Origin of the sequence: Gillisia marina, from assembly GCF_000258765.1 — a bacterium.
Classification (GTDB): Bacteria; Bacteroidota; Bacteroidia; order Flavobacteriales; family Flavobacteriaceae; genus Gillisia; species Gillisia marina.
The window spans coordinates 1-40,407 of record NZ_AJLT01000029.1; the positions used below are offsets into that span (position 1 = coordinate 1).

At 36.2% G+C, this 40,407-nt stretch carries 33 protein-coding genes, 1 tRNA gene and 2 pseudogenes; 21 read left to right on the forward strand and 15 right to left on the reverse strand.

What is annotated here, in order from left to right; genetic code table 11:
* A partial coding sequence (gene pckA, locus ON07_RS08810; RefSeq protein ID WP_010230238.1) for a phosphoenolpyruvate carboxykinase (ATP) occupies positions 1–1,549 on the reverse strand: 1,549 nt, incomplete at its 3' end.
* 78 nt (positions 1,550–1,627) lie between these two features.
* The gene (locus ON07_RS08815; RefSeq protein WP_010230241.1) at positions 1,628–2,017 is read right to left on the reverse strand and encodes a DUF423 domain-containing protein; all 390 of its coding nucleotides are present in this window, start codon (positions 2,015–2,017) and stop codon (positions 1,628–1,630) included.
* A 75-nt stretch (positions 2,018–2,092) separates the two neighbouring features.
* Between ON07_RS08815 and ON07_RS15030 the strand changes: the two are divergent.
* Positions 2,093–3,467 (forward strand): annotated as a pseudogene (locus ON07_RS15030) (saccharopine dehydrogenase family protein).
* A gap of 47 nt (positions 3,468–3,514) precedes the next feature.
* Positions 3,515–3,985, forward strand: a complete 471-nt coding sequence (locus ON07_RS08825) for an Lrp/AsnC ligand binding domain-containing protein (protein ID WP_010230243.1) — start codon at positions 3,515–3,517, stop codon at positions 3,983–3,985.
* 275 nt (positions 3,986–4,260) lie between these two features.
* Here the strand turns inward: ON07_RS08825 and ON07_RS08830 are convergent, their stop codons facing one another.
* Positions 4,261–4,947, reverse strand: coding sequence for a zinc metallopeptidase (locus ON07_RS08830; protein WP_010230245.1), 687 nt, complete (start codon positions 4,945–4,947; stop codon positions 4,261–4,263).
* 229 nt (positions 4,948–5,176) lie between these two features.
* Here ON07_RS08830 and pyrH point away from each other — a divergent pair, with 229 nt between their 5' ends.
* The 9 genes from pyrH (at position 5,177) to ON07_RS17130 (ending at position 15,945) form a co-directional block, all read left to right on the forward strand.
* Positions 5,177–5,884: a UMP kinase gene (gene pyrH, locus ON07_RS08835; protein WP_010230246.1), complete on the forward strand. Its 708-nt coding sequence runs from the start codon at positions 5,177–5,179 to the stop codon at positions 5,882–5,884.
* 80 nt (positions 5,885–5,964) lie between these two features.
* Positions 5,965–6,519, forward strand: coding sequence for a ribosome recycling factor (gene frr, locus ON07_RS08840; RefSeq protein WP_010230248.1), 555 nt, complete (start codon positions 5,965–5,967; stop codon positions 6,517–6,519).
* A 124-nt stretch (positions 6,520–6,643) separates the two neighbouring features.
* The gene (locus ON07_RS17125) at positions 6,644–7,384 is read left to right on the forward strand and encodes a carboxypeptidase-like regulatory domain-containing protein (RefSeq protein WP_050915876.1); all 741 of its coding nucleotides are present in this window, start codon (positions 6,644–6,646) and stop codon (positions 7,382–7,384) included.
* Positions 7,385–7,395: 11 nt separating this feature from the next.
* Entirely contained in the window at positions 7,396–9,111 is a 1,716-nt protein-coding gene (locus ON07_RS15035) for a DUF5686 family protein (protein WP_237708893.1), read from the forward strand.
* A 124-nt stretch (positions 9,112–9,235) separates the two neighbouring features.
* Positions 9,236–11,674 carry an efflux RND transporter permease subunit gene (locus ON07_RS08850; RefSeq protein ID WP_010230249.1) on the forward strand — a complete coding sequence of 813 codons (2,439 nt, stop codon included), beginning with the start codon at positions 9,236–9,238 and terminating at the stop codon, positions 11,672–11,674.
* Positions 11,675–11,801: 127 nt separating this feature from the next.
* Positions 11,802–13,244, forward strand: coding sequence for an asparagine--tRNA ligase (gene asnS / locus ON07_RS08855; protein ID WP_010230251.1), 1,443 nt, complete (start codon positions 11,802–11,804; stop codon positions 13,242–13,244).
* A gap of 10 nt (positions 13,245–13,254) precedes the next feature.
* Positions 13,255–14,109 carry an RluA family pseudouridine synthase gene (locus tag ON07_RS08860; protein ID WP_010230253.1) on the forward strand — a complete coding sequence of 285 codons (855 nt, stop codon included), beginning with the start codon at positions 13,255–13,257 and terminating at the stop codon, positions 14,107–14,109.
* Positions 14,110–14,215: 106 nt separating this feature from the next.
* Complete coding sequence (gene rpoN, locus ON07_RS08865) at positions 14,216–15,673, forward strand: RNA polymerase factor sigma-54 (protein ID WP_010230255.1); 1,458 nt, start codon at positions 14,216–14,218, stop codon at positions 15,671–15,673.
* Positions 15,673–15,945, forward strand: a complete 273-nt coding sequence (locus ON07_RS17130; protein WP_237708892.1) for a hypothetical protein — start codon at positions 15,673–15,675, stop codon at positions 15,943–15,945. The genes rpoN and ON07_RS17130 overlap by 1 nt, the downstream gene beginning before the upstream one ends.
* A 328-nt stretch (positions 15,946–16,273) precedes the next feature.
* On the opposite strand, the gene ON07_RS08875 is transcribed toward ON07_RS17130, so the two are convergent.
* From ON07_RS08875 to ON07_RS08915, 9 genes are all read right to left on the reverse strand, one after another.
* Positions 16,274–16,978 (reverse strand): porin family protein, encoded by a 705-nt coding sequence (locus tag ON07_RS08875; RefSeq protein WP_010230257.1) that lies wholly within the window; start codon positions 16,976–16,978, stop codon positions 16,274–16,276.
* 109 nt (positions 16,979–17,087) lie between these two features.
* Positions 17,088–17,564, reverse strand: a complete 477-nt coding sequence (locus tag ON07_RS08880) for an ExbD/TolR family protein (protein WP_010230259.1) — start codon at positions 17,562–17,564, stop codon at positions 17,088–17,090.
* A gap of 33 nt (positions 17,565–17,597) precedes the next feature.
* Positions 17,598–18,206 carry an ExbD/TolR family protein gene (locus tag ON07_RS08885; RefSeq protein WP_010230261.1) on the reverse strand — a complete coding sequence of 203 codons (609 nt, stop codon included), beginning with the start codon at positions 18,204–18,206 and terminating at the stop codon, positions 17,598–17,600.
* A gap of 3 nt (positions 18,207–18,209) precedes the next feature.
* On the reverse strand, positions 18,210–18,647 hold the full coding sequence (locus ON07_RS08890; protein ID WP_010230263.1) for a hypothetical protein: 438 nt from the start codon (positions 18,645–18,647) through the stop codon (positions 18,210–18,212).
* Positions 18,644–19,456 carry a MotA/TolQ/ExbB proton channel family protein gene (locus tag ON07_RS08895; RefSeq protein ID WP_010230266.1) on the reverse strand — a complete coding sequence of 271 codons (813 nt, stop codon included), beginning with the start codon at positions 19,454–19,456 and terminating at the stop codon, positions 18,644–18,646. The genes ON07_RS08890 and ON07_RS08895 overlap by 4 nt, the downstream gene beginning before the upstream one ends.
* A 71-nt stretch (positions 19,457–19,527) precedes the next feature.
* A tRNA-Ser gene (locus ON07_RS08900) sits at positions 19,528–19,615 on the reverse strand.
* Between the two features lie 72 nt (positions 19,616–19,687).
* Positions 19,688–20,716: an asparaginase gene (locus tag ON07_RS08905; RefSeq protein WP_010230267.1), complete on the reverse strand. Its 1,029-nt coding sequence runs from the start codon at positions 20,714–20,716 to the stop codon at positions 19,688–19,690.
* Entirely contained in the window at positions 20,700–21,842 is a 1,143-nt protein-coding gene (locus tag ON07_RS08910; RefSeq protein WP_010230270.1) for a 1-acyl-sn-glycerol-3-phosphate acyltransferase, read from the reverse strand. Before ON07_RS08910 ends, ON07_RS08905 begins: the two co-directional genes overlap by 17 nt.
* A gap of 55 nt (positions 21,843–21,897) precedes the next feature.
* Positions 21,898–22,665, reverse strand: a complete 768-nt coding sequence (locus ON07_RS08915) for a TatD family hydrolase (RefSeq protein WP_010230271.1) — start codon at positions 22,663–22,665, stop codon at positions 21,898–21,900.
* 51 nt (positions 22,666–22,716) lie between these two features.
* Between ON07_RS08915 and ON07_RS08920 the strand changes: the two genes are divergently transcribed.
* Complete coding sequence (locus ON07_RS08920; RefSeq protein ID WP_010230272.1) at positions 22,717–23,154, forward strand: retropepsin-like aspartic protease; 438 nt, start codon at positions 22,717–22,719, stop codon at positions 23,152–23,154.
* A gap of 257 nt (positions 23,155–23,411) precedes the next feature.
* On the opposite strand, the gene odhB is transcribed toward ON07_RS08920, so the two are convergent.
* Positions 23,412–24,704, reverse strand: coding sequence for a 2-oxoglutarate dehydrogenase complex dihydrolipoyllysine-residue succinyltransferase (gene odhB, locus ON07_RS08925; RefSeq protein ID WP_010230273.1), 1,293 nt, complete (start codon positions 24,702–24,704; stop codon positions 23,412–23,414).
* 175 nt (positions 24,705–24,879) lie between these two features.
* Positions 24,880–27,558 carry a 2-oxoglutarate dehydrogenase E1 component gene (locus tag ON07_RS15045; protein WP_010230275.1) on the reverse strand — a complete coding sequence of 893 codons (2,679 nt, stop codon included), beginning with the start codon at positions 27,556–27,558 and terminating at the stop codon, positions 24,880–24,882.
* A gap of 111 nt (positions 27,559–27,669) precedes the next feature.
* On the opposite strand from ON07_RS15045, the gene ON07_RS08935 reads away from it, so the two are divergent.
* Positions 27,670–28,218, forward strand: coding sequence for a hypothetical protein (locus ON07_RS08935; RefSeq protein ID WP_010230277.1), 549 nt, complete (start codon positions 27,670–27,672; stop codon positions 28,216–28,218).
* On the opposite strand, the gene ON07_RS08940 is transcribed toward ON07_RS08935, so the two are convergent.
* Positions 28,215–29,189 (reverse strand): polyprenyl synthetase family protein, encoded by a 975-nt coding sequence (locus ON07_RS08940; protein WP_010230278.1) that lies wholly within the window; start codon positions 29,187–29,189, stop codon positions 28,215–28,217. The two genes, ON07_RS08935 and ON07_RS08940, sit on opposite strands and share 4 nt — an antisense overlap.
* 140 nt (positions 29,190–29,329) lie before the next feature.
* Here ON07_RS08940 and ON07_RS08945 point away from each other — a divergent pair, with 140 nt between their 5' ends.
* The 8 genes and pseudogenes from ON07_RS08945 to ON07_RS08980 all read left to right on the forward strand — a co-directional run bounded on the left by ON07_RS08945 (position 29,330) and on the right by ON07_RS08980 (position 40,361).
* Positions 29,330–29,941: a TetR/AcrR family transcriptional regulator gene (locus ON07_RS08945; RefSeq protein ID WP_033445066.1), complete on the forward strand. Its 612-nt coding sequence runs from the start codon at positions 29,330–29,332 to the stop codon at positions 29,939–29,941.
* A complete protein-coding gene (locus tag ON07_RS08950; RefSeq protein ID WP_010230284.1) occupies positions 29,941–31,305 on the forward strand; it encodes a TolC family protein in 1,365 nt (454 codons plus the stop codon). The genes ON07_RS08945 and ON07_RS08950 overlap by 1 nt, the downstream gene beginning before the upstream one ends.
* Before the next feature lie 22 nt (positions 31,306–31,327).
* Positions 31,328–32,494 carry an efflux RND transporter periplasmic adaptor subunit gene (locus tag ON07_RS08955; RefSeq protein ID WP_029331733.1) on the forward strand — a complete coding sequence of 389 codons (1,167 nt, stop codon included), beginning with the start codon at positions 31,328–31,330 and terminating at the stop codon, positions 32,492–32,494.
* A 9-nt stretch (positions 32,495–32,503) separates the two neighbouring features.
* Entirely contained in the window at positions 32,504–36,022 is a 3,519-nt protein-coding gene (locus ON07_RS08960) for an efflux RND transporter permease subunit (RefSeq protein WP_010230291.1), read from the forward strand.
* A gap of 127 nt (positions 36,023–36,149) precedes the next feature.
* A pseudogene (gene aspS / locus ON07_RS15050) lies at positions 36,150–37,897 on the forward strand (aspartate--tRNA ligase).
* A gap of 132 nt (positions 37,898–38,029) precedes the next feature.
* The gene (locus tag ON07_RS08970; RefSeq protein ID WP_010230295.1) at positions 38,030–39,820 is read left to right on the forward strand and encodes a chloride channel protein; all 1,791 of its coding nucleotides are present in this window, start codon (positions 38,030–38,032) and stop codon (positions 39,818–39,820) included.
* 3 nt (positions 39,821–39,823) lie between these two features.
* Positions 39,824–40,063: a hypothetical protein gene (locus ON07_RS08975; protein WP_010230297.1), complete on the forward strand. Its 240-nt coding sequence runs from the start codon at positions 39,824–39,826 to the stop codon at positions 40,061–40,063.
* A 100-nt stretch (positions 40,064–40,163) separates the two neighbouring features.
* Entirely contained in the window at positions 40,164–40,361 is a 198-nt protein-coding gene (locus tag ON07_RS08980) for a cold-shock protein (RefSeq protein WP_026837247.1), read from the forward strand.
* Positions 40,362–40,407 lie beyond the last annotated feature (46 nt).

Sequence of the window (40,407 nt, forward strand, 5' to 3'; positions counted from 1 at the left end):
ATTTCATGAAATTCTTTTTGAATGAGTTAGCAAGTTCCATTGCTTTTGCATCGTAAGACTCTTTATCGCTCCAAGTTTGCTTAGGGTTCAAAACCTCACTAGGAACATTCTCACACTCTACCGGCATATTAAGACCAAATATAGGATGCTGAGTATATTCTACTTTTTCTAATTTACCATCCAATGCAGCTTCAATCATTGCTCTGGTATATTTCAACTTCATTCTGCTACCAGTACCATAAGCTCCACCGGTCCAACCAGTGTTTACTAACCATACATTCACGTTAGCATCTTTCATCTTCTTGCTTAACATTTCAGCATATTCTGCAGGATGTAAGGGCATAAAAGGCGCTCCAAAACACGCAGAAAAGTTTGGTTGTGGTTCATCTACTCCGGCCTCAGTTCCTGCTACTTTCGCAGTATATCCACTCATAAAGTGATATGCAGCTTGGGCAGGAGTAAGTTTGCTAATTGGAGGTAATACACCAAAAGCATCGGCAGTTAAGAAAAATATGTTTTTAGGATTTTCACCTATAGAAGGTTGTGCAATATTGTTAATATGGTGTATAGGATAACTTACACGTGTATTAGGCGTAATAGATGTATTGTCAAATTCCACATGTCCATCCGCATCCAAAATCACATTTTCCAAGATTGCTCCCGGCTTAATTGCTTTAAATATATCTGGTTCGTTTTCTTCTGAAAGATTGATAACTTTTGCGTAGCATCCACCTTCAAAATTGAAAATAGTGTTTTCCTTAGTCCATCCGTGCTCGTCGTCTCCAATAAGTTTACGTTTTGGATCTGCAGATAAGGTTGTTTTTCCCGTTCCCGAAAGTCCAAAAAAGATAGCAGTATCTCCATCTTTCCCTATGTTTGCTGAACAATGCATAGGAAGCGTGTTCTTATGTACTGGAAGAATAAAATTCAATGCTGAAAAAATTCCTTTTTTGATCTCTCCAGTATATCCACTACCACCAATTAAAGCGATCTTTTTTGAGAAATTCAAAATAGAAAAGTTTGCTTGTCGAGTTCCATCTACTGAAGGATCTGCTTTAAAACCTGGTGCATTAATTACAATCCAATCTTCTTTAAAGTTTTCAAGCTCAGATTCCTCTGGTCTCAAAAACATATTATAAGCAAATAAATTAGACCATGGATATTCGTTAATCACACGAATATTTAAACGATAATTATCATCTGCACATGCATAAGAATCACGAACGTAAATTTCCTTTTCAGAAAGATAGTCTACAACCTTGTCATAAAGCGCATCAAATTTATCAGATTCAAAAGGAATATTAATATCTCCCCACCAAACTTTATCTTTGGTCTCTTCATCTTTTACCAAAAAGCGATCTTTTGGTGATCTTCCGGTAAATTCACCTGTATTAACAGCTAAAGCACCAGTCGCAGACTCAACTCCTTGGTTGTTATCCAAAGTTATTTGATGTAATTCTTCTGGAGATAGTTGATAGTGAGCAGTAGCGTTGTTAATTCCGTATTTTTCTAACGATAACGATTTCGTAGTTTGCTTATTTGCCAACATAAAAGTTTAAGTTGTGTGTTTGTTTAGGCATACAAAAGTAAAGAAACTAAAATTGATTGTTAGGAAAAACGTGCTAATTTATTTCTTTTTTAACTTTATAAAATGAACCAATAGCCACGCCCAAGCTATAATCAATAAACTGCCACCCAAAGGTGTAGCCAATGCAATTACCTTAAAATCGAACGATGTTAAGGCATTTGTTGCCAACAAATAAATAGATCCGCTAAACAAAACAATCCCTATAACCAGTAAATAAAAAATCCCTTTAGAAAATTTTTGCCCAGTGGTTATAGTTAATCCTAATATCAGCAACAATAGAGAATGATAAATTTGATACTTTATTCCTATTTCCAATGAAATAAAGGAATCTGGAGATAATACAGGTTTTAATCCGTGAGTTCCAAAGGCGCCAATTACTATTCCTAAAAGCCCAAAAAGAAAGCCCGCGATATAATATTTTCTCTCCATTCTATAATTTTATTAGTCTAAACATTTAAGTACATTCGTCCTTTAACTTTACAAAACTAATTAAGAAAACTTAATATGCGACAAATATTAATAATTGGTGCCGGGAAGTCTACTTCGGTATTAATTTCCTACTTACTTAATAAATCTGAAACAGAAAATTTATTCCTTACCATTGGAGATCTAGATATAGAACACGCAAAAAAAATTAAGCCAGAATCACAAAAGATGTAAGGCTATAGAATTGGATGTTTTTAATAAAGAAAGTCGGGAATCTGCAATAAAAGATGCCGATATCGTGATTTCTATGTTGCCTGCAAGATTTCATATAGAAGCAGCTAAAGATTGTATTAAATACAAGAAATCCCTAGTCACTGCTTCTTATGTAAGCAAGGAGATGAAAGCATTAGATCAAGAAGTAAAAGAAAACGGTTTGGTCTTTATGAATGAGATTGGCGTAGATCCAGGAATTGATCACATGAGCGCCATGAAAGTGATAGACAGTATTCGTGATAAAGGTGGAAAAATGATCCTTTTTGAATCTTTTACCGGTGGATTGGTAGCTCCGGAAAGCGACACCAATCTATGGAACTATAAATTTACCTGGAATCCAAGAAATGTGGTGGTAGCAGGACAAGGTGGCGTAGCTGAATTTATTCAGGAAGGAAAATATAAGTATATCCCTTATCACCGTTTATTCCGAAGAACAGAATTTTTACAAGTAGAAGGCCATGGTAAATTTGAAGGATATGCCAATAGAAACTCCTTAGACTACCGAAGCATTTACGGTTTGGAAGACATTCTTACCTTATATAGAGGAACTATAAGGAGAGTTGGGTTTAGTAAAGCCTGGAATATGTTTGTTCAGCTAGGCTTAACAGATGACACTTATACTATGCAGGACACCATGAATATGAGTTATAGAGATTTTATTAATTCTTTTCTTCCCTATTCTCCAACAGACAGTGTTGAGCTTAAGCTTCGACATAATTTAAAAATAGATCAGGATGATATTATGTGGGAGAAGTTGGTAGAGCTAGATCTTTTTAATAAGGATAAAAAAATAGGTCTAGATAATGCAACACCGGCCCAAGCACTTCAAAAAATATTATCAGACAAATGGACGCTTGCAGAAGATGATAAAGATATGATCGTGATGTATCATAAATTTGGATACGAACTTAATGGCGAGAAAAAGCAGATAGATTCTACTATGGTATTAATTGGTGAAGATCAAACTACTACCGCTATGGCAAAAACAGTAGGTTTACCGGTTGCAATTGCAACGCTAGCTATTTTGAATGAAAAAATAACAACTCCAGGAGTTCAAATTCCAATTTCAAAAGAAGTTTACACCCCAATATTAGAGGAGTTAGAATCTCACGGAATTGTATTTAAGGAAAAGGAAACAGAATATTTAGGTTATAATCCGTTTGGAGGAGTTGGGAATTGATTAAAATAACAGTAAATTTTAAGCCCCAAACTTAACAACCTAACCAAATGAAATATGTAGATGACCAAGTTACTATAGATGGTATAGACAAGACCATCCTTAACTATCTTATGGAAGATGCGCGAAAACCTATTCTGGAAATTGCTAGAAGTATTGGAATAAGTGGCGCTGCCATACATCAAAGATTAAGAAAGTTAGAAAAAGCCGGATTAATAGAAGGCTCCAAACTCATGATCAACCCAAGAGTTTTAGGTTACAAAACCTTGGCATTTGTGGGTGTTTTTTTAGATAAGGCCGTAAGTAATCCCCAAGCTGTAAAAAGGCTACGTGAAATTCCTGAAGTTTTGGAATGCCACTATACCACAGGAAATTGGTCTATCTTTTTAAAGATTCTTTGTAGAGATAATGAACATCTAATGGGCGTTCTCAACAAAGACATTCAAGCTATAGATGGTGTCTCTAGAACAGAAACATTTATATCGTTGGATCAGCAAATTAAAAGGCAGATTAAAGTGTAGTTCCTTTAAAATGTTGAATATCCGTTTCTTGTTCTAATAGTAATTTCGTCACCCTAAATTTATTTCAGGGTCTTAATACTTTATTGATTTACATTGTAATCAGATTCTGAAACTCCCGAAGTATCGGGACAGAGTTACGGCCATTTTCAGTTTAGTATACTTTATGGACAAAAAAATTAAACTAAAAGAGGCGTTGTAGTTTACAACGCCTCTTTTAGTTTAATTTTAAATCCTGAAATATCTCCGAAAACTTTCGGGACAGGATAGCTATTTTTTTAATCCCTTCCTAAGTAAATACTCACAAAGTAAAGCAAGGTTGCTAGCGATCCAATAGCTGCTACCACATAAGTTCTAGCGGCCCATTTTAAGGAATCTTCTGCTGCATCGTGTTCCGCTGCGGTTAACATGTTTTCATTTTCCAACCACACTAAAGCTCTTTTACTAGCATCATATTCCACCGGTAAGGTTACAAAACTAAATAATGTTCCCATTCCAAAAAGAATGATTCCCACCAATAAAACAGTGCTTCCCAAAGCAGTAGTTGCCATTAAAACCAAACCTCCCATAATTACCCAAGTAGAAAGCTTAGATGCTACACTCACAACCGGAACGAGCTGACTACGCATTCCCAACCAGCTATATGCCTGCGCATGTTGCACGGCATGACCACATTCGTGAGCTGCTACAGCTGCTGCAGCGGCATTTCGTTGCGTATAAACACCTTCACTTAAATTCACGGTTTTCTTTTGTGGGTTGTAATGATCTGATAACATTCCGGGAGTGGAAATTACTTTCACATCTGAGATCCCATTATCATAAAGCATTTTTTCAGCAATCTCCTTTCCGCTCATTCCATTTTGAAGATGGACTTTCGAGTATTTTTTGAACTTGCTCTTTAACTTGTTGCTTACATATAAACTCACTATAAATATGAGTCCGGCAATTATATAATATCCAATCATTTCTTTTTTATTTGATGTGTTTTACATTTCAAATATAACAAAAACCCAGCCATTTTCGTGTGTGTCATTTTTACAACTAAATCAGTCAAAAACCTCTTGAAATAGGCTTCAGCAAGACCACAAACCTAAAATTATCTTAAAAATTAAAGCTTAAATATAATAGGACGTTAGAGATTCCTTTCAATTTAAGATATTGTCTATATTTGCAGCATTCAACTACAAAAAGGATATGCACTACAAAAGAATTCTTCTTAAATTATCAGGCGAAGCATTAATGGGCGACAGACAGTACGGGATAGATCCTGACCGTTTGGCAGAATATGCAAAGGAAATAAAAACTGTGGTAGCCAAAGGTGTGGAGGTAGCAATTGTTATTGGAGGAGGAAATATCTTTAGAGGTGTGGCCGGAGCAAGCAAAGGAATGGACAGAGTTCAAGGAGACCATATGGGAATGCTTGCAACTGTTATTAATGGACTCGCACTTCAAGGATCTCTAGAAGATGCAGGAATACAAACAAGATTACAATCGGCTATCCAAATAAATGAAGTTGCAGAGCCTTTTATTAGAAGAAGAGCAATTCGTCACTTGGAAAAAGGGCGTGTTGTAATTTTTGGTGGAGGTACAGGAAATCCATATTTTACAACAGATTCTGCTGCCGTGCTTAGGGCGATCGAGATCCATGCAGATGTGATCTTGAAAGGAACCCGAGTAGATGGTATTTACACCGCAGACCCTGAAAAAGATAAAGAAGCGACAAAATTCGATTTTATCACCTTCGATGATGTAATTAGCAAAGGCTTAAAGGTGATGGATACAACGGCATTTACCCTTAGCCAGGAAAATGAATTACCAATTATTGTATTTGATATGAACAATAAAGGGAATTTACTAAAGGTGGTTACCGGTGAGAATATTGGAACTAAAGTAAATTTATAAGTTTAAAATTGAGACATCCTGATATTTATTTGGAAGGAACGGAAAAACTAAACACATTGAGGCATTAAAGTTTTAATAATATGAACGAAGATTTAAAATTTATTCTAGAGAGTACAGAAGAGAATATGCACAACGCCATTAAGCATTTGGAAAAACAATTGCTTAATATTCGCGCCGGGAAAGCATCCCCTGGAATGCTTGGAAGCGTTATGGTAGATTATTATGGTAGCATGACGCCATTGGCGCAAGTTGCGAACATCAATACGCCAGATGCTAGAACTCTTACAATACAACCATACGAGAAAAGCATGATCCCGAACATTGAAAAAGGAATTATGTATGCCAATCTTGGTTTTAACCCTATGAATAATGGTGAAAGTGTTATTATAAGCGTTCCGCCTTTAACTGAAGAGCGACGTAAAGAATTAGCAAAGCAAGCAAAGGCTGAAGCTGAAGATGCTAAGATTGGAATTAGAAACGACAGAAAAGTTGCTAATAACGACATCAAAAAATTAGAGATCTCTGAAGACGAAACTAAAATTGCTGAAGAAAACATTCAGACCCTTACAGATACGTACATTAAAAAAGTAGATGCGATTTTTGAGTTTAAAGAAAAAGAGATTATGACCATCTAAACCTAAGATCGTCTTAAAATATATTCAAATCGGCTTTAGAATATTATATTTGGCTTCACCTAGCTATTATAACTATTTTTAAAGCCGATTTTTTTGTCAGCAATCCAGAGGAATCAATAGATTTATGCGAATACTTTTCACCCTAGCTTTATTTATTATTTCATGTGCAAACCTTATTGGTCAAAACACTTTAAATGGGAAGGTAATAAGTGCAGAAAATGCCACCCCTTTAGCATATGCAAGTGTAAAGGTTTCAGAGAAAAAACAAATTCTTACAAATATAGATGGAAGCTTCAGCTTACAACTGAAGCCACAAGATTCTATAATTTCCGTTTCTTATATCGGCTTTACCGAAAAAAAAATAACAGTTACCAATTTTTCAGATTTCTACCTTATAAGATTAGAGCCTTTTACAGAAGATCTTTCAGCTGTGATGCTTTATTCTGAAGAAAACCCTGCAGATAAAATTGTTCGGAAGGCTATTGAAAACAAAGATCGAAACGACCCGGAAAAAGCTTTGAATAGCTTCAACTACAAAAGCTATAATAAGTTCATAATAGATAATGAATCCTCTGGAATTCTATCTGAATCTGACACTTCTAATATTGAAATTAGAACGATCATCAATAAAGGTCGTGCTTATCTTTCAGAAAAAACTGCGATTCATTATTTTAACAAGCCAAACGAACGCAAAGAACTTGTAGCAGGAATTAAAACAGCAGGTTTTAACAAGCCTGTTTATGATGTGCTGGCATTAAAAGCAGAGCCTCTTTCCCTGTACAAAAAAGATTATCAACTTTTTGATACCGACTATGCAGGACCACTTGCAAAGGTACATTCAGGAATTATTCTTTTAAAATTTTAGACACTACAACAATTGAGGGCAGGCCTTCTTATATGATATATTTTAAACCCAAAAGGGAGAAAAAAGTTGCCGGACTAGAAGGTGTTTTATATCTGGACACAACAAGCTTTGCCATTCAAAAAGCAACTGCGCAACTGTTGGGAGCTGTAAAACTGACAGTGAACCACAACTATAAGTATTATAGCAATCAAGATTTATGGTTTCCAAGCGATCAAAATATCACCTTAAAACCCGGCACAGGAGGTAAAGATATTTCAGTTTTTGGAGGAAGTATTTCCCTTGGAACCGTGCAACGCAAAAAATCTGTAATGAATACCATAATTAAATCTGGGGAAGTAGCTCCCGATTTATTTTTGGAATCTACAAGCGTTAATTATGAGGTTCAGTTTAATAAAGATGAAGTCCCTCCCAAATATGCTGCAGCCATAAATGTTTTACAGGATGCTAGTGAAAAGTCAGTTAATTACTGGGAAGCCAATCGAAAAATTCCATTTACTATAAAAGATGAGCTTACTTCCAAAAAAGTAGACAGCCTAATTAGATCCGGAGATATCGAGCGAAAGATTCGAGTAAAAAAAGCCATTTCCAACGGGCGTATTCCTGCCGGTTTTTGGGATTTTGATATCAGCAAGTTTTTTAAATACAATAATTACGAAGGAATTCGTTTAGGAGCCGGAGGTAACACCAATGCCAGTTTTTCTGAAAAAATAAGACTGCACGGGTATCTTGTTTACGGTTTTAAAGATGCGAAATTCAAATACGGAATTGGCGCCGGAACTTTGTTAAGAAAGCGAACAGATACTTGGCTGGATATAAAATACAGCGATGACATTCGTGAAGTTGGAAGCTATAAATACTTAAAAGGCATCAATGATTTCTCGATTTTAGAACCCCGATTTGTAAATATTAGTTTCTACTATAAATATCAAGCGTTACAAGCTGGCTTGACTCATAGATTCACTCCAAAATTAGAAACAGAATGGGTGATTAATAGAAGTGATATTACTCAAATAGGCGACTACGGTTTTATAAATAATAATGAATTATTTACAGATTACACCATTTCTGAGGCAACCCTAGGTTTCCTATATCGCCCTTTTAGCACCTTTTTAAACACCCCGGAAAGCAACCAGATCATCAATAAAGGGTATCCGCAATTTACCGGGCAAGTATCAAAAAGTTTTTCGAATATTTTAGGTGGCGATTTCGATTTCACCAAAGTTGGATTAAAAGTAGAATATCAGGTAAACAGGTTGGATCTTTCGAACACCCAATTTACGCTAGAGGGAAATTATGCTTTTGGAGATGTGCCTTTAACTCACGCTTTTCATGCCTTCCCAAACAACCCCAATAAGGCTGAAATTTTTAATAGATTCTCCATCGCCGGAAAAATCAGTTTTGAAACGATGTATTTCAATGAATTTTTTAGCGATCGTCAAGCCGCATTGCATATAAGGCATCAGTTTAGTCCCATTCGAATAACAGACACCTACAAGCCCGAACTTGCGTTGCTCAATAGATTTGTAATTGGAAACTTTGACGATATTGAAGCACATCAGAATATAGAATTCAACTCCCTAAAACACGGGTTTTCTGAAGCTGGTTTAGAAATCAATAAATTGCTTGGTGGCTTCGGACTTAGTTTCGCGTACAGGTATGGAGCTTATCATTTGCCGACTTTTAAAGAGAATTTCTCATTTAAATTCACCTTGAAGCTTAAGATTTAGCAAGTAAATCGCCTTACTTAAAATTAAATCTAAAGCCTTAGAGAGAAGCAACAGGGAATTAAACATTCAATGAGGGATTAATACAGCGGCTTTTCTTAACTTTGCCCGCGCTTAAAAAACAGGCATGTCAAAAATTTTTAGTTTTGGATTTTGGAATTCTATCGCTCGAGTGATTCTTCGGAATCGAGTTGTTATTATTGCCATAATTATCGGTATTACCATATTTCTTGCTTCTCAATGGCAGAATATGCGATTTTCTTATACTGAGGCAAACCTATTACCAGACGATCATGAGATCAATATCACCTACAATAATTTCCTAGATAAATTTGGGGAGGAAGGGAATTTAATAGTTTTAGCGGTCAATGATTCCACACTTTTTACTCCTGAAAAATTTACTGCCTGGAATAAGCTTTCAGAAAAACTACAAACTTATCCCGAAATAGAGAATGTAATTTCGCTAGGCAATTTAAAGAAATTACAAAAATTTAACGATCCTAATAGGTTCGAGATGGTACCATTACTCCAAGAAGAGAAATGGGATAGCACACAAGTTGCAGGGTACAAAGATGAGATTTTTAATAAGCTGCCTTTCTATGACAATCTGGTATACAGCAATAATACCAATACCATACAGACGGCGCTTTATATTAAAGAAGAGATTGTAAACTCCCAAGAGAGAAAAATCTTTGTTATCGATGTATTAGGTCCGCTCATCAAAAAATTCGAGAAAGACAACAACATCAACGTGTATGTATCTGGGATGCCCTACATACGAACCTTGAACTCGCAAAACATTATCGATGAAATAGGCTTATTTATTGGGGGAGCATTATTGGTTACCTCATTGATATTTTTCTTTTTCTTTAGATCCATAAGAGCAACTGTAATCTCCATGATCACGGTGCTTATTGGTGTTATGTGGGCTTTTGGAGTCATTGGTTTATTACATTATGAAATTACCGTGCTTACGGCATTAATCCCTCCACTTATCATTGTAATTGGAGTCCCCAATTGTATTTTCTTGATAAATAAATATCAGCAGGAAATCAAAAACCACGGGAATCAGGCGAAATCCTTGCAGCGTGTTATTACCAAGGTCGGGAATGCAACTTTACTAACCAACCTTACAACAGCATCCGGATTTGCAACTTTCATCCTTACAGACAGTAAACTTTTAAAGGAATTTGGTATTGTGGCTTCCATTAATATCATCGCCATATTTATTTTAAGCTTAGTAATTATCCCGATTATCTATAGCTACATGGCGCTACCAAAAGATAAACACCTTAAACATCTTAACAAAAAATGGATCGGCGGATTTGTAGATTGGGTGGAACGTATGGTGCGCGATCATAGAATCGCTATCTATATTGGGTCTATTTCGTTATTAGTACTGAGTATTATAGGAATTTATACCATTAAAGTTTCCGGTAGTTTACTGGAGGATATGCCACAGGAAGCAGCTTTCTTTAAAGATATCGAGTTTTTTGAAGAGGAATTCAATGGTGTAATGCCTTTGGAAATTTTGATAGACACTAAAAAGCCTAAAGGCGCACTAAAACTTTCCACGCTAAAGAAAATGGAAAATTTGGAGAATACTATAAATGAGGTGCCGGAGTTATCTTCTCCACTTTCTGTAGTAAGGCTCGCCAAATATTCTAAGCAAGCTTATTATAATGGAAATCCGAAGTATTACCAATTACCCACTTCTCAGGAACAAAACTTTATTGCACCCTATTTAAAAGGAATCGCTTCTGAAGGAAACCTGCTAAATGCTTATGTGGATACCACAGGGCAGTATGCCAGGATGACCACCTTTATGAAGGATATTGGCACGGAAGAAATGGAACGAATTGAAGCAGGTTTATGGCCCCAGATCAATAAAATATTTCCTCCAGATAGATTCGATATTTCGTTAACAGGGAAAGCCTTGATATTTCAAAAAGGAACAACCTATTTGGTGAAAAACCTTGTTATTTCGCTTTCATTGGCAATCTTGCTAATCGCTTTGTTAATGGCTTGGATGTTTAGATCGTTTAGAATGATCCTCATCTCGCTAATACCAAACTTATTACCATTAATTGTAACCGCAGGAATGATGGGCTTTTTAGGAGTTCCAATTAAACCATCTACGATCTTAGTGTTTAGTATTGCCTTCGGAATTTCTGTAGACGACACTATACATTTTCTGGCAAAATACAGGCAGGAATTAAAAGCGAATAACTGGAAAATTAAACGCTCGGTATATGCAGCTTTACGGGAAACTACCGTAAGTATGTTCTATACGTCTATTGTCCTGTTTTTTGGGTTTTCAGTGTTTATGATTAGTAGTTTTGGCGGAACTGTGGCGCTAGGTGGTTTGGTTTCTGCAACCTTGCTTTTCGCAATGTCAGCGAACCTTTTACTACTTCCATCTTTATTGCTCTCTTTAGAGAAAAGCATTGCCAATAAAAAGGTTTTAAAGAAACCTGCTATGCAAATTATTGTAAATGAAGACGATGTTTTGCTAGATGAAGAAGAAAACAAAATTAAGAACAAAAAGTCACGCCGCGAGGTATAATTTAATTTGATAATTGAGACAATCCTCGGAGGAAATTGTTTTTTCAATGAGGAATTAAAATAAAATGGGGTTGTTGTTAAGCTAACAAGGAAAATTTATCTTTGAATCCCTATAAAATATAAGTAAAATGATAAAAGCAAAAATTGCTGATTTATTGAACAGCGATAAATTCTTACAGGAAGTTGAAGTTAAAGGATGGGTACGATCTTTTAGAAGTAATAGATTTATTGCTGTAAATGATGGTTCTACCATTAATAATTTACAATGTGTTATAGATTTTGAAAACACTTCAGAAGATATTCTAAAAAGAATTACTGTAGGGGCTGCAATAAAGGTTAAAGGAACTTTAAAGGAAAGTTTAGGAAGTCAGCAAAGTGTTGAAGTTGATGTAACTTCAATTGAAATACTTGGAGATGCCAATCCGGAAGAGGTGAAGCTAACCATCTTATCTCCTAAAAAACATAGCCTGGAAAAATTGCGGGAGCAAGCTCATCTAAGGATTCGTACCAATACATTTGGGGCCGTAATGCGTGTGCGTAGCAAGCTGTCTTTTGCTGTGCATAGTTATTTTCAGCAGAATAATTTCCATTATGTGAATACTCCAATAATTACCGGAAGTGATGCCGAAGGTGCCGGAGAGATGTTTAAGGTAACAGGAATGGATTTAAACAATCCTGAAAGAGACGAAAAAGGGAATATAAATTATAAGGAAGATTTCTTCGGAAAAGAGACCAATCTTACAGTTTCCGGACAGTTAGAAGCAGAAGCTTACGCTATGGGTCTTGGCCAAGTGTATACTTTTGGACCAACCTTTAGAGCCGAAAACTCTAATACTTCAAGACACTTGGCAGAATTCTGGATGATAGAGCCGGAAGTGGCTTTTTGTGACCTTGATGGAAACATGGATCTAGCAGAAGATTTTATAAAATATGTGGTTTCTTACGTGCTAGAGAATTGTAAGGATGATCTGGAATTTCTTGAAAACAGATTGAAGGACGACGAAAAAACCAAGCCAGCTGCAGAACGTAGTGAACTGGACTTACTCGAGAAATTAAAATTTGTAACCGAAAACAACTTTAAGAGAGTGAGTTATACGGAAGCGATCGATATTTTGAAGAATTCCAAGCCTAATAAAAAGAAAAAATTTCAATACCCAATCGAAGAATGGGGTGCAGATCTTCAAAGTGAACACGAACGCTTTTTAGTTGAAAAACACTTTAAATGTCCGGTAATTCTTTTTGATTATCCTGCTAATATCAAAGCTTTTTACATGCGTCTTAACGAAGATGGAAAAACTGTAAGAGCTATGGATATTCTATTTCCGGGAATTGGAGAAATTGTTGGAGGGTCTCAAAGAGAAGAACGCTTAGATGTTCTTAAAGAGAAGATGAAAGCATTAGATATCGACGAGAAAGAACTTTGGTGGTATTTAGATACTCGTAAATTTGGAACTTGTGTGCATAGTGGATTTGGATTAGGTTTCGAAAGACTGGTGCTGTTTGTAACCGGAATGACTAATATTAGAGATGTAATTCCTTTCCCAAGAACCCCTCAAAACGCAGAATTTTAAATTCAATTAATTGGAAATAATCGAATCGCATATTGTTCCTGCAATCGATACAAAAGTACGATTGCAGGAATACGCGGTTGGAATTTTTAAAATGCTTCCTTCCAAAAGCGGCTTAAAAAAGGCAATTAAAAAAGAGCAAATACGGCTAAACGGAAAAATTGCTGAAACTTCAGATTGGATAGAAGAACATCAGCGAATAGATTATATTCAAAAGGATGAAAAGCAATTAAAAGTATTTCAACTAAAACTGGAAGTAATTTTTGAAGATGACCACTTAGCCGTGATCAATAAACCCGCAGGGTATCCTACAAGCGGCAATTATTTTAAGACAATAGAACAGGCGCTCCCCTTCAATTTAGAGCCTTCAACGCTTCCTGATGCTCTGCCCTACCCTATTCCTGTTCACAGACTCGACAATCCTACAAGCGGTCTTTTAATCGTAGCAAAAACCAAGTCGGCGCAGTTAAAATTGCATCAAGATTTTGAAGATAAAAAGATTCAAAAAACATATTTGGCTTTGGTTACCGGTGAGACTCCCTTGGAAGATTCAATTCATACCAAAATCGAAGATAAAGAGGCCGCCACAACGTATAAAAAACTAAAGTCTTTTCAACATAAAGCATTCATATTCTCTTTAGTAGAAGTTGCTCCAAAAACGGGTAGAACCCATCAAATAAGGGTTCATCTAGCCTCTTCCGGTTTCCCAATTGTTGGAGATAAATTATATGGTTCTGGCGAGAATCCCTTCAGCAAAAAAGGACTTTATTTAGCCGCAATAGGTTTGGAGTTTTATCACCCAATACACAAAACGCTGCTTAAATTATATTTAGAATTTCCTTCAAAATTCAGGAAAGCAGTAAGTTAGCTTCCAAACAAGCATTCTTAACAAAAATTTACGAAACCAAAGTGGATGCCAAAGCGGCAATAGCATGCTTTTTGCTTATTTTTGTATTAAGCGCAATTTAATACCTATGCTAAAGCAGCAATTAAATTTTAAATTATCTCAAAAGCTCTCCCCTCAACAAATTCAGTTGATGAAGCTTATCCAATTGCCTACGCAGGCTTTCGAGCAGCGTATTAAACAGGAATTGGAAGAAAATCCTGCGCTGGAAGATGGAAAAGAAGACCTAGATGCGGAGTTTGACGATGAGTTTTCTAATGACGAATATGATAATGACGATAACGACACGATAGACGCCGACATTAATGTAGACGATTATCTAAGTGACGATGAAATCCCAAATTACAGACTTCAAGCAAATAACTATAGCGCAGACGATGAAGATAAGCATGTGCCTTATGCTTCCGGTACTTCTTTCGCACAACACCTAAAAACCCAATTAAGTACGTTTAGACTAACCGAATTGGAAAAAGAGATAGCAGAATTTCTAGTGGGAAGTGTAGATGAAAGTGGTTATATAAGAAGGACTTTACAAGATATTGTAGATGATCTTGCCTTTACACAGAACGTCTATACCGATGAAGAATCTGTTGAAAAGGTTTTGAAAAAAGTGCAGGAATTGGATCCTGCGGGAGTTGGAGCTAGATCGCTTCAGGAATGTTTATTGATTCAATTAAAACGTAAAGAATCTACTAAAGAAGTTTCTTTAGCAACAGACCTTCTCGATAAATCTTTTGATCACTTCAGCAAAAAGCATTACAACAAATTACTTGCAAAGCATGATATTTCTGAAGATGAATTAAGAAATGCTATTGATGTTATCGAGCATTTAAATCCGAAACCGGGTGGCTCTTTTGCAGGAAATTTAAGGATGGTAGAGCATGTAATTCCAGATTTTGCCATTAAAATTGTTGATGGAGAACTGGAACTAACCTTAAATGGTAGAAATGCTCCAGAAATGCACATTTCCAACGATTATAGCAATATGCTTAAGGGCTATAAGGAAGCTAAAGAAAAAACTAAATCGCAGAAAGATGCGGTTATGTTTATAAAACAGAAGTTGGACTCTGCAAAGTGGTTTATAGACGCAATTAAGCAGCGTCAACAGACTCTTATGGTTACCATGAATTCTATAATGAATTATCAAAAAGAATACTTCCTGAGTGGAGATGAGCGTAATTTACGCCCGATGATCTTAAAGGACATTGCCGATGAAATTGGAATGGATGTTTCTACCGTATCCCGTGTTGCAAACAGCAAATATGTGGATACTCCTTATGGTACTAAATTGATAAAGGAATTCTTTTCTGAATCTATGACGAACGATCAAGGAGAAGAAGTTTCTACAAGAGAGATTAAAAAGATCTTGGAAATATCTATTGATGAGGAAGATAAGCGCAAGCCTTTAACCGATGATAAACTTGCTAAGTTGTTGTTGGAGAAAGGATATCCTATTGCTAGAAGAACTGTAGCTAAATATAGAGAACAACTGGATATTCCAGTAGCTCGAATGAGAAAAGAGATTTAATGAAGTTCTTGATTAAAAGCGCTTCTTATATTTTTCATCCTTTGTGGATGCCTTTTGCCGGAAGTTTATTTTACTTCCTAGTCACTCCCAGATTCTTTCCCTTACCATTAATCCAGGCTAAATTATTGGCCATTGCAATTACCACCTTGTTTATACCGGTGGTATTTTATTTTCTACTAAAAAATTTAGGGAAGGCAGAATCTGTTTTTCTAAAAGATGTGAACCAGCGGCGTTGGCCTTTATTTTTTTTACAGCTTACTTATAGGTCTTAACCTCTACCAAATCTTAAACATCTATAATTATCCCGCGTTATATTACTTTTTTGTGGGGATACTATTTTCTATAATCACTGCATTCATTCTGGCTTGGCTAAAATTGAAAATAAGCCTGCACATGCTTGGTCTTTCAGGAATTTTAATGTTCGTATTAGCCTTAAGTATTTATTATAGGCTAAATTTAATTTATGTTATTGCCTTTCTAATTGTCGCCCTAGGATTAACCGCTACTTCAAGATTACACTATAAAGCGCATACTTGGCTAGAGTTATTTTTAGGTTTCTTTATTGGCTTTCTACCGCAATTAATAGTGCTTAATTACTGGCTATAGAATATAGAACATTAAGCCCAACTTAAAAGTAGATATTCCTACCGGAGTATTGTTAAGTTGAGCATCCTTAAAGAAAGGATTTAAGCTATAGTACACGTGAAAATTGAAGGTATTGTAACCAAAGGTAAAAGTAGTTCCCAAACGCAACCTTTCAAGTTCAGGAACATCGGTTTGAATAACTTGATTACTCCCCTGTCTAAAATTGGACTTGAAATAATAAACATACCCCAACTTAAGCCCAGTATATATTCTCCAGAACTTATACGTTTCGGGCGTGGAAGTTCGCCACCTGAATTCTAAAGGCAGCTCTACCAATTGAGTTGAAAATCTATTGGTATCATAATCTACCTCCGGATCATTTAAATTTCTGAAGATGGTGTTATTGTTTTCATCCTCCCCAATAAATAATTCCTGACCATAGGAATTGAGAGACCAACCTAGTCCGGCTCCAATAGCTATATTCCGGCGCTTATTAATTGGAAAATCACGAATAAAACCAAGATGAAGCCCGCCTGAAAATCCAGATTGAGCCACCGATTCCGGTAGGTCTGTTAACAAATGAAATGTTAGGCCAACATAAAACTGATCTTCCCTATAAAGACTATCAATCGGTTTTAGAAGCGTATCTATAGATGTTGTTTGCGAAAATGAAGACCAAAATGTAAAAAGGCCAAATGCAAAAATTAAAAGTTTTTTCATTTTCAAAACGTTAGTTTCCATAAATACTTAGAAAGTTAAATATATAAAAAAACATCCCATCCGGTAGATCCAGATGGGATGTTTTATATACAGTAATGTAACAGTCTTACTAATTCTTAGCTACTTCTCCTATTCGGGTAGTGTAGTTAATTTTAAGTGCTTCTGCTTTTCTTAATTCTTGTTTAATATCAGATACCAATCCCATATTTGTTTCAACATCTACTTTCAAAGCAGTGCTTAAATAAGGAATCAACTCTTCACGCTTAGTCTCTCTTTCTGCATAGATAAACTGCTGGATGTCTTTTACATCTGCAAACTTATCGTTTAACTGAATTCGAGCCTCACTACCAAATTTTTGTTGGTATCTAGGGCTTGGTTTACCTGCATAAATATACATTACCAATTCCTTTCTATCCAATTTTTCTACTTGGTCTGCAAAGGGTAACTTATTTTCAATCATCAAAGTATTTTGACGCATTACCGTAGCCACCATAAAAAAGAAAAGCAACATAAAAACGATATCTGGCAATGAAGCCGTGTTTACCGCCGGTAAGTCACCACTCTTTTTCTTTTTAAATTTAGACATATCTAGATTGAATTTAAAATGTTATTTAGTCTACTAGTTCTTCGGTTCTGCTTCAGATAACTTCTGAGGATACATGTTCTTCACTTGATCTATTTGCTCTTCTAACTTATCCTTATTACCTGTAAAATTAGGATCGTTATACTTAGCTTCCATTTCAGTATAATCCATACCGAATAATCGCTGTGCTTCCCTGTTTCTTAATTCGTTATATGCAGCAACCAACTCATTCTGAACAGAAATATATGTTCTGTATTCAGTTTGACGGTCATTAACTAACGAGATAATAGCTTTTGTAGGATTGTCTGAGGATGCAGGATCCTTAGCTCCCTTACAGTAACTACAAGCTTCCTCACCTTGTCCAGCTCCATTATCTAGAAAATCTTTAGCAGCCTGACGTAATTCGCTAAGTTGCATTACTTGATCTTCTACTAATAAATCGTTATTTCTGTTAACGATTACTGTAAAGATGTTTTTCTGCTTAATAACCGGCGGCTCTACGTTCTCATCTTGAATAGGGGGCAATTTACGGCTGATTCCCCTATCGGTCTCAATTGTTGTAGTAACCAAGAAGAAAATTAATAGCAAGAATGCTATATCGGCCATAGAGCCGGCATTTACTTCTGGTGCTGATCTTTTAGCCATAATTTATTTTATTAGTTTTCTTATTCCGGAAAGTATCATAGCTCCAGCTGCAATTGCTGCTAGAATATAAAATACAACAAGCCCGGCACCAACCCAATGGTCTGCACTAGCAGATAAAGTATCACCATCTTTAAGTTGAACTTCATTACCATCGGTTAAAACATAGGCAATAGCTATAACAAGTACAAATGCTCCTACTGAAATTAAGGTATTCTTCACGTTTCCGGAGAACAATCCTTTAATTACAAAGAGACCTACTATTAGTATACAAATAGCTAGTACAAGATAGCCAACCCACATCATAGGTTCTAGTAAGCTATTTTGATCTTCCGCTGAGGCGGAAATAGCATCATCACCAGCTATAATAATTCTACCCAAAAGGATAAGACCTATTACACCAATAACAAGTGCTAAATATTTTAAAACTTTGTGTACGGTCATGATTTACTATTTCTTAGATTCTTTTTTTTGTTTTTGTAATCAACTAACATGTCGATCAATAAGATAGAAGCATCTTCCATATCGTTTACAATACTATCAATCTTAGCGATGATATAATTATAAAAAATTTGAAGTATAATCGCTACGATCAAACCAAATACAGTTGTAAGAAGTGCTACTTTAATACCACCTGCTACCAATGAAGGTTGCATATCTCCTGCAGCTTCAATTTTATCGAAGGCTTGAATCATCCCAATTACCGTACCCATGAAACCTAACATCGGAGCCAAAGCGATAAATAAAGATACCCAAGATACATTCTTCTCAAGTTGTCCCATTTGCACACCACCGTAAGCAACAACCGCTTTCTCAGCAGCTTCAATACTTTCGTCAGCACGATCTAATCCTTGATAATAGATTGAGGCAACCGGTCCACTTGTATTTCTACAAACTTCTTTTGCAGCTTCAACACCACCATTATTTAATGCATCTTCAACATCCTGAGCTAATTTCTTAGTGTTTGTTGTAGATAAGTTTAAAAAGATAATTCTCTCGATGGCAATTGCCAAACCTAGAATTAAACATAAAAGAACGATCCCCATAAATCCGGCACCACCTTCTATAAAACGCTTTTTAAGTTCTTGGTGAAAACCTAATTCTTCCTCTTCTGTGTCGAGGCTTGCTTCGTCATCCTGAACGATCGTCTGGATATTATCAGGTAAGATGTTTACATTAATTGTCGCATTAGCTTGTGCAGCTCCAAATAACATAATCGAAGCGATTACCAAAGTTGAAAATAATCTTTTCATTACTGTTTGTCTTAAATTAATTAGTTAAAGGGTTAAAGATATAAAAATAAACTTTTAATAAAAATAAATTGCAGAGAGGAAGGGATTCGAACCCTCGATACGCTTTTGGCGTATACACGCTTTCCAGGCGTGCGCCTTCGACCACTCGGCCACCTCTCTAATTAGCTTATTTTAATTAGTGCGCCAAATAACAAAAAAAAATATTACCAACAAAATAAGAACCGTTAATATTTATAACATTTCGCCACGCAGGGAAGTCTCATAAATGGTTTTGAATACTTTAGGTGATAATTCTTTTCCTAAAAGGTACATTAATTTCGCAATTGCCGCTTCGGTAGTAATATCTTTTCCAGATACCACTCCTATTTTCTTAAGTTGGGTACTAGTCTCGTAATTGCCCATTGCCACACTGCCGGCAACACATTGGGTAACATTAATAACTACCAAACCTTTAGAAATATGCTTTTTTAATAAATTTATAAACCAGGCATCTGTTGGTGCATTTCCACTACCAAATGTTTCTAATATAACACCTCGAAGATTTTTCTTTGATAAAATATGCGATACCGTACTCTCCGTTATTCCGGGAAACATCTTCAGAATTAACACATCCGAGTTAAATTCTTTGTGCAATTTCACCCTCTTTCTTCTATTTGTAACCCAAAGCGCTGAATGATTTACTGATAAATACACACCAGATTCTGCTAAAGGAGGATAATTTGAAGAGGAAAAGGCCTGAAAATGCTCTGCATTTATCTTCGTAGTTCTATTGGCTCTATATAATTTATATTCAAAATAAAGGCCTACTTCAGAAATCACGGGTCGACCTTGCTTTTGCAATCCGGCAATCTGAATACTTGTAATTAGATTTTCTTTGGCATCTGTTCGTAAATCACCAATTGGTAATTGAGAACCCGTAAAAATGATAGGTTTTGTAAGATTCTCAAACATAAAACTCAGTGCCGAAGCAGTATAGGACATGGTATCGCTTCCATGAAGCACTACAAAGCCATCATACTCCTCATATCTTTCTTCGATGATATTTGCTATCTGAATCCAATTCACAGGATTCATATTAGAAGAATCTATTGGCTCTTTAAAACTTATGGTATCTATGGAATGTTCCAGCAGTTTAAGCTCTGGAATGTTTTGAAGTAACTCGCTAAAATTAAAGGCCTTAAGAGCCCCTGTTTCAAAATCCTTGATCATACCAATGGTTCCCCCGGTATAAATCAATAAAATATTAGATTTTGTTTTCATTCAGGGCTTCGTTATTTATTACCGGATTGGCATACATTAAAAGGTAACTATTAACTTCAAGGGCATTTTTAACATCTACCCGGCGTGTTAATCTTCTTTCGAACTGCCTTTTTTCCTTATCGGTATAACGACTTGCGTGTGCATTAGAATTGCTTAACAAATCGCAAGCAATATAATTTGCAGGCCAAAGTTTGTAATTTTTATAGATCTTGGAATCAATAGCGCCGGCAATCGCCTGCAACTGGTCGTTCACGGAATGTTCGCTTTTCTCCAATTCTGCAAACCAATTCTCTTCCAGAATATCCCCAGCAGTAATATGGATTCTACCCTTATTTCCTAGTGCTCCCTTTAAAATAGAGTTAAAATCTTCGTGCGCAGATTTTTTATACACCTCTTCATTTCTCTTAGCCATCAATTCCGGCATCTTAAGAACATCTGTAGGATCAAACTCGTAAGAAATAGAAACAGGAACAATTTTAATTTTTGAAAAATATTCAAAAATACTCATATCTCCTTTGGCCATGGCCAACATTTTGAGTACTCCTTGCTGCGTTACATCATTCCCATCTTTAGTTCGCCCTTCTCGCTGCGCCATCCAAACAGATCTATTATCTTCCAGCAATAGGTGCCTAATATATTCTGAAAGATTTTGGGAACTACGAAGCATTTCCCTAGGGGTAAGCCCACGCTGAACCAAAAAGTTTCTATTTAATCTAGAAAGAAGTAATAAAAAGGGTTTTTGAACCAGATTATCACCAATTGCTGAAGCCGTCATTATTAAATCCTGCTCATACAAAGCACAATTAATAAGACTGGTATCTAAAATGATATCTCTATGATTAGAAATAAACATGTAGGATTGGTCCTTTTCTAGCTTATCAAACCCACTATACGTAAGGCCCTCAGAACTTTTTTCTAAAACTTTTTTTACGGAGTGATAAATGACCTTACCTTGAAAATCGTAGATCGAATGGCAATCGCTTAGTATTTGCTTAATCTCTTCGAAAGATTTCTCAGGGAAAGTAAACTGTAACAATGCTTTGATCATTGGATGATTCGCGTACTTATACAAAGCCGCTTGCACCTCATTATCATTATAAAATCTTATTTCTTCGAACTTAGACACGTATATTTTTTGATTAGCTTCACAAATGAACAAAATAATATGTTAATTCCCCACATTACACCCCGAATATATCTTTGGAGCTTTTTGTGGTAATTGCTGCGACCTCTTCTAAACTTAGCTCATAGAGCGTAGCGATTTTTTCTGCTATTATCTGAATGTGAGCACTTTCATTTCTTTTTCCCCTATATGGAGCAGGAGCTAAATAAGGAGCATCGGTCTCTAAAACTATATCTTCAATAGGTATTTCAGCAAGAAATTTATCTAAACCACCATTTTTAAATGTCACAACCCCACCAATTCCCAGTTTCATATTATAAGAAAGCGCTTTTAAGGCTTGTTCTTTATTTCCCGTAAAACAATGAAAAATCCCATAGAGATCATCTCCCTTTTCAGACTCTAACACTTCAAAAACCTCATCGAAAGCATCTCTGCAATGAATAACTATTGGAAGATTCTTCGATTTCGCCAGTTGAATTTGCCGCTTAAAAGCAATTTGTTGCTCCTTTAATAGAGTCTTATCCCAATAAAGGTCTATCCCTATTTCGCCAACTGCATAAAAAATTCTCTGCTCAAATTGCTGCTCGATATGCTGCAATTCTTCTTCAAAGTTTTTATTGACAGAAGTTGGGTGCAAACCCATCATTAAATAAATATTCTCGGGAAATTGAGCTTCTAGCTCGTACATAGCTTTTGTATGTGAAGAATCTATCGCAGGAATAAAGAAGCGGGAAATTCCTTTTTCGATAGCTTTTTCAATAGCTTCTTTCCTATCGGCATCAAACTCTTTACTATATAAATGCGTGTGAGTATCTGTTAAAATCATAAAGGCAAAAATAATTTATTTTGAAGACCTATCTTTACCAAAACACAAAGAATGTCGTCCCTAAGAAAACTACTGGAAAGCCAAGGCTACCATAGAATTAAATTAAAATATACCGAAACCAATCATTTTGAGTTGGTAGCGAAAATAAACAACATTGAAGGAAATTTTATTCTCGACACCGGAGCATCTAGCACCTGTGTAGGCTTCGATGCTGTTTCGCATTTCAATCTTTTAGCTGAAGAAAGTAAAATTAGAGCAGCAGGTGCCGGAGCAACTAACATGCTCACTCAAATTGCCTCTAAAAACAGTATTGAAATTGAAGGTTGGAAAAAGAAAAAATTAGATTTGGTTTTATTTGACCTCACTCATGTAAATGAAGCATTGGTGAACCACAAAGCTGAAAAAGTACACGGAATACTAGGTGCAGATATCCTAAAAAAGGGAAAAGCAGTTATCGATTATAAAAACAAAGCCCTGTACTTAAAATAACTAAAAAAATGGGGAAAAACCCCCACTAACTTAAAGCTGATTTCCTTTTATATTTGAAATATAAGTTAAAGGTTATGAGAGTTTTATTCGATAAAAAATCGTTTTCAGATCTAGGAGTCATTATGTTAGCTATTGCAGTAATTGCGGTGCTACTTTTAAATATCCTAACATTGATCGCTTTATTTTAATTGAAATAAAACAAGAAAAAGGGTCACAATAAAAATTGTGACCCTTTTTTAATACTTATATGTTTGAATCTATAATTCCAAAGCTCTTTTCACATCGTTATCCATCAATAATTCTGTTGGATTTTCCAATGACTCTTTCACAGCAACCAAGAAACCAACAGATTCTCTTCCGTCAATCACTCTATGGTCATAAGAAAGAGCCACGTACATTATTGGTCTAATCTCAACATGCCCGTCTATGGCAACTGGTCTTTCTACAATATTATGCATTCCCAAAATTCCACTTTGAGGTGGGTTTAATATAGGAGTAGATAACATAGATCCAAAGACACCACCATTGGTAATTGTAAAAGTACCACCAGTCATTTCGTCTACAGTAATATTTCCATCTCTAGCTCTTAAGGCAAGACGCTTCACATCTTCTTCTACAGCCCTAAAGCCCATATTTTCTACATTTCTCATTACAGGAACCATCAAGCCTTTTGGCCCGGATACCGCGATGCTAATATCTTTATAATCGTGTTTTATTTGAAAATCTCCATCTATCATAGAGTTTACATCTGGATACAATTCTAAGGCACGAACAACTGCAAGGGTAAAGAAGGACATAAATCCTAATCCTACTCCATGCTTATCCTTAAATTCTTCTTTATACTGTTTGCGCAAAGAGAAAATCGCCGTCATATCTACTTCGTTAAAAGTAGTAAGCATTGCGGTTTCATTTTTAACACTTACTAAACGCTCTGCAACTTTTCTGCGAAGCATAGACATTTTCTTGCGCTCTTCACCTCTTTTTCCTGCACCCGGAGTTCCCATAGAAGCCTTAGCTTGTACAGCATCGTCCTTAGTGATTCTACCATCACGACCAGATCCAGAAACAGATTTAGAATCTATCCCTTTTTCATCCAAAATCTTCTTTGCTGAAGGAGATGGAGTTCCGGTGGCGTAACTTTTCTTGTCCTGTACTTGAGATTGCGTTGAAGGCTTAGAAGGCGTTTGAGTTAAAGCTTCAGCTTTATCGCTATTCGCTTTGGTTGAAGTTTCCTCTCTTTGCTCTTTTACTTCCTTCTCTGCAGATTTATCGTCAGATTTTGCTTCAGCTTTATCGTCTCCACCTGGTTTTGCAGCATCTGTATCTATAAGACATACAACTGCACCAACGGCAACAGCATCACCCTCTTCAGCTTTTAGTGTAATTATTCCGCTAGCTTCAGCAGGAAGTTCCAAGGTTGCCTTGTCGCTATCTACTTCAGCAATAGGCTGATCTTTTTCAACATAATCTCCATCTTCTACTAGCCATTGAGCTATTTCTACCTCTGTAATAGATTCTCCCGGAGAAGGAACTTTCATTTCTAAAGCCATGATCTTTTGTTTTATTGTTTTGAATCTTCCATATCACTATAGAAGGGTGTTATATTTATTAGTATTGGTAATCGATTAAACCATTGTTTTATCGAAAACACTTGCAATTACTTTTTCGTGTCGTTTTTTAAATCTTACTGAACTACCGGCTGCCGGTGATCCATAGAACTTTCTACTACACACTCTGAATTTTTTTCGCTTCATCATAATGCAATAATAAGTAACTATACGCCCCCATATTTCTTGGTTCTTCCTGAGCCCAAACAATATCATCGGCATTTTTATATTTTGCCATTACTTCTTTTATCTTCTTTTCTGGTAATGGAAATAACTGTTCTACTCTTACTAAAGCAATATCATCCCGCTTATTCTCTTCTTGAGCTTCTAAAAGATCGTAGTAGAATTTCCCGGTACAGAACACCAAAGACTTTACTTTCTCCACCTTCGCGGTTGCATCATCTATCACGGTCTGGAACGTTCCATTTGCGAATTCCTCTTTTGTAGACAACACCTTTGGATGCCTAAGCAAACTCTTTGGAGTAAATACAATTAGAGGTTTTCTATATTTCACCTTCATTTGTCTTCTCAACAGGTGATACATATTTGCAGGAGTTGTTACATCTGCAACAAACATATTATCTGTGGCACAAAGTTGAAGAAAACGCTCCATTCTTCCTGAAGAATGCTCTGCTCCCTGCCCTTCATATCCATGTGGCAATAGCATTACCAATCCATTCTGTAATTTCCACTTATCTTCTGCTGCAGAAATATACTGATCCATCATGATCTGTGCACCATTTACGAAATCTCCAAACTGAGCTTCCCAAATAGTTAAGGTATCCGGACTTGCCATGGCATATCCATAATCGAATCCAACCACACCATATTCTGACAATAAGGAATTGTATATACTGAATCTCCCTTTTCTATCCGGAATATTATTGTGAAGTATGATTTCTTCTTCGCTTTCTTCTACTTTTACAACGGCATGTCTATGAGAAAAAGTTCCTCTCTCTACATCCTGCCCACTCATTCTTACACTATAACCTTCAGTCATCAAAGTTCCGTAAGCAAGTAGTTCTGCCATTGCCCAATCCAGTTGATTGGTCTCAAAATACATTTTTTCACGAGCCTCGATTAGCTTAGCGATTTTTCTAAGGAACTTCTTATCCCCCGGAAGTTTTGTAATCACTTTTGCTACCTCATCAAGCGTTTTAATATCTATAGTAGTATCTACAGGAGCCATCATTGCATCTTCCTGTACATTCTCATAGCCCTCCCATTCATCTTGCATGAAAGGAGTAATTCTTGTAGTATCCTCTTTTCGGGAATCTTCTAATTCCTCTTCGAGTTTTGCCTTGTACTCTTCTTCTAGCTTTTTAACATAGCCCTCGTCTATAATTCCACTTTTCACCAACTTCTCCGCATAAATATCTCTCGGATTCTCATGCTTCGCAATTGCTTTGTATAATTTAGGCTGCGTAAATCTAGGCTCATCACCTTCATTGTGTCCGTACTTTCTATATCCTAATAGATCTATAAAGACATCTCTTTTAAATTGCATTCTAAAATCCAATGCAAAAAGAACTGCATGAACCACCGCTTCTGCATCATCTGCATTTACATGCAATACAGGCGATAAGGTAACTTTTCCAACATCTGTACAGTAGGTTGAAGAACGTCCATCTAAGTAATTTGTAGTAAATCCAATCTGGTTGTTTACTACTATATGTATAGTTCCGGCTGTTTTATAACCTTCCAATTGTGCCATCTGAACCAACTCATAAACCAGTCCTTGACCAGCGATAGCCGCATCTCCATGCACGATAATAGGTAACACCTTAGAAAAATCGTCCTTATATCTTCTATCTTGTTTTGCTCTGGAAATACCTTCCACAACCGCACCTACCGTCTCTAAGTGAGAAGGGTTTGGCGCAATATTTATATTTATTTCTTTACCACTTGTAGTAGTTCTACAACTTGTCCACCCTAAGTGATATTTTACATCTCCATCAAAAATATCCTGTTCATAATCTTTTCCGTCAAACTCGCTAAAGATATCTTTCGCGCTTTTTCCGAAGATATTGGTAAGCGTATTCAATCTTCCACGGTGAGCCATTCCCATTACGAAATCTTTCACACCAAGATCGGCAGCTTTTTCTATAATAGTATCCAAAGCTGGGATCAAACTCTCGTTTCCTTCAAGAGAAAATCGCTTTTGTCCTACATATTTAGTATGAAGAAAACTTTCAAAAGAAACCGCATTGTTTAATTTAGAAAGAATATTCTTTTTTTCAGCATCCGTGAAATTTGGCTGATTATCGTTGATATTTAATTTATTCTGAATCCATTCAATCTCCTCAGGCTTTCGAATATACATATATTCTATCCCAATAGATTGGCAATAAATTGATTCTAAATGACCTACAATCTCTTTTAGAGTTGTCGTTCCAATTCCAATAATTTCACCTGCACTAAATGTTTTTTCAAGATCTTCTGATGTTAATCCGAAATTCTCCAAAGCTAAAGTCGGCACATATTTTCTACGCTCTCTAACCGGATTCGTTTTTGTAAATAAATGTCCTCGAGTTCTATAGCCGTCTATTAATCTTATTACCTGAAACTCTTTTTTTATATTATCAGGAATTTCTGAAGTATTTAATGCTTGCGGTGCAGCCCCATTTTCTTGATGAGATCCTTCCGGAAGCTCCCCGTTTTGCTCCATTCCAAAGTCGAAACCTTGAAAGAAAGCTCGCCAGCTAGGTTCTACACTATCTGGGTTTTGTAAATACTGATCGTAAAGATTTGCGAAGTAGGCTGTTGGTGCAGCGTTTAGAAATGAAAATTTGTCCATAAGTGGAAACTAATGTTTCTTTTATATTAAAACAAAGCAAAAATACAATTTTTAGAATTTATAGCTTATAGAAATACTTATATTTATCCTTCATCTTATAAGAATTTTAACATGTTTAAAAACTTCCACGGTATCAAGTATTTGGTTTTTTGCTGCCTTTTCATCGCTCTTTTTTGTTCTAATAATCTTTCAGCACAAGAAAAAACAACTACAGATCGAATTGATGCGAAATTTTGGGATTCAGTAAGATTTGGTGGTAGCTTAGGTTTGAGTTTTGGTAACAATCAATTTACGGGTATCCTTGCGCCTTCTGCAGTTTACGATTTTAATGAGATTGTTTCAGCCGGGGTAGGATTGAGTGCCGCTTACGCTAAACAGAATCAATTTAAGGCAACTAGTCTTGGCGGAAGTGTGCTTACCTTAATAAGACCTGTGCGTTTTCTCCAACTTTCAGCAGAATTTCAAGAATTAAATATTCATAGGAAATTTGAATTTGATGGAGCAAATGTAGAAGAGCGCTATTGGGTTCCCGCACTATGGACAGGAATTGGCTATAGAACTGGAAATGTTGTTGCCGGAATTCGATATGATCTTTTGCACGATGAAGACAAAAGTTTTTACAGCAATGCTTTTATGCCATTTGTGAGTGTCTATTTTTAAACCTTACGATCCATAAGAGAAGAACCAAACTGCCTTAACAATGCTTTTTTGTTCTCTGGCAAGTCTATTTGATCCAAGACCTCGAAAGCTTCATTTGTATATTTTGAGATTTCTTTTCTTGTAAGTTCTGCGGCTCCACTTTCTTCGAAAATTATTTTCACAGCTTCTATCTTTCCACTGGCATCCATAGGATTAATAGAATAAAGATCCTCTAAATTATTAGAAGTTAATTTCCCAGAATTTTCTAAAGCTTTTAAATACAAAAAGGTCTTCTTATTTTCTATAATATCACCGCCTACTTGTTTTCCAAAAGTTTTTGGATCACCAAACGCATCTAAATAATCGTCTTGTAGCTGAAATGCAATTCCTAGCAACCTACCGTATTGATATACCGCTTTTTTACACTCCTCAGAAGTTCCTGCTACAATAGCGCCCATTTGCAAAGAAGCACCTACTAAAACAGCAGTTTTGTATTCTATCATTTTAAGATAATCTTCTATCTCTACATCATCCCTACTCTCAAAATCTATATCGTATTGCTGCCCTTCGCAAACCTGAATGGCCGTTGTGGTAAATAATTGGGCTAACTCCTTGAAAATTATACCCTCATAATTTTCGAATAACTGATATGCATTAATTAGCATCGCATCCCCGGAAAGTATCCCGGTGTTTAAATCCCACTTTTCATGTACAGTCGCCTTCCCTCTTCTTAATGGAGCATCATCCATAATATCGTCATGCACCAAAGAAAAATTATGAAACACTTCTATCGCCAATGCCGCATCTAACGCTTTTTCAAAAGGAGTGTCAAATATTTCAGCACTCATAAGCACAAGAACGGGACGTAACCTTTTCCCACCAAGATTTAGTATATAGGTAATAGGTTCGTAAAGATTTTTAGGCTCTTTAGTCTCTACTTTCAAATTTAAATACTCGATAAAAGCTTCTCTATATTCAGAAATAGTGTGCATTCGCAAAATTTTCGGCTAAAATACCATAATTGAGAACATATTCTAAACTTAAGCCTTGGTTAAATATCTATTAAACTTTGGAAACTTTTTTTGTTTTTAAAGTTTCCTTGGTGTATTTTTGCCGAAAATTTATAACAAGCGTGCAAGAGAAAATTTTACATAAAGCTGTTGAGCTATTTTTAAATTTCGGATTTAAAAGTGTGACGATGGATGATATTGCCACAGAAATGGGAATATCTAAAAAGACCATTTATACACACTTCTCTACAAAAACGAAATTAGTAGAAGCTGCAGCGCTTTATATCTTTGAAACTATTTCTACAGGGATTGGTTGTATTAGTGCTAAAAAGCTAAACGTAATTGAAGAAACCTTCGAAATAAAGAATTTTGCGATGAAGCATTTAAACAATGAACGTTCTTCGCCGCAATATCAACTAAATAAGTATTATCCCAAAATAGCAGCGGTTTTAAAGAACAAGCAATTTGAAGTAATGCAAGAATGTGTTGTGGATAATTTAAATAGAGGGATAGAAACCGAAGTTTACAGGGAAAACATCCCTGTTTCCTTTATTTCCAGAATCTATTTTGTTGGGATCACAGGGATTAAGGATAACGATCTTTTTCCTACAGAAGAATTTCCAATTCTGGAATTAATGGAAAATTATCTTGAATATCATTTACGTGCCATAGTAACAGAAAAAGGCTTAAAAACCCTGAATAAATTTATCAATAAAACACCCGAAGACAAGTAATGAAAAAGATTATTTTAACATTCTTTCTAGCATTTCCAGCTTTAATATACGCACAAGATGTAGAAATCAATTCTGTGCAATCCTATACACTGGAAGAAGCCATTGCTTACGGATTGGAAAACAGCTACAATTCAGAAATTGCCAGTAAAGATGTAGCTATTGCATTAAAGCAAAAATGGGAAATCATAGCTCAAGGATTACCGCAAATAAGTGGGAATGCCGAATATAGAAACAATTTAGAACAACCGGTTACTTTATTGCCAGGAGAAATTGCCGGCGGAGATCCGGGAACTTTCGTGCCTGTAACTTTTGGAACCAAACAAAATTTAACCGCCACTGCAACCTGGAATCAGTTGATATTTGATGGCTCCTATATAGTAGGTGTGCAATCTGCAAAAACCTTATTACAAATCTCAGAAAATGCGAAAGTAAAAACAGACCTTGTAGTAAAACAAACAATTACTGACGCCTACGGGAATGTGCTGCTGGCTAGGGAAAGTGTTGAGATTTCAAAAAGAAACTTAGAGACCATTCAGAAGAATTATAATGACACTAAAGTCACTTATGAGAATGGCTTAATCGAGGAAGAGTCTGTAGAACAATTGGAGATCACATTGCTGGGCTTAGAAACAAGTTTGAATAATGCTCAACGAATGGAAGGGATCGCATACGATATGCTAAAATTAAGCATGGGTATTCCGGTGGCTACTCAAATTGTAGCAGTAGATAATCTAGAGCAGCTAAGCACAGATAATTTCGACCTACAATTATTGAATAAACAAATTCCTATTGAAGATAATATAGATTTCAGGTTAGCACAAGATCAAAGCAACCAAGCAGAGATTTTGGTAAAACTTGAAAAAAGTAAAGCCCTTCCAACGCTGTCGGCTTTTGTAAATTATGGAGCTCAGGCCAATAGTGATACTTTCAGTTTTTTTACCAATAATCAAGTATATTTTGATCAATCTGTATTGGGACTAAGCTTAAATGTGCCTATTTTTAGTAGTGGATTAAGAAGCGCCAGAACTGCGCAAAAGCAAATTCAATATGAGCAGTCTAAACTTCAACTGGAGTTAACTAAAAATCAAGTAGAATTAGAAATACAGTCTGCAAAGAACGATTATGAATTTAGCTTGGAGAATTATGCTAATAAAGGGAAAAGCTTGGATCTTGCAGAGCGTATTGAAAACAAAAATCAGGTTAAGTTTTTAGAAGGATTGTCTTCCAGTTTCGAGTTAAACGAAGCACAACAACAACTATATAGAGCACAACAAGAATACCTTCAAGCAATGTTGGAAGTTGTTACTACAAAAACAGCAATAGAAAACTTATTGGACACCACTAAATATTCAAAAGAAAATTAAAAATCTCTTCAATTTTAAGAACATGAAAAAGTTATTATACATATCAACATTATCCCTACTTCTTATCGCTTGTGGAGAAGACAATAAAAATTCGATGGAAGCGGTACTAGAATCTAACGATATCGAAACCATTCAGAAAAAAAGAGATGAATTGACCACAGAACAACAGGAAATTCATACCAAGCTAAAGGTGTTAGACAATAAACTGGCTGAACTTAATCCTGAAAAGAATGTTCCATTAATTACCACCTTTACTGCAAAATCTGAAGTTTTTAATCACTTTTTAGAGCTTCAAGGAAGTGTAGAGACCAAACAAAATGTGGTAATAAATGCCGAAATGGGCGGGATTTTACAACAAGTTTATGTAAAAGAAGGTCAGAAAGTTTCTAAAGGTCAATTGCTTGCGAGAATAGACGATGGCGGAATGAGCCAACAAGTAGCACAATTACAAATTCAGGCAGATCTTGCTAAAACTACCTTTGAGCGCCAACAACGCTTGTGGGAACAAAAGATTGGAAGCGAAATTCAATATTTACAGGCAAAGTCCAATTATGAAGCACAGCAAAGTGCGGTGAACCAAATGAAGAGTCAGTTATCTAAATCTACCGTGACGGCACCTTTTTCTGGAACTATAGACGATATAATTACCGAGCAGGGAAGCGTGGTTTCCCCTGGACAAACTCCAATCTTACGTATTGTGAATCTTAGCGATATGTATATAACAACAGATGTTCCGGAAAGCTATATCGCAGATGTGGTAGAAGGTAAAAATGTTGAAGTAACATTCCCTGTTTTAGGAAAAACTGTAGAAACAAAAATTAGACAAACCGGAAGCTTCATAAACCCGGACAACAGAACCTTCAATGCAGAAATTGAAGTTCCGAATAAGGAAAAAATGATCAAGCCTAATTTAACGGCTCGATTAAAAATAAATGATTACACCAACGACAAAGCTTTAATGATCCCGCAAAGCATTATTTCAGAAAATGCTGAAGGGGAACAATACATCTATATTTTAGATAGTATTAAGGATAAAAAAGCGATAGCCAAACAAACATTTATTAAAACCGGAAAAACACAAGGAGATGTAATTGAGGTTTTAGAAGGACTTAAGGATGGAGATGCAATTATCGAGGAAGGTGCTCGAAGTGTGAAAGATGGTCAAACAGTAAAGATTATAACTTACTAAGAATACGTGATGGCAAAAAAGCAAAAAAATATCGAGAAGGAATTTAAAATGTCTTCTTGGGCAATAAAGAATAAGACTACCATTTATATGGGGATGATCTTGATTCTTTTCCTTGGGATCTCTGCATATTTCACGATGCCAAGAGAAAGTTTCCCGGAAATTCAGGAAACCAAAATCTATGTAAGCTCTCTTTTTCCCGGGAACACTGCGGAAGATATCGAGAAATTGATAACAAATCCGTTAGAGGACAAGCTGAAAACTGTGAGTAGTGTGGTGGAGATTACTTCTACCTCTCAGGAGGATTATTCGATGATCGTAATAGAGTTTGATGAGGATATCCCTGTAGAACTTGCTAAACAAAAAGTGAAGGATGAAATAGATTCTGAAACTTCCGGCGAAGACTGGCCAACATTTAACGGCGCGAAAGTAGAGCCTAATGTTTTCGAGCTGAGCATGTCTGAAGAAATTCCAATTCTAAATATCAATATCTCGGGAGATTATCCAGTTACAAAACTGAAGGAATTTGGAGAATATCTTCAAGATGAAATAGAAAACCTTCCGGAGATCAAGAAAGTAGATATTCGTGGTGCACAGGAAAAAGAAATTGAAGTTGCTGTAGATATCTATAAAATGATGGCTTCTTCAGTGAGTTTTCAAGATATTACAAGCGCCATTAGTAATGGGAATATGACGATGTCTGCAGGAAATTTTATTGCCAGTGGACAACGAAGGACTATTAGAATTATCGGAGAAATACACAATCCGGAAGATCTGGAAAATTTCGTTGTGAAATCTGACAATGGGAATAATGTCTATCTAAAGGATCTAGCTACAATTTCATTTAAAGAAAAAGACAGAACTACCTATGCGCGAGAATTTGGGGATCGCGTAGTGATGCTGGATGTAAAGAAACGTGCAGGTAAGAACATGGTTGCTGCGGCAGAACAAATAGAACTCATTGTAAAAGATGCAAAAGAGAATGTTTTTCCTTCCAATCTTAAGATAACTATTACAAACGATCAGTCCTCCAAAACCATCGGGCAAGTAGACGATCTTGTAAACAACATCATCTTTGGGATTATTCTGGTGGTTACCGTTTTGATGTTCTTTTTAGGATTCAAAAATGCCCTTTTTGTTGGGTTTGCAATTCCTATGTCGATGTTTATGTCTTTAATGATTCTCAATCAGCTTGGATATACCATGAACACGATGATCCTATTTGGGTTAATTATGGGACTCGGGATGTTGGTGGATAACGGAATTGTAGTTGTGGAGAACGTGTATCGTTTGATGGATGAAGAAGGTATGAGCAGGATTGAAGCAGCGAAAGAAGGAATTGGAGAAATTGCACTTCCTATTATTATATCTACCGCAACAACAGTAGCTGCATTTATTCCTTTAGGACTGTGGCCCGGAGTAATGGGACAATTTATGATCTATTTCCCCATCACACTTTCGGTGGTGTTAGGATCTTCCCTATTTGTAGCCATATTCTTTAACTCTGTGTTGGTGTCTCAATTTATGACTACTGAAGATAGAAATCAGCCAAGAAAAAGAATCATTAGAATATCTTCCATTGTTGCCGGTATCGGTCTGTTAATTTTCATATTTGGTGGAGAATACAGGGCTTTAGGTACGGTAATGATCTTTACAGCTATTATGATGTGGGTGTATCGCTTGTTACTAAGAAAAATGGCAAATAGATTTCAGAATAAATCTTTGGTGAAATTAGAGAACTGGTATGAGGGGAAATTAACCTCATCATTCAAAAAGAAACGTCCATATTGGATCGTGGGAGCTACTTTCTTGTTGCTATTTATTGCCTTTATGGCCTTTGGAGCATCATTGGGAGCACAACGTACAAAAGTGGAGTTTTTCCCGGATAACAAACCAAACCAGATCATTGTTTATATAGAATATCCACAAGGAACAGATATAGAAAAAACCAATGCGATCACTAAAGAGATTGAAGAAAAGGTTTACAAGGTTATAAACGATCCTGAATATATAGAGGATGGAACTAATTTCTTAGTAGAAAGTGCAGTTTCCCAAGTTGGGGAAGGTGCAGGAAATCCACAAACAGATGGAGGTTCTGCCGCAGAGATGCCTCATAAAGGGAAGATCACCGCATCCATGAGGGAGTATAAATTCCGAAAAGGAGCAGATAGTGAGTTGTTGCGTCAAAAAGTACAGGAAGCATTAGTTGGAATCTATCCTGGAGTACTGATTTCTGTTGAAAAGGATCAAAATGGTCCTCCTGCAGGTGCTCCAATTAATATTGAATTAGAAGGTGAAGATTATAACGAATTGATTGCAACTGCAGAGAAAATGCGGGAGTTTATCAATAGTAAAAACATTGCGGCAATCGATGAATTGAAGATCGATGTGAATAAAGATAAGCCTGCAATGCAGGTGATTATCGACAGAGAAAAAGCTGGAGAGCTAGGCGTTAATGCCGGACAAGTTGGACAGCAACTTCGTAATTCAATCTTCGGAACAAAAGCTGGAGTTTACAAAGAAGCTGGGGAAGATTACGATATTTATGTAAGATTCAACGAAGCGAGTAGATACAATACAAGCGCACTTTTCAATCAGTCTATGACCTTTAGAACAAATACCGGGCAGTTACGTGAAATACCTGTTTCAGCGGTGACTTCTAAAAAGAACAGTTCTGGGTTTAGCGCTATTAAGCATAGAGATACGCGTCGTGTTGTAACAGTTTATTCTGCTTTGGCTCCCGGTTATACAGATGCCGGCGCAGTTGTAGCTCAGGTTCAGAATGAAATGAGAGGTTTCGAAGGGCTTCCAGAAGATATCAAAGTAGATTATACAGGGCAAATTGAGGAGCAAAACAAGCAGCAATCCTTCCTGATGGGAGCATTTTTTAGCGGACTCGGTTTGATCTTCCTTATCCTGATCTTCCAATTTAACTCGATCTCTAAACCATTAATTATAATGATCGCGATCTTCTTGAGTTTGATAGGAGTATTTGGCGGAATTGTTATTTCCGGAGCGCCATTCGTGATTATGATGACGATGATGGGAATTATCTCTCTGGCAGGTATTGTGGTGAATAATGGAGTGGTATTGCTCGATTATGCCCAATTACTTATAGATAGAAAAAAACTTGTGCTAGGTTTACGAGAAGATGAGTATTTAGATAAAGACCAGTTGCTTAAAACTATTATTCAGGCAGGTAAAGCCCGTTTAAGACCGGTATTGCTTACTGCAATTACTACAATCTTAGGATTGATACCACTAGCGATAGGTTTGAATATAGATTTCTTCAAGTTGTTTAGTGAGTTCGACGCGAACATTTATTTTGGAGGAGATAATGTGATTTTCTGGGGGCCATTGGCTTGGACAGTGATCTACGGACTTATGGTAGCAACCTTCTTAACATTGATTATTGTACCAATCTTATTCTATATAGCAATGAGAATTAAAATGTGGGTACATTCTAAAAAAACTACGGAAGAAGTTGTTGTACAAAAAGAAGAATTCGAAACTGTAGAAATAGCTGAATAAATATTATTTCTAGAATGCTATAAAAACCTTTCAGCCATTAAAAGCTGAAAGGTTTTTTTTATGTCTCAATTCTTCAGTGTAACACTTAATCTTCTTACTTTTGCAAACCAAATTTCAATAGTGCGTTATGTATAGAAGTCATACTTGTGGAGAATTAAGAGAATCTCATATCAACCAGGAAGTTACCTTATCCGGATGGGTTCAAAAGACCCGAAATAAAGGTTTATGATCTGGGTAGATCTTAGAGATCGCTACGGGGTGACGCAACTTATTTTTGATGAAGAACGCACTTCTTCAGAAATGATGGAAAAAGCTGCACAACTTGGACGTGAATTTGTAATTCAGGTGACCGGAAAGGTGATCGAGCGCGAATCTAAAAATCCGCAACTTCCTACTGGAGATATTGAAATTTTGGTTTCTGAGTTGGAAATATTGAACGCTTCCTTAACGCCTCCTTTTACTATTGAAAATGAAACCGATGGTGGCGAAGAGCTTCGTATGAAATATCGCTATTTGGATATTCGTAGAAATCCAGTGAAAGAGAATTTAATGTTTCGTCATCAAGTGGGAATGAAGGTGAGAAATTACCTTTCTGAAGAAGGATTTATTGAAGTGGAAACTCCGTATCTTATAAAATCTACTCCGGAAGGAGCTCGTGATTTTGTGGTACCAAGCAGAATGAATGAAGGGCAATTTTACGCCTTACCACAATCTCCGCAAACCTTTAAACAATTGTTGATGGTTGGCGGAATGGACAAATACTTCCAGATAGTAAAATGTTTTAGGGATGAAGACCTTAGAGCAGACAGACAGCCGGAATTTACACAGATTGACTGCGAAATGGCATTTGTAGAGCAAGAAGATATCCTGAATATTTTTGAAGGATTAACACGCCATTTACTTAAAGAAATTAAAGGTGTTGAAATAGGTGATTTTCCAAGAATGACCTATGCCGATGCCATGAAAAAATATGGAAACGACAAACCGGACATTCGTTTTGGGATGGAGTTTTCAGAATTGAATGATCTTGCGAAAAATAAAGGTTTCAATGTGTTCGATCAGCAAGAACTTATTGTTGGAATTGCAGTTCCCGGAGCCGCTTCTTATACAAGAAAACGGATCGATAAGCTTATCGAATGGGTGAAACGTCCACAGGTTGGTGCAAACGGAATGGTTTGGGCAAAATACAATGAAGATGGAAGCCTAAAATCTTCAGTAGATAAATTCTATTCTGAAGAAGATCTAAAAGTTTGGGCAAAAGAAACCGGAGCCAATCCCGGAGATCTTATTTTAGTAATGTCTGGAGATGCTGATAGTACTAGAACACAGTTAAGCGCATTAAGAATGCATTTAGCTACGGAACTTGGATTGAGAGATCCTAAAGTGTTTGCTCCATTATGGGTAGTAGATTTTCCTCTTTTAGAGTGGGATGAAGAAACCAAGAGATATCACGCAATGCACCACCCTTTTACTTCTCCTAAGCCAGAAGATATTCAGCTTTTAGCTACCGATCCAGGGAAAGTAAGAGCAAATGCTTATGATTTGGTGATGAATGGAAATGAAATTGGTGGAGGTTCAATTCGTATTCACGACAAAGCAACCCAAGCCATGATGTTCGATTATTTAGGATTTACTCCTGAAGAAGCCAAAGCTCAATTTGGGTTCCTAATGGATGCATTTCAATATGGTGCACCACCACATGGAGGAATCGCTTTTGGATTTGACAGGTTGGTTGCAATTTTGGGAGGACATGAGACTATTAGAGATTATATCGCATTCCCAAAGAACAATTCGGGAAGAGATATTATGATAGATGCTCCTTCAAAATTAGATGACACGCAACTTACAGAGTTGCACTTAAAAGTGACGGAATAACCCCTAATTTTTGATTTTTTTTGGTTTCTGAAACTGGTTTAAGTAGGGTGCAAAGCACTTATAGGCACAATCGGTTTTAAGTTGATATATTAGTAATACCGTTTTCACTGTTCAATAATATTAGCATCTTCGATGTTTACACGAGCTAAACCCGGTTTTCAAAAATTCCTGCTTTGGAAGACTAATAATCTTACCCAACATCAATTTATTTTAATTCTTAGTGCTCTTATTGGACTTGCCAGTGGATTGGGGGCCGTATTGATTAAAAACCTTACGCACTTTATTCAGGAATTATTAGAAGGAAAACTAATATCGAATGTACACCATGCATTTTATTTCATTTTCCCATTAATTGGACTTGCGCTAACGTACGCTATCTTAAAATATGGCTTAAAAAAGAAGATTGGCCACGGAATACCTTCTACGCTGTATGCTATTTCCAAGAGAAAAGGGCTCATGAAACCTTTCCAGATGTATGCCTCTTTAATTACGGCACCAATAACGGTAGGTTTTGGTGGATCTGTAGGACTGGAAGGACCAACTGTTGCAACCGGAGCCTCTTTGGGATCTAATATTGCACGAATATTCCAAATGAATCAGACGCATCGCACTTTGTTAATTGGTTGTGCTGCGGCTGGAGCTATGTCATCTATCTTTAAAGCTCCAATTGCAGCAATAATTTTTGCGATTGAAGTCTTTAGTTTAGATCTTACTTTAGTTTCCATGCTGCCATTGCTTATAGCTTCGGTTTCAGCAATACTCACCTCCTATTTCTTCTTTGGATCAGATATCATTTTACCCTTTCAGCTAAAAGATAAATTCCTTATTTCTGAAGTGCCTTTTTATATAATTCTTGGAATTCTAGCCGCTTTATGTTCAATGTATTTTACAAGCGTCTATTTTAAAATAAATGAGCTTTTCAAAAAAATAGGCTCCCCAATGAGAAGGCTTTTAATAGGAGGGATTGGCCTTGGAATACTCGTTTTTATGATTCCTCCGCTTTATGGGGAAGGCTATAATGTTATAAATAATTTACTGACTGAAAATTATCTTCAAGCCTTAGGCACCAATCTTTTTAATGCATACTTGGACAATATTTGGGTAGTGATTGCGCTTTTAGCCGGACTAGTGATTTTTAAGATTGTAGCTACCTCTCTTACATTTGGAGCTGGTGGCGTTGGAGGAATATTCGCACCTGTTCTTTTTATGGGTAGTGCCATGGGACATGGTTTTGCACTAATCGTAAATAATTTAGGGATTCTAAAAAACCCCATTTCGGTGAGTAGTTTTACTTTAGTTGGTATGGCTGGCTTAATGGCAGGAGTACTACATGCGCCACTTACAGCTATTTTCTTAATTGCAGAACTTACCGGAGGATATGGACTTTTTGTACCTTTAATGATCACTGCAACGATTTCCTATATGATCACCAATCAATTTCAGCCACACTCGGTTTACACTATGGAATTGGCATTGAAAGGTGAGCTTCTAACGCATGACAAAGATAAAGCTGTGCTTACGTTGATGAATATTAAAAGGCTAATTGAAACTAATTTTATAAAACTCCGGATGGATATGACCTTAGGCGATGTAATCCATAAAGGAGTTACAAAATCTTCCCGAAATTTGTATCCTGTATTGGATAATAAAAGTCGTTTCGTTGGCATTATATTATTAGATGATATCCGTCCAATTATGTTTGATAGGGATTTGTATGATAAAGTGACTGTTCAGGAACTCATGCAACGCGCCCCGGAAATAATTGATATCAGAAAAGACCGAATGCAGGATATAATGAGAAAATTTCAGGAAAGTGAAGCATGGAATTTACCGGTGATAGAAAATGATAAATATATTGGCTTTGTATCCAAATCTAAATTACTCACCGCTTATAGACAGAAATTAATTGAAGTAACCGTTTAAACAATGAAATTAGTTATTAAAATACTGGCGATCTCTATACTTATTGCCATTGGAATTGGGTTTTATTATAGATTAAATGATAATATGCTACTAGGGGATAGAATTATTGGAATTGCAGTGCTTGCAAGTGCTTTTGTACTGATGCCCATCTTCTTATACGTTCGGTGGAATGGAAAAAAATTAAGCGACTACACCCTTACAAAAGAAAACATGGATAAAATGCGCGACAATCGCAGGGACTGAAGGACTTATAATTAATAATGGTAAAAAATATTCTTAATTGAGTAAAAAGGATAAATTATATTATGTAAGTTTGTTCTTTATTAATTTTTATTTTATTACAATGGAAGGTACAGTTAAATTTTTCAATGAGTCTAAAGGTTACGGATTCATCACTAACGATGACACAGGAAGAGATATCTTTGTTCACGTTACAGGTCTTAATGGAGAGTCTTTAAATGAAGGCGACAAAGTTGAGTACGTTGAAGAAGAAGGAAGAAAAGGACTAACGGCTGCTCAAGTTCGTTTGATCCACGATTAATATATTTTTATATTTAATTCGCGACTTAAAAACCCGTCTAAATTAA

Excerpts from the sequence above, each read along its gene's own strand:
- ON07_RS08815 (WP_010230241.1), bottom strand. The coding sequence starts at position 2,017 with ATGGAGAGAAAATATTATATCGCGGGCTTTCTTTTTGGGCTTTTAGGA.
- ON07_RS08825 (WP_010230243.1), top strand. The coding sequence starts at position 3,515 with ATGAAATATGTAGATGACCAAGTTACTATAGATGGTATAGACAAGACC.
- ON07_RS08830 (WP_010230245.1), bottom strand. The coding sequence starts at position 4,947 with ATGATTGGATATTATATAATTGCCGGACTCATATTTATAGTGAGTTTA.
- pyrH (WP_010230246.1), top strand. The coding sequence starts at position 5,177 with ATGCACTACAAAAGAATTCTTCTTAAATTATCAGGCGAAGCATTAATG.
- frr (WP_010230248.1), top strand. The coding sequence starts at position 5,965 with ATGAACGAAGATTTAAAATTTATTCTAGAGAGTACAGAAGAGAATATG.
- ON07_RS17125 (WP_050915876.1), top strand. The coding sequence starts at position 6,644 with ATGCGAATACTTTTCACCCTAGCTTTATTTATTATTTCATGTGCAAAC.
- ON07_RS08850 (WP_010230249.1), top strand. The coding sequence starts at position 9,236 with ATGTCAAAAATTTTTAGTTTTGGATTTTGGAATTCTATCGCTCGAGTG.
- asnS (WP_010230251.1), top strand. The coding sequence starts at position 11,802 with ATGATAAAAGCAAAAATTGCTGATTTATTGAACAGCGATAAATTCTTA.
- rpoN (WP_010230255.1), top strand. The coding sequence starts at position 14,216 with ATGCTAAAGCAGCAATTAAATTTTAAATTATCTCAAAAGCTCTCCCCT.
- ON07_RS17130 (WP_237708892.1), top strand. The coding sequence starts at position 15,673 with ATGAAGTTCTTGATTAAAAGCGCTTCTTATATTTTTCATCCTTTGTGG.
- ON07_RS08875 (WP_010230257.1), bottom strand. The coding sequence starts at position 16,978 with ATGAAAAAACTTTTAATTTTTGCATTTGGCCTTTTTACATTTTGGTCT.
- ON07_RS08880 (WP_010230259.1), bottom strand. The coding sequence starts at position 17,564 with ATGTCTAAATTTAAAAAGAAAAAGAGTGGTGACTTACCGGCGGTAAAC.
- ON07_RS08885 (WP_010230261.1), bottom strand. The coding sequence starts at position 18,206 with ATGGCTAAAAGATCAGCACCAGAAGTAAATGCCGGCTCTATGGCCGAT.
- ON07_RS08890 (WP_010230263.1), bottom strand. The coding sequence starts at position 18,647 with ATGACCGTACACAAAGTTTTAAAATATTTAGCACTTGTTATTGGTGTA.
- ON07_RS08895 (WP_010230266.1), bottom strand. The coding sequence starts at position 19,456 with ATGAAAAGATTATTTTCAACTTTGGTAATCGCTTCGATTATGTTATTT.
- ON07_RS08905 (WP_010230267.1), bottom strand. The coding sequence starts at position 20,716 with ATGAAAACAAAATCTAATATTTTATTGATTTATACCGGGGGAACCATT.
- ON07_RS08915 (WP_010230271.1), bottom strand. The coding sequence starts at position 22,665 with ATGATTTTAACAGATACTCACACGCATTTATATAGTAAAGAGTTTGAT.
- ON07_RS08920 (WP_010230272.1), top strand. The coding sequence starts at position 22,717 with ATGTCGTCCCTAAGAAAACTACTGGAAAGCCAAGGCTACCATAGAATT.
- odhB (WP_010230273.1), bottom strand. The coding sequence starts at position 24,704 with ATGGCTTTAGAAATGAAAGTTCCTTCTCCGGGAGAATCTATTACAGAG.
- ON07_RS15045 (WP_010230275.1), bottom strand. The coding sequence starts at position 27,558 with ATGGACAAATTTTCATTTCTAAACGCTGCACCAACAGCCTACTTCGCA.
- ON07_RS08935 (WP_010230277.1), top strand. The coding sequence starts at position 27,670 with ATGTTTAAAAACTTCCACGGTATCAAGTATTTGGTTTTTTGCTGCCTT.
- ON07_RS08940 (WP_010230278.1), bottom strand. The coding sequence starts at position 29,189 with ATGCACACTATTTCTGAATATAGAGAAGCTTTTATCGAGTATTTAAAT.
- ON07_RS08950 (WP_010230284.1), top strand. The coding sequence starts at position 29,941 with ATGAAAAAGATTATTTTAACATTCTTTCTAGCATTTCCAGCTTTAATA.
- ON07_RS08955 (WP_029331733.1), top strand. The coding sequence starts at position 31,328 with ATGAAAAAGTTATTATACATATCAACATTATCCCTACTTCTTATCGCT.
- ON07_RS08960 (WP_010230291.1), top strand. The coding sequence starts at position 32,504 with ATGGCAAAAAAGCAAAAAAATATCGAGAAGGAATTTAAAATGTCTTCT.
- ON07_RS08970 (WP_010230295.1), top strand. The coding sequence starts at position 38,030 with ATGTTTACACGAGCTAAACCCGGTTTTCAAAAATTCCTGCTTTGGAAG.
- ON07_RS08975 (WP_010230297.1), top strand. The coding sequence starts at position 39,824 with ATGAAATTAGTTATTAAAATACTGGCGATCTCTATACTTATTGCCATT.
- ON07_RS08980 (WP_026837247.1), top strand. The coding sequence starts at position 40,164 with ATGGAAGGTACAGTTAAATTTTTCAATGAGTCTAAAGGTTACGGATTC.